Origin of the sequence: Dickeya chrysanthemi NCPPB 402, assembly GCF_000406105.1 — a bacterium.
Taxonomy (GTDB): domain Bacteria; phylum Pseudomonadota; class Gammaproteobacteria; order Enterobacterales; family Enterobacteriaceae; genus Dickeya; species Dickeya chrysanthemi.
Genome location: NZ_CM001974.1, coordinates 2,559,442 through 2,617,112, shown reverse-complemented (window position 1 = coordinate 2,617,112; position 57,671 = coordinate 2,559,442). Strand labels below are relative to the sequence as shown.

The 57,671-nt window shown below is 54.1% G+C and carries 47 protein-coding genes (1 of these 47 running past the window's edge); 19 read left to right on the top strand and 28 right to left on the bottom strand.

The genetic code is table 11. The features are described from left to right. The 9 genes from DCH402_RS11710 to DCH402_RS11670 all read right to left on the bottom strand — a co-directional run. Positions 1-90: the start of a phage baseplate assembly protein V gene (locus DCH402_RS11710; RefSeq protein WP_226053376.1), read on the bottom strand. It extends 552 nt beyond the left edge of the window; only the first 90 of its 642 coding nucleotides appear in the window; it begins with the start codon at positions 88-90; the stop codon falls past the left edge of the window. Between the two features lie 549 nt (positions 91-639). After that, the gene (locus DCH402_RS11705) at positions 640-1,101 is read right to left on the bottom strand and encodes a phage tail protein (protein ID WP_040001238.1); all 462 of its coding nucleotides are present in this window, start codon (positions 1,099-1,101) and stop codon (positions 640-642) included. 380 nt (positions 1,102-1,481) lie between these two features. Beyond that, positions 1,482-1,685 carry a tail protein X gene (locus DCH402_RS11700; RefSeq protein WP_040001237.1) on the bottom strand — a complete coding sequence of 68 codons (204 nt, stop codon included), beginning with the start codon at positions 1,683-1,685 and terminating at the stop codon, positions 1,482-1,484. A 601-nt stretch (positions 1,686-2,286) separates the two neighbouring features. Continuing rightward, a complete protein-coding gene (locus tag DCH402_RS11695; RefSeq protein ID WP_040001236.1) occupies positions 2,287-2,508 on the bottom strand; it encodes a hypothetical protein in 222 nt (73 codons plus the stop codon). A gap of 63 nt (positions 2,509-2,571) precedes the next feature. Next, positions 2,572-4,704: a replication endonuclease gene (locus DCH402_RS11690; RefSeq protein ID WP_040001235.1), complete on the bottom strand. Its 2,133-nt coding sequence runs from the start codon at positions 4,702-4,704 to the stop codon at positions 2,572-2,574. A gap of 95 nt (positions 4,705-4,799) precedes the next feature. Then, positions 4,800-5,024: a TraR/DksA family transcriptional regulator gene (locus DCH402_RS11685; protein ID WP_012769554.1), complete on the bottom strand. Its 225-nt coding sequence runs from the start codon at positions 5,022-5,024 to the stop codon at positions 4,800-4,802. Next, entirely contained in the window at positions 5,024-5,233 is a 210-nt protein-coding gene (locus DCH402_RS11680; protein ID WP_050583301.1) for a DUF2732 family protein, read from the bottom strand. Before DCH402_RS11680 ends, DCH402_RS11685 begins: the two co-directional genes overlap by 1 nt. 195 nt (positions 5,234-5,428) lie before the next feature. Then, the gene (locus DCH402_RS11675) at positions 5,429-5,941 is read right to left on the bottom strand and encodes a hypothetical protein (protein WP_040001234.1); all 513 of its coding nucleotides are present in this window, start codon (positions 5,939-5,941) and stop codon (positions 5,429-5,431) included. Between the two features lie 2 nt (positions 5,942-5,943). Continuing rightward, positions 5,944-6,408 carry a hypothetical protein gene (locus tag DCH402_RS11670; protein WP_040001233.1) on the bottom strand — a complete coding sequence of 155 codons (465 nt, stop codon included), beginning with the start codon at positions 6,406-6,408 and terminating at the stop codon, positions 5,944-5,946. 103 nt (positions 6,409-6,511) lie between these two features. Here DCH402_RS11670 and DCH402_RS11665 point away from each other — a divergent pair, with 103 nt between their 5' ends. Together DCH402_RS11665 and DCH402_RS11660 are read left to right on the top strand one after the other, a co-directional pair. Then, on the top strand, positions 6,512-7,375 hold the full coding sequence (locus DCH402_RS11665) for a phage repressor protein CI (protein ID WP_272878181.1): 864 nt from the start codon (positions 6,512-6,514) through the stop codon (positions 7,373-7,375). Between the two features lie 979 nt (positions 7,376-8,354). After that, a complete protein-coding gene (locus DCH402_RS11660; RefSeq protein WP_040001231.1) occupies positions 8,355-10,349 on the top strand; it encodes a methyl-accepting chemotaxis protein in 1,995 nt (664 codons plus the stop codon). Positions 10,350-10,596: 247 nt separating this feature from the next. Here the strand turns inward: DCH402_RS11660 and DCH402_RS11655 are convergent, their stop codons facing one another. The 4 genes from DCH402_RS11655 to yebS form a co-directional block, all read right to left on the bottom strand. Next, positions 10,597-10,788 carry a YdfD/YebW family protein gene (locus DCH402_RS11655; RefSeq protein WP_040001230.1) on the bottom strand — a complete coding sequence of 64 codons (192 nt, stop codon included), beginning with the start codon at positions 10,786-10,788 and terminating at the stop codon, positions 10,597-10,599. Positions 10,789-10,880: 92 nt separating this feature from the next. Beyond that, positions 10,881-12,329 carry a 16S rRNA (cytosine(1407)-C(5))-methyltransferase RsmF gene (gene rsmF, locus DCH402_RS11650; RefSeq protein WP_040001229.1) on the bottom strand — a complete coding sequence of 483 codons (1,449 nt, stop codon included), beginning with the start codon at positions 12,327-12,329 and terminating at the stop codon, positions 10,881-10,883. 121 nt (positions 12,330-12,450) lie between these two features. Next, positions 12,451-15,081, bottom strand: a complete 2,631-nt coding sequence (locus tag DCH402_RS11645; protein WP_040001228.1) for a PqiB family protein — start codon at positions 15,079-15,081, stop codon at positions 12,451-12,453. A gap of 45 nt (positions 15,082-15,126) precedes the next feature. Continuing rightward, the gene (gene yebS, locus DCH402_RS11640; protein WP_040003552.1) at positions 15,127-16,365 is read right to left on the bottom strand and encodes a membrane integrity lipid transport subunit YebS; all 1,239 of its coding nucleotides are present in this window, start codon (positions 16,363-16,365) and stop codon (positions 15,127-15,129) included. Positions 16,366-16,662: 297 nt separating this feature from the next. On the opposite strand from yebS, the gene DCH402_RS11635 reads away from it, so the two are divergent. From DCH402_RS11635 to prc, 3 genes are all read left to right on the top strand, one after another. Continuing rightward, positions 16,663-17,169 carry a GAF domain-containing protein gene (locus tag DCH402_RS11635; protein ID WP_033575725.1) on the top strand — a complete coding sequence of 169 codons (507 nt, stop codon included), beginning with the start codon at positions 16,663-16,665 and terminating at the stop codon, positions 17,167-17,169. An 84-nt stretch (positions 17,170-17,253) separates the two neighbouring features. Beyond that, entirely contained in the window at positions 17,254-17,985 is a 732-nt protein-coding gene (gene proQ, locus DCH402_RS11630; protein ID WP_040001227.1) for an RNA chaperone ProQ, read from the top strand. A 19-nt stretch (positions 17,986-18,004) separates the two neighbouring features. Next, positions 18,005-20,026, top strand: a complete 2,022-nt coding sequence (prc, locus tag DCH402_RS11625; protein WP_040001226.1) for a carboxy terminal-processing peptidase — start codon at positions 18,005-18,007, stop codon at positions 20,024-20,026. 151 nt (positions 20,027-20,177) lie between these two features. Here prc and DCH402_RS11620 read toward each other — a convergent pair whose 3' ends face one another. The 4 genes from DCH402_RS11620 to narX form a co-directional block, all read right to left on the bottom strand. Then, complete coding sequence (locus DCH402_RS11620) at positions 20,178-21,233, bottom strand: DUF481 domain-containing protein (RefSeq protein WP_040001225.1); 1,056 nt, start codon at positions 21,231-21,233, stop codon at positions 20,178-20,180. Between the two features lie 230 nt (positions 21,234-21,463). Then, a complete protein-coding gene (locus DCH402_RS11615; protein WP_040001224.1) occupies positions 21,464-22,732 on the bottom strand; it encodes an acyltransferase family protein in 1,269 nt (422 codons plus the stop codon). A 260-nt stretch (positions 22,733-22,992) separates the two neighbouring features. Beyond that, the gene (narL, locus tag DCH402_RS11610; protein ID WP_040001223.1) at positions 22,993-23,640 is read right to left on the bottom strand and encodes a two-component system response regulator NarL; all 648 of its coding nucleotides are present in this window, start codon (positions 23,638-23,640) and stop codon (positions 22,993-22,995) included. Next, a complete protein-coding gene (gene narX, locus DCH402_RS11605; protein ID WP_040001222.1) occupies positions 23,630-25,444 on the bottom strand; it encodes a nitrate/nitrite two-component system sensor histidine kinase NarX in 1,815 nt (604 codons plus the stop codon). Before narX ends, narL begins: the two co-directional genes overlap by 11 nt. A gap of 461 nt (positions 25,445-25,905) precedes the next feature. Between narX and DCH402_RS11600 the strand changes: the two genes are divergently transcribed. From DCH402_RS11600 to DCH402_RS11565, 8 genes are all read left to right on the top strand, one after another. Further along, positions 25,906-27,297 (top strand): NarK family nitrate/nitrite MFS transporter, encoded by a 1,392-nt coding sequence (locus DCH402_RS11600; protein ID WP_040001221.1) that lies wholly within the window; start codon positions 25,906-25,908, stop codon positions 27,295-27,297. Between the two features lie 624 nt (positions 27,298-27,921). Next, a complete protein-coding gene (locus DCH402_RS11595) occupies positions 27,922-31,692 on the top strand; it encodes a nitrate reductase subunit alpha (RefSeq protein WP_040001220.1) in 3,771 nt (1,256 codons plus the stop codon). Beyond that, positions 31,692-33,254 (top strand): nitrate reductase subunit beta, encoded by a 1,563-nt coding sequence (gene narH / locus DCH402_RS11590; protein ID WP_040001219.1) that lies wholly within the window; start codon positions 31,692-31,694, stop codon positions 33,252-33,254. Before DCH402_RS11595 ends, narH begins: the two co-directional genes overlap by 1 nt. Continuing rightward, positions 33,251-33,970 carry a nitrate reductase molybdenum cofactor assembly chaperone gene (narJ, locus tag DCH402_RS11585; protein ID WP_040001218.1) on the top strand — a complete coding sequence of 240 codons (720 nt, stop codon included), beginning with the start codon at positions 33,251-33,253 and terminating at the stop codon, positions 33,968-33,970. Before narH ends, narJ begins: the two co-directional genes overlap by 4 nt. Beyond that, on the top strand, positions 33,970-34,647 hold the full coding sequence (narI, locus tag DCH402_RS11580) for a respiratory nitrate reductase subunit gamma (protein ID WP_040001217.1): 678 nt from the start codon (positions 33,970-33,972) through the stop codon (positions 34,645-34,647). Before narJ ends, narI begins: the two co-directional genes overlap by 1 nt. Before the next feature lie 375 nt (positions 34,648-35,022). Further along, entirely contained in the window at positions 35,023-36,171 is a 1,149-nt protein-coding gene (gene yiaY / locus DCH402_RS11575; protein ID WP_040001216.1) for an L-threonine dehydrogenase, read from the top strand. 138 nt (positions 36,172-36,309) lie between these two features. Next, complete coding sequence (locus DCH402_RS11570) at positions 36,310-36,531, top strand: type II toxin-antitoxin system Phd/YefM family antitoxin (protein ID WP_040001215.1); 222 nt, start codon at positions 36,310-36,312, stop codon at positions 36,529-36,531. Then, positions 36,528-36,905, top strand: a complete 378-nt coding sequence (locus DCH402_RS11565; RefSeq protein ID WP_040001214.1) for a type II toxin-antitoxin system death-on-curing family toxin — start codon at positions 36,528-36,530, stop codon at positions 36,903-36,905. Before DCH402_RS11570 ends, DCH402_RS11565 begins: the two co-directional genes overlap by 4 nt. Before the next feature lie 423 nt (positions 36,906-37,328). Here the strand turns inward: DCH402_RS11565 and DCH402_RS11560 are convergent, their stop codons facing one another. From DCH402_RS11560 to DCH402_RS11545, 4 genes are read right to left on the bottom strand one after another with little or no spacing between them, the layout of a single operon-like run. Continuing rightward, entirely contained in the window at positions 37,329-38,036 is a 708-nt protein-coding gene (locus tag DCH402_RS11560) for an SDR family oxidoreductase (protein ID WP_040001213.1), read from the bottom strand. Positions 38,037-38,062: 26 nt separating this feature from the next. Beyond that, entirely contained in the window at positions 38,063-38,359 is a 297-nt protein-coding gene (locus DCH402_RS11555) for a YciI family protein (RefSeq protein ID WP_040001212.1), read from the bottom strand. Positions 38,360-38,407: 48 nt separating this feature from the next. After that, on the bottom strand, positions 38,408-38,920 hold the full coding sequence (locus DCH402_RS11550) for a nuclear transport factor 2 family protein (protein WP_233276277.1): 513 nt from the start codon (positions 38,918-38,920) through the stop codon (positions 38,408-38,410). Between the two features lie 13 nt (positions 38,921-38,933). Then, a complete protein-coding gene (locus DCH402_RS11545) occupies positions 38,934-39,740 on the bottom strand; it encodes an SDR family NAD(P)-dependent oxidoreductase (protein WP_040001211.1) in 807 nt (268 codons plus the stop codon). Between the two features lie 177 nt (positions 39,741-39,917). Between DCH402_RS11545 and DCH402_RS11540 the strand changes: the two genes are divergently transcribed. Next, positions 39,918-40,973 (top strand): helix-turn-helix domain-containing protein, encoded by a 1,056-nt coding sequence (locus DCH402_RS11540; protein ID WP_040001210.1) that lies wholly within the window; start codon positions 39,918-39,920, stop codon positions 40,971-40,973. Between the two features lie 106 nt (positions 40,974-41,079). Here the strand turns inward: DCH402_RS11540 and DCH402_RS11535 are convergent, their stop codons facing one another. The 5 genes from DCH402_RS11535 to pdxR all read right to left on the bottom strand — a co-directional run bounded on the left by DCH402_RS11535 (position 41,080) and on the right by pdxR (position 46,888). Beyond that, positions 41,080-42,111: a methionine synthase gene (locus tag DCH402_RS11535; protein ID WP_040001209.1), complete on the bottom strand. Its 1,032-nt coding sequence runs from the start codon at positions 42,109-42,111 to the stop codon at positions 41,080-41,082. A 27-nt stretch (positions 42,112-42,138) separates the two neighbouring features. Further along, complete coding sequence (locus DCH402_RS11530; RefSeq protein WP_040001208.1) at positions 42,139-43,116, bottom strand: DUF1852 domain-containing protein; 978 nt, start codon at positions 43,114-43,116, stop codon at positions 42,139-42,141. A 407-nt stretch (positions 43,117-43,523) separates the two neighbouring features. Beyond that, positions 43,524-43,754 (bottom strand): tautomerase PptA, encoded by a 231-nt coding sequence (pptA, locus tag DCH402_RS11525; protein ID WP_040001207.1) that lies wholly within the window; start codon positions 43,752-43,754, stop codon positions 43,524-43,526. Positions 43,755-43,926: 172 nt separating this feature from the next. Further along, positions 43,927-45,021, bottom strand: coding sequence for an ABC transporter ATP-binding protein (locus tag DCH402_RS11520; RefSeq protein ID WP_040001206.1), 1,095 nt, complete (start codon positions 45,019-45,021; stop codon positions 43,927-43,929). Positions 45,022-45,400: 379 nt separating this feature from the next. After that, positions 45,401-46,888 carry a MocR-like pyridoxine biosynthesis transcription factor PdxR gene (gene pdxR / locus DCH402_RS11515; RefSeq protein WP_040001205.1) on the bottom strand — a complete coding sequence of 496 codons (1,488 nt, stop codon included), beginning with the start codon at positions 46,886-46,888 and terminating at the stop codon, positions 45,401-45,403. A gap of 125 nt (positions 46,889-47,013) precedes the next feature. On the opposite strand from pdxR, the gene DCH402_RS11510 reads away from it, so the two are divergent. From DCH402_RS11510 to DCH402_RS11490, 5 genes are all read left to right on the top strand, one after another. Further along, entirely contained in the window at positions 47,014-48,279 is a 1,266-nt protein-coding gene (locus DCH402_RS11510) for a 4-aminobutyrate--2-oxoglutarate transaminase (protein ID WP_040001204.1), read from the top strand. A 21-nt stretch (positions 48,280-48,300) separates the two neighbouring features. Beyond that, positions 48,301-49,761, top strand: coding sequence for an NAD-dependent succinate-semialdehyde dehydrogenase (locus tag DCH402_RS11505; protein WP_040001203.1), 1,461 nt, complete (start codon positions 48,301-48,303; stop codon positions 49,759-49,761). A 317-nt stretch (positions 49,762-50,078) separates the two neighbouring features. Next, on the top strand, positions 50,079-51,110 hold the full coding sequence (locus tag DCH402_RS11500; protein WP_012769589.1) for an ABC transporter substrate-binding protein: 1,032 nt from the start codon (positions 50,079-50,081) through the stop codon (positions 51,108-51,110). A 36-nt stretch (positions 51,111-51,146) separates the two neighbouring features. After that, the gene (locus DCH402_RS11495; protein WP_040001202.1) at positions 51,147-52,418 is read left to right on the top strand and encodes an ABC transporter permease; all 1,272 of its coding nucleotides are present in this window, start codon (positions 51,147-51,149) and stop codon (positions 52,416-52,418) included. 33 nt (positions 52,419-52,451) lie between these two features. Next, a complete protein-coding gene (locus DCH402_RS11490; protein ID WP_040003550.1) occupies positions 52,452-53,270 on the top strand; it encodes an ABC transporter permease in 819 nt (272 codons plus the stop codon). A 265-nt stretch (positions 53,271-53,535) separates the two neighbouring features. Here DCH402_RS11490 and DCH402_RS11485 read toward each other — a convergent pair whose 3' ends face one another. Together DCH402_RS11485 and sbmA are read right to left on the bottom strand one after the other, a co-directional pair. Further along, entirely contained in the window at positions 53,536-55,521 is a 1,986-nt protein-coding gene (locus DCH402_RS11485) for a methyl-accepting chemotaxis protein (RefSeq protein WP_040001201.1), read from the bottom strand. Positions 55,522-56,290: 769 nt separating this feature from the next. After that, positions 56,291-57,520 (bottom strand): peptide antibiotic transporter SbmA, encoded by a 1,230-nt coding sequence (gene sbmA / locus DCH402_RS11480; RefSeq protein WP_040001200.1) that lies wholly within the window; start codon positions 57,518-57,520, stop codon positions 56,291-56,293. Positions 57,521-57,671: the final 151 nt, after the last annotated feature.

The window sequence follows — 57,671 nt, the reverse complement described above, 5'->3', positions numbered from 1 at the left end:
CTGTTGGGTATCGACTTCGGTCACGACGCCGATACGAATCAGGTTACGCAGTGCGCGCTGGATTTCGGAGAGATATTCGTATGTATTCATGGTGGGAAGCATGCGTCTTCCCACGTCATGAGACAATTTTCCTCGGTTGTGTGGCCAGGGATACCACCGATAGGCAATATGCGTACCGGGGATGCGACATCGCGGTATGGCAAAGCCTGCATGAGTGAGGAGGCGATGGGCTAAAAGCACGCCTTTCCCATTCCGACTATTGAGATATACCCGTCATACTTCAAGTTGCAGGTGTGTTGGCGGCGTTCGTTCACCCGAATCACTTACCTGAGTAAGCTCATCGGGATTCACTCACTTGCCGCCTTCCTGCAACTCGAATTATTTTGGGTATAGGTTCTTAGGCGTGCCGTTGCATGGAGTCTTGCTGAATAATAGTCGCAGGCGTTTCCGGCAATGAATGTCTGTCGTGCCTGATGTATCCGGGCGATGCGTTAATAAATACGTCGTGAATGTGGTAATGGTCGGCGGGAATAAATAGATGCGATGACAAGGCTATAAGATAGCGTCATCGGCGTTATATCTTGAAAAGACAGGCCGTCTTCGCAACGGCCCTGATAACGAAAAGTAACATTCAACCGATCAATTACTTTTCCATTGACTGATCAGTTCGCCGGCAATATAGAGCGCATTAGGGCGGCTAACCGGTTCAGGCGGTGCGGGTTCCGGCTCATAATGTACCTGTAGAGTCTGATTCTGCTCAATAACGCGATTACGCTCCGTTAAATTAAGGCGAACAGATAAGGTACGGGTATTATCCGGATTATTGTCGATAGTGAAACTAATGCCTTTATTACGAATACCTTCGCGTGTTAATAAATCGGGCTGATTCTGGCGCGCCCAGAATAATAGCGCGACAAAAAGCGTATCGGGGTTGTCGGTGAAATTATCCAGCGTCAGCAGCAACTGATAGCGGTATTCGAAAGACAACGACGGCTCATGCAATGCAGCAATTTCGCCTTCCTGAATTCGAAACTGCAATGCATTACTCAATGACGGTAATGCTGTGGTCAGCGCAAGTCTGAGGCTTTGCGGTTTTTGCATAATAAATGTCCTGGTGTGGCGGTTATCTTTATACCCTTCATACTTCAAGTTGCAGGTGCGTTGTCTGCGTTACTCGGCCCATCAATGGGCCTCGCCCTTCGGGCCGCTGCAAGCAGCGTTCAAATCTGCTCCCGGCAGATTTGTCGTTCACCCGAATCACTTACCTGAGTAAGCTCATCGGGATGAAATGAGAGACATCCTGTCTCTCACCAGAGGCCAGCCTTTGGCTGGTCAAATTCGTTCCCGACGAATTTGTCTCTCTCTTGCCGCGTGACAAGGCTCATTATGAGCCTTGCCCTGACGGGCCAACGCGTTGCGTTGTTCAACACGCAATGCGTGTTGTCCTGCAACTCGAATTATTTTGGGTATATATGGTCCGATTATTCCCAAATATTAATACTTTCCTGCGAGTCGGAAACATGAATATCGGGCAGGATAACGGCGGTACCGTGTGGTAGCAGCGGACCAAAGTCCGCAATTCCAGGATTGGATTGCATAACCGTTTCAACTACGCCCTGCGTGCGGCCATAGTAGCGATGACAGAGTGCATCCAGAGCGTCGTCCTGATGAGCGTAGACTTTCATGTGATACCTTTAATTTCAGATAAAATAGGGCCGAATAAAATGGATTGTTTCTGACCCTTTATCCTCCAGAGGATCGGTATTGACCGCAATGCAAGAGCGGTGTAACGCTAATGGCACAACACGCGGCGGACCTGCGGAGAGCAAACGCAGGGCATAGCGTTCGTATCCGGTGGCGTAACCCGCAACGATATACAAGCCTGTTTTACCGCACGCGGAATGCGCCGGAGGATATTTACAACGGTGTCGCGGATATCGTGGATATGGGTTGCGTCGTCGGATCACAAGGCTCACATGAGCCTTGTGATCCGACCTGGGTTATTTATCCTATTGGGAGGAGGTCTTAATTTAACATTGCTGTGTAGAGCGAATAAATATTACCAACGAACAGGTCTGCACTGAGTCAGTTATTACAATTCATGCCAAAACGTACATTCGGCTTTAGCCGATGCGGCCGTTATTATCAAACGGTCTGGATACGAAAAAATAGTGTGCTGCGTATAAGTTTGGCGCGTTGGCCACAGAGAAAATCCATTAATTTGTACGTGCCTCCGGATAAATATTGGGGAGTTTCACGTCGGTCGTTATTACCCATCGCAATCCCTCACAACGCTTGTTGTTCGAACCATGCTTTCAGCTGTTGTCCCTCACTGCTGTTCTTCAGAAATTGTTGATAATCACTATTCGGGAACTCGCCGTGAGATAAGTCGGCGATTAGCGACATGGCGATTTTCATTTCTTCAGGGTTGCATTGTGATATCAAAGACATATCGGCAATTAATCGAATCCTTGATAAGGTCAGCTCTCTGTTTTCAGTCTGTTCCACGGTACCTCTTCCATTGTGAGACTGTATTTATATACAGTACTTTATTCAGTAGTCTTAGTCAACTCATAAGTGCAAGACCTGTGCGTCCATGATGCGCTTTTCATCAACGGCGAATATAGCTTTATTCCTAAATCCATCAATCAGTTGCCCATCGATTTTTACCCTGGCGCCGCGCACCAGGGCTTCCCGTTCCCAGCGTGAGATTTCAATGCCTTGCTGCCTGAGACGCGGGGCTAATGACGCCAGGCGGTCACGCTGAAAATAGGTTAGCCGTGCTGAAGGAACACGGGGAATATCACGAAATGGCGGCGCAAGTTCGCCGGTTGAAAACACCCCCCCACAGTTATTAACAGAACTCCAAGGACGAGCCTGCCGATGACCATCGGCAGCGTGATGACCGATGGACTGGTTTTTAGCGACAATTCGCCATTCATCGGGTCGGGTATTGAATATCTGTTCGCTACCACGTTGGACGGAGAAAATGCCGATGGTGCGTACGATAGCCTCATCGTAGGCGTTTAACCGTTCGCCAGCGGCTCTGGCGACGCGAACCGACTGACACTTTCGCGCAACGTTGGCGCCGCCTTGCGCCTCGATATAGGCTGCGAAATCACCGCGGTCTGCCGCATACCTCACCCGTTCGGCTTGTTCTCCCAGCGAGTTCGCCAGAGAGTGACTGCGAATACGCCGGCATTCGCGATACACGCCAACCGTGGGAAGGCCGATAAAGTGGAATTGGGGAATACGCCAGAGCGACGCCCAGGCAGAAGCGGCGGCGGCCATGTCTTTCAGCGGTTTGCCGGTTTCATGGTCGGATTCGCCGTCCAGCGCGTAGCCGTCGATGTTTTTAGCGATATATTTGGCGACATAGGCGGTCGCGCCGCCTTTATTGATGTGCTTGCAGTCAAACTGGCGATGGCGCGTGGTGTTGGCGCCGCTTTCATCATGTTGCAGCGTATAGCGTTGCAGAATATCGATGATCGCCTGGCGCTGCGCGCGTTCGCAATACAGCATCATGTGCCAGTGCGGCGTGCCGTCATGATGTGGTTCAACGACCCGTAAACCGTAGATAGACAACTTACGGTCTTTGAGCGCAGTACGGATTTTGCTCCACAGCTTAACCAGATAATGTTGCGTCATTTTGGGGGTGGGGCAATCCGGCATCCAGGCTGCATTGGGCAATACCCGGTCAGGATGGCGGGTGCGGGTAGGATGGTAATGACCGGGAGCCGTCAAGGTGACCAGCATGCCAATGTGGTGGTGTGCGGTGGCGTAACGTTCAATGCCCGCCAGCATGGTCATCAGTTCCATGCGGCGAATATTCGGATTGGCGATACTGCCCATGACTTTGTCGATTAAATCAACACGATCACCGTTGCGGATATTTTCCAGATCGCGACTTTTCAGAAAATCCAGCGTCGCCAGACGGCGGTAGTGAATGTCATACCATGCCTGACGGCTGAGAAACGCAGAGGCGGCCCGGCTCACTTCTCCGGCGGCAATCCACAGTGCTTCACGCCAGTGTGTCCGCTGGATTTTTAACTGGCGTTCCCACCAGCGGGGGGTAACCAGCCGCATAATGCCGGCAAAAGCTTGCTCCAGCGTGAGCGTCCCGCTCTGATGGCGAGGCCAGTAAGCGGGCGTTACGTTCAACGCCTGAGCCAGCACGGCGAGTCGACCATAAATGCGGGCTTGTATTTCATTGCTGAATAATGGTGCATGATGATGCCCGCCCTCATGTTGTAAGTAAGCGTCGCAGTGGGCGTTGTAAGCATCGTTCATATGGCCGGCAATGCGGCCGGCAAAGCTGGATAGCAGTTTGTCCGGCATATCCGGCAATTGATGGTAGTGGTCTGCCTCGCTGATAAAGCATGAACCGTGGGTGATATTCATCTGGTAACGGCGGTTAACTGCGTCGATGCGCGGCCATAACCGCCGATGTACCACTGAAAGCAGATAACGGAAGGCGACATGCAGCCCCTGATGCTGCTTCAGATACTCGAAACGGCGTCGAAAATGGTCGGCCAGAAAACGCGGTAGCAGCGTTAACTGATACAACACCGCTTGCCCTTGTCGCAGGATATCCGGGGATACTGAACAGGATTCGGGCAGAATGGCGGGGCGGGGGGCATTCCAGGTATACACCCACTCCAGGGGCCGATTGTCGGCGTTTTTTTCAGTTTTTTCAGACGTCATAACCAGCCCGCGTTTATCTACCCGATGTGTGTTTGCCGGATTGTCGGCGCCAATCGTTGTGCACTGTTCCGGCCTGTCAGTGTGTGAATGCCTAATCAGGATGGTGAGCGGTAGTGGCGTTGCCTCCGTTCGCGGATTTCCTGACAGGACACGCAGCACGCAACCCCCGGAATCGCCAACCGACGCGCTTCGGGGATCGGGGCGTCGCAATCCTCACAGACCCATGCCGATGGCGTTGCGGGAACGGTGCGGGCCTGAGCGATTTGCGCATCCAGCAGCAGGGCCTGTTGCTCCTGGGAAATATCCATACTGTCTGCCATTAGTGCGCCTCCCACATCTGGTGCCGAATTTTTTCCGCTTCCTGCTGTAGCAGCACCACCAGTTCCTGTGCAGATAAACGTTCCTGCCAGGCGTGCTGTGCCAGTTGTTCCAGATATTCGCTGTAACGGTGAGCAAAGTCGGCTTTCCAGACGGCGTACGAGTCTGGCGTCTGGCGTGGAATGGTGCGTATCGTTCGTGTGTTTTTCATACAATTTCCTGATAATAAGCCGCAACAAGTCCTGCCTGCCTGAGCGGCGGCTTGTCTGCTAGCGGTTGAGTTAACGACGGTTATCTTTCTGGTGAAATCCGCTGTCGGTAAAACGGTTGTTAGCGAAAACGTTTTTTAGCGAAAACGTTTTTAGCGAAAACGTTTTTAGCGAAAACGTTTTTAGCGAAAATAGTGTTAGCGAAAATAGTGTTCAGGTCTGATGCTGGTCAGAATATCCGGCGCATCGGCAAACAGGCTGTGTAATTCCACCGCGGCACGACCCAGCGCCTGCACCCATTGGCAATCCGGCTCATTGATACGCCGTAAGGGTTGGTTAAATTCCCGGGCCGTGAGTCCGGCGTGAAAAAACAGCGTCCGGCGTTCGCTCAGGCGCAGCCCCATCACGAACGGCAGTAACTGGCTCTGTTCCTGAATTGCCGGCCCATCAAAAGCGCTGCGCAGCTCATTCAACGCACTGACGATTCTTTCTCTGGCCATTTCATCCATTTCATCCAACTGGTAGACGCACCAGCGGTTATGCAACGCGGCATGGAAGCACAGCGTACGCCGATAGCGCTCCGCGAATCGCTGATAAAATCGGCATGTCTGTTCCCAGCGCGAATCAGCGAAGTGTTTTCCGAGTAGCGCCCGCAAATTTGGCGGTAAACTCTGCAGGTGATTCGCGGTAAAAGCATAATGTGGCTTCATGGTTATGCTCGCTTGCCGTTGGGGGTGACGGAGGGGGCTAATCGGTATGGATGATGGCTTGAATTCGAATTTACGAATTTTTTGTTAAAGGCATTATTACCATTCACAGCGGTCAAATGATGATCCTGATTTGGTAATGCATAAGCCGCTCCGGTACCAGAAAAAGCGGCTGTTGTCTGGAGAAGAGTGAATAACGTTTTTGCATTTGCAAAACAATAGTGAGCGCTGTTGTCGATGATTAATCTGAGCAGCCTGCCGGTATCACGCGCAATACGCCACGTTACAGCGGCTGCCGCCGCTGTTCTTCTTGCCTCGTTAGCGTTGGCGTCGCTCATTGTTGCCTGATTAGACACCGGATAAGGCAGTAGATTATCTGTGACGAAGCACTGCGCTTTGGCAGTCGTTGCACTCGCCGACGTAGGATTTTCCTCAGAAATGAGCAATAGAATTGAAATCTCGTCCGACATAAAGCAATATCTCCCCCAGGCTAGGGTGTTCTATGGTGTTACATGTGCTGTGTAGACACTATAAGACACGTAACGTGTATATGTAAATACTCGTGAGGTGTTTTTGAATACAAATAGTGATGCCGTGTCTGCGGCCTTCGTACTTGAGCGCATCATGTCAAGCTATGGAGTAAAGACTCAGAAGGAACTGAGCGAGGTAACTGAAATACCTACCAATACAATCAGTAACTGGGTTCAGCGAGGGAACGTGCCGGGTAACATTATTCTGAAGTGTGCGCTGGATACCGGCGCGGATGCCGGATGGCTGGTAACTGGGGAGTTTGCAAATGCGAATGTTTTTGCCCATAAGTCGCCGCTGAAAGGTAAGGCGTTGTATGAGCAAATTCTGTCGTCAGGCGGTAAGGCGGTGTTGCGCCGCATGCTGGATGCCTACGGATTTAGTACGCAAAAAGAGCTGGGCGATTTGCTGGGCATCGCACCCGGTACCATCAGTACCTGGATTCGGCGCGATTTCTTTCCGGGGGATGTGGTGGTGACCTGTGCGTTGGATACCGGGGTATCGCTGGCCTGGTTGGCCACCGGAAAAGGGGGGCCGCAGCAGCATGACACTCCTGCGGTTCGCCACGATGACGGTAGCGTCAGCCTGATTCCGCGTAATATATTGAAAACCGGTAAGTTGCAGGAAGCGGGAGAGTGGAAGGCTGATCCGCAGTTTATTCCCGCCGGGCTGCATGCGCCGTTGCTGGTTGAAGGGAGTTCGTCTTCCTGGCTGGTGGATACCGGTGTGACCAGCATTAGCAATGGTCGCTGGTTGCTGGATATCGACGGTAAGAACGATATTTATGATGTGGCGCTGTTGCCGGGGCGCAAAATGCAGGTTGAAGGCGGCGGTTCGCAATTCCAGTGTGGTGTGGATGAAGTCACGCCGCGCGGAGTCGTGGTACTGACGCTAACGCCCAGTCTCTGACGTCAACACATCCGGTGCGCTCTGTTGAACGCACCGGATGCCTTTCGGTTCTTTTTGCGCCCTTGCTCTATTTATTGCAATAGTGGTTTATTGTAATAGTGGTGGTTTGTCACTTTCTTTTGAGCGGCATAAGATAAGGCAAAGTACGATATTAACGAACCTGCAAACCGGCGAGCTCACTACCGCATCCTTCTGTTAACACTTTACTTACACGCAAAGTGGTCTATACCCAAAATAATTCGAGTTGCAGGAAGACGGCGACGCAGCGAATCCCCGGGAGCTTACTCAAGTAAGTGACTGGGGTGAGCGAGGAAAGCCAACGCACCTGCAACTTGAAGTATGACGGGGATATTAATTAAACGAAACATTAGATTATAGCTGAATATTGGTGGCGTGTTTTTTTATTTTTCGGATTGGTGTTTATCGTCATAATTTAAATATATATTGCTTTATATTCATTTGATTGATTTTTTTCTTCTTTCAATTCAATTTATTATGAGCCCAGATAATTATCTGGTCGTGTAGTGTTTTTTCTGTTTATTACTAAACTAAGATTTATACAGACCGATAATTTTTCGATGCTGGGATGCGCAGTTTGAAACCTGGAGGGGAGTTATTCCCTGAGTTATTGCGTAGTGATATTTCGCTCCATATTAGGTTGCCGATGTTATACCCGTCATACTTCAAGTTGCAGGTGCGTTGGCTTTATTACTCGGCCCATCCTTGGGCCTCGCCCTTTCAGGACCGCAGCGAGCTGCGTTCAAATCTGCTCCCGGCAGATTTGTCGCTCACCCCAGTCACTTACTTGAGTAAGCTCCCGGGGATTCGCTGCGTCGCCGTCTTCCTGCAACTCGAATTATTTTGGGTATATGTCTTAAATAGGCCGGGTTGCAGGGAAATCCACATGCTTGCAAGCCGAATTATTGTGAAGATAAATATTGTGGCGATCAGCTGATGATAATCATAAACAGGTGATTCTATGAGTATTCTGGGTGAAAAATACGATAATCTGAAGGTTGGAACCCGGCTGTCATTAGGGTTTGGTTTGGTGCTGGTATTGTCTCTGATGGTTTTGATTTCCGGTGTCGTCGGTTTTCGGGCGGTGGATGGTAATAATACCAAGGTGCAGGTGACCAATCAGCTCAATACTACGCTGGCGCAAGCTCGCCTTTTACGTACGCAATTTCAGTTTACGCACGACTATAAGTTCATCGAGAAAAACGGCGAACTGGTGAATAAGATGGGGGACATTCTCGGTCAGGCTAAAAATCTGGGCTGGGATAAAGATACGCTTGATGATGTTGAACGCATTGATCAAGATTTGAAATCCTACAGCGCCGCACGGGATGCCTTTATTGCCGCCAGTAAAAAACGCGATGCCGCAGGGTTGAAAATCAGCCAGGATGAAAGTGAGGCGGTGCTGGATACCTTTCAGAATAAATGGCAGCAGGCAACCGGTCTTTCCGCCGAGAACAAGGTCGAGCTGTATCAAATCGGCGAGCGTATGGCGGATATTCGCGACGTCGCCCATGATTTGCTGCTGGCGCCGTCTGACAATACGCTGGCGGTGGCGTTGAAAAGTATTGATACGGCGGAAAAAGTCATCACAGAAAAAACCAGGCAATGGCCGCCGGAAGTGCAGGCGACATTGAAAACCGCCTGGGACTATTTTCTGGCATATCGTCAAGCTGCCGCAGGGTATCTGGCGGCCTTTCAGGATGAAACCCGCACCAGCCAGGCATTAACGGCGGCGGCGGATAAATTGAACACGGATGTTGCCAACCTGTTTAACCTGCAACTGGTTAGCTCCAGTCAAACCACCCACTCCTCAGAAGTGAAGATGATGGTGACCGGGCTGGCAGCCATTGTGTTTGGCATCATCATGGCCTGGCGTATTTCCGTGCAGATTGTGACGCCGCTTAAGCAGGGGTTGTCGGTGGCGGAACGTATCGCCGGCGGCGATCTCTCGTCGTCAGTCAATTCCTCGCGTCGTGACGAACTGGGCATGTTGATTACCGCCATGGCCAACATGAATGACAAATTGCGCACCATGATTCTGGATATTCGGGAAGGTGTGGGGCATGTGGCGTCGGCGTCGGCTGAAATCGCGGCAGGCAATGTCGACCTCTCTTCCCGTACCGAACAGCAGTCGGCGGCCGTGGTGGAAACCGCCGCCAGCATGGAGCAATTAACCTCAACGGTAAAACAGAACTCGGAAAATGCGCATCATGCCTCGCAACTGGCGTCGGAAGCGTCGCAGAATGCCATCAAGGGCGGTGAAATCGTCGGCAACGTGGTGAAAACCATGAACGAGATTTCCAGCAGTTCAAAACGTATCTCTGAAATCACCTCGGTGATTAACAGCATCGCCTTCCAGACCAATATTCTGGCGCTGAATGCGGCGGTTGAAGCGGCAAGAGCCGGCGAGCAAGGGCGCGGTTTTGCGGTTGTCGCCAGCGAGGTCCGCAATCTGGCGCAGCGCAGTTCGCAGGCGGCGAAAGAAATCGAAGGGCTGATTCAGGAGTCGGTTTCACGGGTGAATACCGGTTCCGAACTGGTGGATGATGCCGGGAAAACCATGCAGGACATTGTTCGCTCTATTACTCATGTATTTGATATTATGGGTGAAATAGCCTCTGCATCGGATGAGCAAAGCCGAGGGATTAGTCAAATTGCTCAGGCGGTGACTGAACTGGATAGCACCACGCAGCAAAATGCGGCGCTGGTGGAAGAGTCATCTTCGGCTGCCAATTCGCTGGAGGAACAAGCGCAGTTACTGATGCAGACGGTATCGGCGTTTCATTTGGGCGATGACCCTCACTCGCATCATGGCGGTACAACCGCCCATCATCAGCAACCATTATTACTGAGTAAACCGGGTAAAACGGGGCGTAAATCCGCGCCCAAGGCGATGCGGGCGCATTCAGCCAGCGCCAAAAATAATCCGGATAAAGACGAGTGGGTGAAGTTTTAAACGGTGAAGGTGCTGATTATCAGCACGTTTTCACCGCCCTGAGATACTAACCATAATAAGCGGTTTAATTACATCAGGTTGGGCAATGTCGTTACAGCTGCGGCATTGCCCTTTTTTATTCGACCCAGGTTGTTGAGCATCAGCCATGCTCCGGCGTGAGCGGCCGTAGGTTATGGCTTCCGTTATGCCGACTCCCACCTGGCAGCGCGCGCTGTTGCGGGAGAGAACGGAAAAGAGCGACGTGTGATTAGCGATCCCGGTACTCATGGGCGGGTTTCCAGTATCCGCTACGAAAATCGTCAATCGGGAAACAGCCGCCGTTACGGATCTGCTGCTCCTCCATAGCGCTCAGACACTGTGGTTCATTGATGTAGGTTCCCGCGACCAGATTCTCGCAGTTACCTCCCAGGTAACAGACAAAGATAACCAGTGCGAACATAGATTCCTCAACAGGTTGAATGTTGATGATACGTGTTGATTGTAGATGAAAAAACAGACCCGGATCGCCACAGGCGGCGACCCGGTCAAAGATTAATCGGCAGAAAGAATGAGGTTGGCGCCATCGCGCACCCGATCCCGAGGCAGGGTATTTTTCAGCCGCTGACCGACGCGTTTGGTTAGCCCCAGCGTGGTCTGTTGCCAGGTCAACAGAATGTGGTCATGGCTGATGGGGGAAGGCGGATAAATGTCTTTTCCCCGGAACCAGTCCACGGCTTGCTCCGCACTGAGCGCGTACGCATTCGGGCTGTCAGGATTGCCCAGCGCCACAATGGCTTCATGCTGCCAGCGATACCCTTTGGCAAAGCGTTCCGCCAGTTTAATACCGATTCGGGAGAAGCGCATTTTGCCCAACATCGGTTGCAGTGCAGCCGGAAACAACCAGATCTCATCATCCCGTTGCCACAACTGTAACTGCTGTTCTGACCACTGCAGGCCGAGCCGCTGGGCGTTCTGACGAATCAACTGCGCATCCTTATGGTTGAGCGGCGTAAAGGGCAGCTTGCCGAGTTTGTAATCCGGCGCTGCCAGTGGCGGTACGCCGGCAGTTTTACGCAGGCGGGCCACAAAAAAACCTTCGCTGTCGTAAATTTGCGGGAAGACATGCAAGAAACCGTCTTCGGTGAGGGCGCGGTGAGCGTGTGGAAACAGGTCTTTCAGTGATTCGATTTCACACGCACCTGGGAATTGCTGCATCAGCCAGCGACAAACCTGCTGGTTTTCCTGATGATTGAGGGTACAGGTGGAGTAAATCAGTACACCGCCCGGCTTCAGCGCATGGAAGGCGCTGAGGATCAGCTCGCGCTGGGTGGCGGCGATATCGGCGATGCTCTCCAGCGACCAGTGACTCATGGCGGCGGGATCTTTCCTGACCACGCCTTCTCCGGAGCAGGGCGCATCCAGCAGAATGGCATCAAAGGTTTCCGGTAAGGCACTGCCGAAAACCCGGCCGTCAAAGTGCGTCAGCGCCGTATTGCTGACACCGCAGCGATGCAGGTTGGCGTGCAACACCTTCACCCGGCTGGCGGAGTATTCGTTAGCGATAATCACGCCCTGATTGTTGAGCCGGGCGGCGATCTGGGTAGTTTTGGAACCGGGGGCGGCGGCCATGTCCAGTACCCGCTCCGGGGTATCGTTCCCCAGCAACAACGCGCTGACCGGCAACATCGAACTGGCTTCCTGAATGTAGAACAGGCCGCTCAGGTGCTCCAGTGCGTTGCCGAGCTTCATGGCTTCCTCATCGGCGTTCAGCAGCCAAAACCCGTCGTCGCACCAGGGCACCGCTTCCAGTTCCCAACCGTAGGGCGCGACCAGCGCGAGAAAGTCGGGCACGCTGATTTTCAATGTGTTGACGCGGAGACTACGGCGCAGCGGTCGCTGGCAGGCGTCGATGAAGTCATCCATGCTCAGATGTGCAGGCATAATGGCTTGCATGGCGGTTAAAAAATCAGGAATGAGAGAGGCGGGAATAGGTTTGGCCACAGCAACGGTTCCGTTACAACAACAATCAAAACACGAATATTACCATATCTGCGTTGAGGGAAGGGATGGCGACTCACCACCGGCTCAGCGGGCGGTGAGTCGCAGAACGCAGACGTGGTGTTTATCGCTCCGGCAACGCTGTTCCCCAGTCGCGCCAGCCGCCGGGTTCTTCACCGTGCAACAGGAAATGTTTGCCGGCCTGTGCGGCGGGCGCCAGCGGGGTGGCCGGTGGCGTCGCAAAAGCAATGCCGCCGCGGATAAATTGCTGGAAAGTCCCGCTCTTGATCACGCCGCCGGTCAGGCCAAACTGCAGGTTATAGCCGGAGGCCAGCCAGAAGACGGAATTATCACGCACCAGATGCGCGTGGCGCTTACTGATGCGCAACGCCACCGATACCCGATCGGACAACGCGCCGAGTGACAGACCGGTCACCGTGCCGACTTCAATCCCGCGGAACAGCACCGGCGTGCCGATTTGCAGCGATCCGGCTTCGGCGGTGTCAACGTTGATGCTCAGCCCATCCTGATAGCGGGAATCGGAAATAGTGGCTTTCTGCAATTCAAAGCTGCGGGTAACGGCGCCATTACCCGGTTCGACATTAATGTAGGGCTGGATCAGCGTTTCCAGATGGTTAACCCCAGCGGCGGAAATTTCCGGCGTCACCACCGAGAAGCGGGTGCCGGCGCGGGCGAAATTACGGACATATTCCGGGTACAGCACCGCCTGTACCCGCACTTCATCGCGCTGCTCCGCCAGTTTCAGCGACTCCAACTGGCCGATATCGATACCCAGATAACGGATCGGCATACCCGCGGAGAGCTTACTGGCGTCGTAGGTGCGCAAGGTGATGCGGCTGCCAATCGCGCGGGCGGCGGTTTCGTTACTGTATAACGGGCGTTTGTCGTTTTGTACGTCGGCGGCGCCGTCTACGTTGTCGAAACTGATGGCGCCTTTCAGCGCCCGGCTGAGCGGCGAGGTCTGTACCGTTAATCCGGCACCGTTCAATTGTACGCGCGCACCGCCTTCCGCCCAGAAAACGCTGTTATCGGTCAGCAGCTTGCGGTATTCCGGCCGGATATAAACATCGATTTCGAATGTCTCGGCCTTAGGGCGAATGTGGGTGATCTCGCCAACCTGAAACTTGCGATACAGCACTACCGAGCCGTCCTGAATGTCCGGCAGGCTGTCGGCCAATAACGTCAGCGTGGTGGGGGGCGTCGTGCCCTGAATGCCGGCAGCGGCCTTTTCCCGATCGCTATAGAGCGGGTAACGCGGTTGGGCATCACCGGTCGAGCCTGGCAGCACCGTGACGCCGCCGCTCAGCCACTCCTGAGCGCTGGCGCCCAGCACCTGAACGCCGTCTAACCCCAGTTTAACGTTGACCCGACTGCTGGCGATGAACTGACTGTCTTTGTGCAGCAGGTGTCGGTATTGGCGGTCGATAACGGCGGTAAAACCGACGCTGTTATCGGTGAGTGTGCGCTGGACGATCCGACCGATTTGCACGCCGTGCAGCATGACCGGCTGGCCGCTGTCGATGCCGTAACTCTGGCTGGCGGTTAATTCAACGGTAAGCGCGCCGGGTTGTTGCAGTTGCTGCCGGGTGGCGTCAGCGACGGTGAAGCGCTGCTTCGGCTCGCCGTCGCCGGGGATCAGCGTCAGCGTGGTGCCGCCCAGCAGGCTGGGCAGGTTGATATCGCTTAGCGACAGACGCGGCGCGGCCAGTTCAATCCGGGTGTTTTCCCGCATCAACGCCACCACCGACGGGTCGACGATCAACTCTCCGGTGACGCGCTGATTGGCCTCCAGGGTGAGCCGTTGCAACCTGCCTACTTCTAATCCCTGATACAGCAGCGGCGTATGTCCGGCTTGCAGTCTGTCACCGGAAGGCAAGTCCAGCATAATCTGCACGCCGCGCTGGCTCTGCGCCAAATCCGGGTATAGCTCGTAGTTCTGATCCGCCGCGGCCGGCTCGCCCTGTTCAGGGGAGTCAAAGGCGATGGCGCCGTTAACCAGTGCAGACAGATTTTGCATTTCGACGGTCGCGCCGCTGAGGCTGACGTCCGCTTTTAACCCGGAGACGTTCCAGAAACGGCTGGTCTTTTTCACCAGCCCGGTGAAGCGGCGGTCGATCAATACATCGATCATCACGCCACGGTGATCGGCGTTAACGCTGTAATCGTAAACTTTCCCTACCGGGATTTTACGAAAATAGACCAGTGAACCGGCGTTCAGCGAGCCGAGATCGTCAGCGCGCAGATGTATCAGTAATTCTCCGCTGTTAACACGGTATTTGGGCTGGGTATCCTGCGCGGTGAAGTGACTGGCGGGATCGCCGCCGCCGGGTAGCATGCCGATGTAGTTGCCGCCGACCAGTGCATCCAGACCGGATACCCCGGCCAGCGAGGCTTTGGGCGTCACCAGCCAGAACTGGGTGCCGCTGCGTAGCGCCTCTTTCATATCGTTACGGATGCTGGCGATGACCTGAATGGTGCGTAAATCATCGCTGAGTTTGATGTTGCGCACGGTGCCGACTTCCACCCCCTGATAGCGCACCGGCGTGCGGCCGGGGACGATGCCGTCCGCCGACACGAAATCGATGGTCACCGTTGCGCCGCGCTCCTGTTGATTGGTGTAGAGCAGCCAGCCGGCGAGCAGCAGGGCGATAAAAGGAAGCAGCCAGAAGGGCGACAGGCGGCGCCGGTTTTTGATGCGGGCTTCAGTGGGTGCCATCGGCGTTGAGTTCTGCATTGTTATCCTGCAATTATGTATAAGAGCCTATCGCGGGATAGGCTCTTAGTCGTTATCCCATATCAGTCGACTATCCAGCCACTCGACGGACAATATGGTCAAAATAACGGCGGCGCCAAAATAGAACGCCGCGGGTCCCATGGTAAAAGCAAGCAATTGGTCGCGGTTAACCAGCGACATGGTCAGGGCGATCACGAACAGGTCGAGCATCGACCAACGGCCGATCCAACTCATGAGACGCAGCAGTCGCATACGTATCATCCGGCTATGGCTCACCCGAAAATGAATACTGAGCAGCAGGACCGACGTGATGAATACCTTGCTGAACGGCACCAGAATACTGGCGACAAAAACCACCAGCGCCACCGGGATATTCCCGGCGGCCAGCGAGATAATGCCGGAAAAAATCGTGTCTTCCCGGCGCACGCCGTTGACGTAAATCACTGAGATCGGCAGCAGATTGGCCGGCAACAGCAGAATGACGGCGGAAATCAGCGCCGCCCAGGATTTTTGCAAACTATATGGCCGCCGCGGTGTGAGCGGCACATGACAACGGTGGCAGCGGCCACGGCTGTCTGGCGTCGCGGTAAAATAGCAGGACAGGCAGACCAGCGCCTGCGCTGAGGCCGGGTAGGCGCGCTGTGGGTAGTAGCGTTGCCAGAGCTGTTCGGCATTAAGGTGAATCAGGGTCAGCAAACTGAGCGCCATCAGCGCCAGAAACGCCAGCAACCCATTGCCGGGCAAAACCTCGGAAAATTCACGGACTTTAATCGAAGCGACCGCCAGACCGACCAGATACACATCCAGCATGACCCACGCTTTCAGGCGTTCGAACAGCAATAGCACCGGACGCAGATTCATACCGACGCGAGGGGCAAAAAACAGATACAGCAGGGCGAATACCAGCGTCAGCGGCGCGCCGATAGTGCAAAACGCCACGATGCTGGCGGTGACCGGGTGCCCCTGACGCGTCATTTGCCAGATGCCTTCCAGCAAGCTGGCATTAATGGAAACACCCAGCAACCGGATATTGAGCAAGGGTTCGCTATAGGCGAAGGGCATCAGCACCAGCATGGCCACCGCCATCGCCACCAGTCTGGAAATAGACCAGTCGCGGCCGCTGGCAATATGTGCCGCGCAACGCGGACAGTGGCCGTGCTGCTGACGTTTGAGTCGAGGCAACATGAATAACAGGTCGCATTGCGGGCAACGTTGAAGGCGCCGCGGCGCGGCCGGCGGCGAATCAGCCGACCCGACGGACGGGGCGGCGTTATAAATTTTCATATTTCCTGCAGGCAGGTTAACAGGACAGGTATTATCATAGTGTAACTGAATGATGGATGACACAAAATCACTGCTACCCTTGTCAGATGAAATGTGGTGTCGCCCGGCGGTAACCGGTACGGTCATCGCCGGATATCGGTAATGGTGCCTAAGTCGCTCTCCTGTGACGGCGCTGTGCGGTGAAAGTTGGGCTGGCAAGAGAAATCCTGTAGCATCCCGATGCGAAACTTTATGTAATGTGCTGCGGATGTCTGCCGTCAGGCGGTCCGTAAAGACAATTTATGCCTATTGTAAGCGATGAAAAAAGAACAATTCTACGATGAACTGGTACGTGATCTCACCGCGCTGATTGCCGATGAAGATCGCTTTCTCACGATATTATCAAACAGCAGTGCGTTACTGTTTGAACGATTGGATGGTGTGAATTGGGCCGGCTTTTATTTGCTGGAAGGCGACACGTTATTTCTGGGGCCGTTTCAGGGGCGCCCGGCTTGCGTGCGAATTCCGGCGGGAAAAGGGGTCTGCGGTCGTGCGGTCGCGGAGAACCGTGTTCAACGGGTCGGCGATGTGCATGCGTTTCCCGGCCATATCGCCTGTGATGCCGCCAGCAATGCCGAAATCGTGCTGCCGCTGACGGTTGACGGGCGGTTGATTGGCGTTCTGGATATTGATAGCACCGTTCATCATCGTTTTGATGCCGAGGACGAAGACGGGCTGAATGCGGTTGCGGCCGCACTGTGCCGCCAATTGTCACAGAGCGACGTGCTGGCTTTCATCAATTCTCTTACGTTGCGACAAGGATAACGTAGCAATTGCCGATGGCGTCATTATAATGACGCCTGTTCATGCCTGCGCTGGTTGGCAAACCCGTTGTAATCAGGAAATTTCATGGAAAATCAACCTAAGTTGAACAGTAGTAAAGAAGTGATCGCCTATCTGGCAGAGCGTTTTCCGCTCTGTTTCACGCTTGAAGGCGAAGCGCGTCCGTTAAAGATTGGCATTTTTCAGGATCTGGTCGAACGCGTGTCCGAATCCGAGCACGTCAGCAAGACGCAGTTGCGCTCCGCACTGCGTTTGTATACGTCAAGCTGGCGTTATCTGTATGGCGTCAAACTGGGCGCTCAACGCGTTGATCTTGACGGCAACCCGTGCGGCGAGCTCGAGCAGCAGCATGTGGAGCATGCGCGCAAGCAACTGGAAGAGGCCAAAGCCCGTGTTCAGGCTCAGCGTGCAGAGCAGCAGGCGAAGAAGCGCGAGTCCGGCGAGGCCGAACCCTCTCGTCCGCGTCCTTCTGCCGGCAGAATGCCCCCACGCCGTGAGCGAGATGCCGCAGGTTCAGCTCCGCGTAAACCGCGTCCGTCTTCTTCCCGTTCCGCACAGACCGCTTCTCCGTCATCCGATAAATCCCAACCCCGTCAGCCTAAAGCAGCCCGTACGGTGCAACCGGAACGGCAGGCGGTGACGGATATTTCCAGCCTGCAGATTGGCCAGGAAATCAAAGTCAGGGCTGGCAAAAGCGCCATGGATGCCACTGTGCTTGAGATCGCCAAAGATGGAGTCAGGGTTCAACTGGCTTCCGGTCTGGCGATGATCGTACGCGCAGAACATTTGCAGTTCTGATACGGAGGCCAACCAGGGCATGAACAAATTTGTCAAAGCGGCGGCATTAACCTGGCTTTTGCTGTCCGGGAGTAGTTTTGCCAGCGAGAACATTACCCGCGCGGATCAAATTCCTCAGTTGCAGCCGGAAGCGCAGCACTCTACCGTCAGCGAGCGCGTTGCGTCGCGTTTTCTGCGTTCCCATTATCGCCAGTTCATGCTGGATGCGCAGTTTTCCGGCAAGATCTTCGATCGTTACCTCAACATGCTGGATTACAGCCATAACGTGCTGTTGTCTTCCGATGTGGCGCAGTTTTCCGGTCAAAAAGGCGAGTGGGGCGAGAATTTAAAAAGCGGCAAGCTGAGCCTGCCGTACGCCATGTACAATCTGGCCCAGAAACGCCGTTTCGAACGTTACCAGTATGCGCTGACGCTGCTGGAAAAACCGGTCAACCTGAACGGCAACGATGTTATCGACCTTGACCGCGCTAAAGCGCCCTGGCCGCAAAGCGTGGAGGAACTCAACGCACTGTGGGATGCCAAGGTCAAGTACGATTGGCTGAGCCTGAAACTGACGGGCAAGGCCGACGCGGAAATCAAGGAAACGCTGACCAAACGCTATCAGTTTGCGGTTCGCCGTCTGGTGCAGACCAACAGCGAAGATGTGTTTCAGTTGATCATGAATGCCTTCGCGCGGGAAATCGACCCGCATACCAGCTATCTGTCGCCACGTAATACCGAGCAGTTCAACACCGAAATGAGCCTGTCGCTCGAAGGTATCGGTGCGGTATTGCAGATGGATGAAGATTATACCGTGATTAACTCCATGGTGCCGGGCGGCCCGGCGGCGAAAAGTAAACGCATCGGCGTCGGCGATCGTATCGTGGGCGTAGGGCAGGCCGGTAAATCGATGGTCGATGTGATTGGCTGGCGGCTTGATGATGTGGTGGCGTTGATCAAAGGGCCGAAAGGCAGCAAGGTGCGTCTGGAAGTGCTGCCGGCAGGCAAGGGCACCAAAACGCAGACCATCACTCTGACCCGTGAACGTATCCGGCTGGAAGATCGTGCGGTGAAAATGTCGATCAAAGAGGCCGGTAAAGACAAAGTCGGCGTGCTGGATATCCCCGGTTTCTACGTTGGGCTGACGGACGACGTGAAAGTTCAGTTGCAGAAACTGGAAAAAGAGCATGTCAGCAGCGTCATTATCGACTTGCGCGGCAATGGCGGCGGTGCCCTGACGGAAGCGGTCAGCCTGTCTGGGCTGTTTATTCCTACCGGGCCGGTGGTGCAGGTGCGGGACAACAACGGCAAGATACGTGAAGACAGCGACACCGACGATACCGTCTATTACAAAGGTCCGCTAGTGGTGCTGGTTGATCGTTTCAGTGCCTCGGCGTCGGAGATTTTTGCCGCCGCGATGCAGGATTACGGCCGTGCGCTGATTGTCGGCGAACCGACTTTCGGTAAAGGTACGGTACAGCAATACCGTTCTCTCAATCGTATTTACGATCAGATGCTGCGTCCGGAATGGCCGTCGCTGGGCTCGGTACAATACACCATCCAGAAGTTCTACCGTATTAACGGCGGCAGTACCCAACGTAAAGGCGTTACGCCGGATATCGTGATGCCGACCGGCAACGAAGCGGTGGATACCGGTGAGAAATTTGAAGATAACGCCTTGCCGTGGGATAGCATCAAACCTGCCGGTTATACCGTGATGGGCGACGTAAAACCGCTGCTGCCCGTGTTGCTGGAACAGCATAATGCGCGTATTGCCAAGGATCCGGAATTCCAGTACATCCAGCAGGATGTGGCGCGTTATCAGGAAATGAAACAGAAGCGTAATCATGTGTCGTTGAATCTGGTGCAGCGCCAGAAGGAAAACAACGAAGACGAAGCAACGCGTCTGCAACGCATTAACGATCGACTGAAGCGTCAGGGAAAACCGCCGTTGAAGGCGCTGGATGATTTGCCGAAGGATTATCAGGATCCGGATGCGTATCTGAATGAAACCGTCCAGATTGCGGAAGACCTGTCTAAACAGGAACCGAAGTCGCAGTAATACTTAGGCGGTTACCCGCGATAAAACAAAAGCCCGGTCGAGAAAACCGGGCTTTTTTACAGCTGTCTTTACAACTGTCGTTTACGCAGAACGTGTTTACGCAGAACGGGCAACGGTTCCCGTCGTAAGACAGGAACCTTCAGTGGCTGAATTACCAGCCGACGCCCAGACCCAGCGAGTACAGGGTATCGTTAACGTTACCCTGAATGCTTTCGGTGCGGGTGCGGGAGACTTTCATACTGACGGATGACCAGTCGGTAACTTTGAAACGCAGACCAGCGCCGGCTTTAAAGTAGAGCGGCGTGGTGCTATCAAATGAGCGGCCCACTTCGCCGTCGGAAAACAACTCGGTACGTTTGCTGAACAGGAAGCGATCATAGCTCCACTTCAGGCCGCCGGAGTAGAAATTATCTTCGCTGTTGTCCTGATAAGTAAACGTTTGGGCGTTTACCAGTGTGGTAATAGAGAACGCGCCCAGATCGTTATCCCAGAACTGGTAGCCCGGACCAGTACCGGCGGAACGGTTAACTTTGATGTTTTCCACCCAGTCGCGTTTGTACTCATAACGGCCCTGCCAGAACCAGTGCTCGTCGATGAATTTATCCAGTGCGTATTCCCCGGCGGCGTTTTTGGTGCTTTCCACATTGTCTTCTTTGGTCATGTGGTAGCTGCCATCCAGATTATGGCGCCATGTGCCGTGCCGCAGGCGGGTGTTCAATGTCATATCACGGTTGTCGGTTTCCGTGGAGCTTTTCTTGCGGGCCAGGCTAACGTCGACATTGCCTTTCCAGGAGAAATCTTCCACCCAACGACGAGGTACCACCATGGAGTCGATATCAGACAACGGCAGCGTTTCCTGCCCGGCGCTGACTTGCTGGCCGTCTACGCTTGCCGGCTGGGCAACGATGGCGCGAGAACTGTCGGAGGCTTTGATGGACGGATAGAGTACGCCTTTCTCGTAGCGTTGCCCTTGAATAACCATCCCGTGATCGGTCTGGAAGGTTTTGACTTTGTCCCAGGTCACCGACACAGTGTCGGCATAATCGGTTTTGATGAATAATTTGCCGCTATCCAGCAGCGTAATCTGGCCGCTGATCTTGTCACCGTTGGTTAACCAGACGGTGTCCGCATGGCTGGTAGAAATGCCAGCGGCGCTGAGAGCGATAAACAGGCTCAGCGACGAAAGTGCGTGTTTGGAATGTGTCATGATGTCAGATAAAACAATGGGTGACTAAAAGTGAAAGACGCCATTCGGACGGCTTGCCGATGTATCGATATACCGGATTATTTCCCGGCGAGGCAACATTAACAGGAATCGCGCAGCGCCTCTAGATATAAGTATCCCACAATTAGAATGGAAATTGTTATAAACCGTGTGATTAATGACTTACGGCTATAACGGTGATGACGATCACATCACCGTTATAGCCGTTATCATCAGGCCGCGCTGCGGGAAGGTTCGAAACGACGGGTCAGAAAGCGTTCGGTCAGCGATTGCCTGATACGGTTTATCAACTGCTCCTGGACGACTACGCACAGGGTAATGGTCGTCAACAGGAAGACGCCGTAACCGGTCATGGATACCTCCACCCTGCCGGCGGCGTCAATACAGGCCGACCAGTCGGTGAAACATTGCAGCGGGTTGCCGCGTAATAACTGTTCTGATGTGCGGAACAGGTTAAAGAGCGGGACATGCAGGGCAAAAATCGACAACGAGGCGCTACCCAGTCTTGTTGCCCAGACTTTCAACGCTTCGCTGTCCGGTTCACGAGCGTGCGCGCACAGGCAGACCAATGCCACTTGCGAGGGCAACAACAGTCCGTTATGCAGCAGGAAATACCAGTGGCGCCCGCCGTGTGTAAACAGCCAGGTGGCGACGATAAAACTCAGGCTAATAAACACAGCCAGCGCTTTGCATTGTAGCCGGGTTAATGCTGGCCGCACGCCGTCCCGGTATTGGCGGAAAATCGTGTAGCCTGCTATTCCGGCCAAAAACTCCGGTAACCGCAGCAATGGATTGCGTTGCAGTAAACCGGTATAAGGCATGCCGTATAATTGATGCCAGACAACCCATATCGGCGGCAGCAGATACAGCAGACAGAGCACCGCCAGCCACAGGCGCGGATAACGGCTGCCAGCCAGTCGCGGCGCCAGCAGCGGGAACAATAAGTAGAAGAAAAAGAGTGTCGAGACCGACCACAACGGCGCGTTGAACGTCAGAAAATAGGGATTCCACGCCTGTAACATCAGCAATTGCAGTAAGCCGTTAACAGCCAGTTGCGCGTTATCCATATAGTGACGCAACGTTTCCGGCGCAACGCTGGGGTCGTTACTGTCGTAAATGACGAAACGGGCGCTGGCAATCTGGCCCTCTGGCGGAATCGCCAGCCAGTGCATCAGGCAGACCACCACGATAGACGATACCAGTCCGATGATGTGGATCGGGTAGAGGTTAAACAACCGCTTGGCCAGGAAATGCCGGGCGGGTTCCCGTAACTGGCCGTCACGCAGATAAACATGTGTCAGAAGAAAGCCGGACAACACAAAGAACGTACTGGTAGCGAAGAACCCCATGCTGGTCAGTTCGTTCAGAAAGGGGATCTTTTCACGTTGCGGATAGACATGTACGGTGTGATAGACCATGACATAGCATCCAAGTAAAAAGCGGAGCCATTCCAGTCCAATAAATCGTTCTCTGACTTTCATTCTCTTTTTCCTCCGGTTAAGCCTGGCGAAAGCGCAATGAAACGCCGAACAAGGTGAGTCTAGGAAAGGAATATGGGGAAATATCTAGGAAAATGGCGATAAAGTACTAAAAACCATGAACAGGCGTTACGGCATCAGCACGAGTGAAAGTAAACGTATAGAAATGTAGGTGTTGTGTATTTTACTGTTTTTTTAACATCTAAAAGTAAAAATTAACACCGATGGGGAAGATGACTGGCGGCGACGGCCGCCGCCACCCGTTAGAAAATCTTTTCTTGCACTACCCAGACGGCGGCTTCCACCCGGGAACGCAACTTCATTTTTTTCAATAGATGTTTGACGTGTACTTTTACCGTACTTTCGGTAATCGTCAACTTGCGGGCGATAACTTTATTCGGCAACCCTTGGGCTATCAGTTTCAGGATATCCTTCTCCCGCGGGGTCAATTGCTGGATATCCCGGGTATCGCTGCTGCGCGTTTCCCGCAGGCTGGCCGCCAGAACCGGCGTCAGCGTATCGCTAAGCACCATTTTGCCTGCCGCAGCCTGATGGAGCGCGACCAGCAAATCTTCCGGTTCCATGTCTTTCAGCAAGTAGCCGTCGGCACCGCCTTTAAACGCGCTGATCACGTCTTCCTCATGGTTTGATACGGTAAACACCACGATTCGCCCGGATAATGAGGTTTCACGCAGGCGGGCCAGTGTTTCCAGCCCATTCATGCCCGGCATGTTCAAATCCAGCAAAATCAAATCCGGGTCCAATTGCTCCGCCAGTATCACGCCTTGTTCGCCCTGGCTGGCTTCGCCGACCACACACAGGTCAGGCGCCATGCTGAGCAACTGTTTGACGCCATTGCGTAGCATCGGGTGGTCATCAATGAGCAGTACGGTGGCGGCGTCATGATTCATGGTTTTCTCCTGATAAAACGGGTGGCTGGCGAGAGTCTGCCTGAAAGCGGACACAGACTTCTGTGCCGCCGGACGCCAGGCGTTGGATAGTACAGTCGCCGTGGAGGCTGCGGGCGCGGTCGCGCATGATAATCAAGCCGTAGTGATTGGTTCGGCGGTGGTTATCACTGATGCCGATACCGTTATCGCACACGCGCAGCTCAATATAGCCTTGCTGTTGACAAAGGGTGATGTTGACGGCGGTAGCCTGTGCATGCTTATAGGTATTGCTCAAGGCTTCACGCACGATTTGCAGCAAATGAATACCCTGATGAGCGGATACCGCCTGTGGCGGTAACTGATAATCCAGCACGATGGCGTAGCCGAGGCGTTGGCTGAATTCGTCAACCGTGGCGCGCAATGCCGCCAGCAGGCCGGATTCCGATAGCTTAAGCCGGAAGGTCGTCAACAATTCACGCAATTGCCGATAGGCGGTGTTGATCTCATCGCGCATGGCGTCTAACTGCTGTTGTATTTCCGGTGTCAGCGCGGTGTGCTGCATTTGCAGACAACTGACCTGAATTTTCAGACAAGAGAGCGACTGTGCGATGGAATCGTGTAACTCGCGGGCGATGGTCGTTCGTTCTTCCATCAACATCAGTTGTTGTTGATGGCTGGATTGCCGCTCCAGCGCCAGCGTACTGGTCAACTGCTCCAGCAATGTGTTGAGCAACTGGTGCTGATCGGGCGTCAGATGCTGATGAGCGGGCAACCGCGCCAGCACCACGCCATAGTGACCCCGCTTGTCATGCAAATTCCAACTGACCGGCTTGCCTTCGGATGCCGCGTGTGCCGAGGAAAAATGCGCGCAGCGCTGGCAGTCGCTGTCCGGGCAGGTGTCGGGATTGGGTATGACGGTTTGGCTGGAAGGCGTTACGAGCGCCTGATGATTATCTTCATACAGTTGCAATTGAATGCTGGAAAGCGGCATCAATGCGCTCAGTTCATCCAGCACCGGCAGTAACCGGCTGCATAGCGGCGCATTGGTATGCAGCCGACGACTGGCACGATATAGAAACGCCAGCGTATCGTTTTTCTGTTGCAAATCGGCGGTTTTTTCCGCCACCCGCTGTTCCAGATCACGGTACATCGCCGACAGCTCATCCGACATATTATTCAGCGCCTGTGCCAGCGTACCCATTTCATCATGACTGCGCGGGGTTACGCGTTGATGAAATTCGCCCTGGCCGATGGCCTGCGCCATCGACACCAGCTTGCGCCAGGGGGCCAGCAAGCGGCGGCGCAGATAGAAAAAGGTCAGCAATAACAACGACAACATGATGCCGATGAACGTGCGTTGCACCAGTGTGACCAACCGAAGGTGCGCTTCGGTTTTTTGATCGATAGCCAGCACCAGCGCATCGAGGTGGTGGACAAAATCTGCAACGGCGGCGGCGGCATCCGCCGGGCGTTCTGCCTGACGCAGACTCGGTTTCAATTGATCTGCCCAGTAGCGTTGCAACGTGGTGAGTTGCTCGCTTAGCCCCTCGCGTATGACCGCCTGACGCAGGTCGTGGTCATTTTCGGCGCGTTCCAGTTCCTGCAGATAATAATCACTGTTGGCGTCAAGCGGCACCATCGACAATAACCGGTAACTTTGCATGCGCAGAGAACCTGCCGTATTAATGGCGTGCGCGTTGCCCTGAATGCTTTGCGACATCCAACTGGATACCGCCATGCCGGCAATCCCCAGCAGGCCTTGCAGCAGCATCAACAGTGCCACCTGGTTGACCAGCGAGAGTGGAAGCCGAAAGCGTTTGAACATGGGGAAACCGCCTGTGACAAAAATGGAAACGCAGTGGTGTGCTAAACAGTAGATCGCAGGCGCGCATGTGACGTTGATGGCGTCGACAGAGAGAGTCATCGATCGACGTTAGTCACCGTCGTTCGAGCTCTTCCCGCTTATCCGCTACCGGCCCGCAGTAAAAACAGAGTCATGCAACACAAGATCATTTTTTCTTATTTTCAGGGGTAACCCTATACCCCCAAAGAGTTACCTCACAATTTCCATTGGTGGGTAGTCGCGAATACCGTGACGGGGTTAATCATCATAACAGTATGAAACGACACTATTAACTTGTCATTTTGGCTTACCTATTTGGTGGCGGGCAAAAAAGATACCGGTTTTTTTACCCGACAAACCGTTGATGTATATCAAATTTGCTTCGGACATACCTTCTAATGTGACGCGTAGTGATAGGGGTATTTTACTGACCGAGGCTTGTTATGACGCAGTCAACCATTACGCCAGGCGCTTCACGGCAGACTGTTATCCGGGAATGGCGCCCGGAAGATGTTCAGTTCTGGCAAAAACAGGGGCGCGGCATTGCTCAGCGCAACCTGTGGATTTCCATTCCTTGTCTGTTGCTGGCTTTCTGTGTCTGGATGTTGTTCAGCACCGTGGCCGTCAATTTGAACAAGGTCGGTTTTCACTTCACCACCGATGAATTGTTTATGCTGACCGCATTGCCATCGGTATCCGGCGCGCTGTTGCGGGTGCCGTATTCGTTTATTATCCCGCTGGCCGGCGGACGCCGCTGGACTACCTTCAGTACGCTGATTCTTATTATCCCGTGCGTATGGTTGGGGTTTGCGGTACAGGACACGCAAACATCGTATAACGTATTCATCCTTATTTCGCTGTTGTGCGGATTTGCCGGCGCGAACTTTGCTTCCAGCATGGCGAATATCAGCTTCTTTTTCCCGAAAGCGCAGCAGGGCGGGGCGCTGGGGTTAAACGGCGGATTTGGGAACCTGGGCGTCAGCGTGATGCAGTTGCTGGTGCCGGTGGTGATTTTCCTGCCGGTGCTGAGTTTCACCGGCAAGGGCGTGGTTCAGCCGGATGGCAGTCAGGTCTGGCTGCAGAATGCGCCCTGGGTGTGGGTGCCGATGTTGCTTATCGCCTCGGCGGCGGCCTGGTTCGGTATGAACGATCTTTCCACCGCTAAAGCGTCGCTGCGCCAGCAGTTGCCGGTGCTGAAACGGGCGCATTTGTGGATTCTCAGCATCCTGTATCTGTCGGCGTTCGGCTCTTTTATCGGTTTCTCCGCCGGTTTTGCCATGTTGTCGAAAACCCAGTTTCCGGATGTGGTGATCCTGCATTACGCCTTTTTCGGCCCGCTGCTTGGCGCGCTGGCGCGTCCGGTGGGCGGCATGTTGTCGGACCGGTTCGGCGGCGTGCGGGTGACGCTGGTCAATTTTGTGTTGATGGCGATCCTGTCGCTGCTGCTGTTCACAGCGCTGCCGGGAGAAAATCAGCCGGGGTCTTTCCTGCTGTTCTTCGGCATCTTTATGCTGCTGTTTTTGACGGCCGGGCTGGGGAGCGGTTCAACCTTCCAGATGATCGCGGTGATCTTCCGGGGGCTGACGATGGAAAGGGTGACTGCCGCAGGCGGTGGCGCAGAAGAAGCGCAGCGCAGCGCGGTGACGGATACCGCAGCGGCGTTAGGGTTTATCTCCGCTATCGGCGCTATCGGCGGCTTTTTCATCCCGAAAGCGTTTGGTACTTCGTTGGCGCTGACCGGTTCACCCGCCGGCGCGATGAAAATCTTTGTGGTGTTTTACGTCGCCTGTGTGTTGATCACCTGGCTGTGTTATGGACGTAAAGCCCGCACCTGATAATGATTGATCTGATGCGTATTGCAAGGTGGTAGTTACCCCCGATGCAATACGCCTTCATACCGTCAGTGCGAAATTTTTTACGCTGGCGGTATGAACAAGCTGTTGATTATCCCACCTGATGACCACGTTATTTGCTTTCTTCCCCAACATCGATAAACAGACGTTTTTCTGTTTGATATGTTTTCAAAAACTGCAGATTGGTGTATCCCGACTTGCCCGCTATCGACCCGTTAGCGTTGTGGTTTGCAGGGGAGTGCAATGTATGTCGAGAAGGTGCATTCCTTCACGTGTTGCCTGAAAAGCAGGCGTAATGTCGGGAAAGAAACGGTTTGAGCTACCTGAACGGGTCTACTACCTCCAAAGAGTCTTCATGAGTAAATGTCACCTGACCTTATCATTTCATGCCTCAATATTTCCTTTTTTATCAGTTAATTAAGTAATTCTTTTCCGATACCTCTTTGGTGGTATTTTTGCACTCCCCACCACAAACCGGCTCCTGAGGGCTTGATCGCTGTCAATTCCAGTACTTATTCGGCTGGCTACCCTACGTCGTAGTGAGCAATACCCACGTGTACGTCTATAACGACAGGAACCGTCAGGTTCCGTAGCAGGAGAGTCCGGATGAGCAAATTTCTTGACCGGTTACGTTATTTCAAACAGGTGGCCGAGCCGTTTTCCGGTGATCACGGCCAGACGCTGAATACTAATCGTGACTGGGAGGACGGCTACCGCAGCCGCTGGCAACATGACAAAGTGGTGCGTTCGACGCATGGCGTCAACTGTACCGGTTCGTGCAGCTGGAAGATTTACGTCAAAAACGGGCTGGTCACCTGGGAGACGCAGCAAACCGATTACCCACGCACCCGGCCGGATCTGCCGAATCATGAACCGCGCGGTTGCCCACGCGGTGCCAGCTATTCCTGGTATCTCTATAGCGCCAACCGCCTGAAATACCCGATGATGCGTAAGCGCCTGATGAAATTGTGGCGTGAGGCGCGCCGTCACCATGCCGACCCGGTAGATGCCTGGGCGTCGATTGTCGGTGATGCCAATAAAACGAAAGAATACAAGCAAGTACGTGGTCGCGGTGGTTTTGTCCGTGCCGACTGGCAGGAAGTGAATGAGCTGATCGCCGCCGCTAACGTGTATACCGCCAAAACCTTTGGCCCAGACCGGGTGATTGGCTTTTCGCCGATCCCGGCTATGTCGATGGTGTCTTATGCGGCCGGTGCCCGTTACCTGTCGCTGCTGGGCGGGGTGTGCCTGAGCTTTTACGACTGGTATTGCGACCTGCCACCGGCCTCACCGCAGACCTGGGGCGAACAAACCGACGTGCCGGAATCGGCCGACTGGTATAACTCATCGTACATTATCGCCTGGGGTTCCAACGTACCGCAGACCCGTACCCCTGATGCGCATTTCTTTGCCGAAGTGCGCTACAAAGGCACCAAAACCGTAGCGATTACCCCGGATTATGCCGAAATCGCCAAACTGTGCGATCAGTGGCTGAACCCGAAACAAGGCACCGACAGCGCGCTGGCGTTGGCGATGGGCCATGTGATCCTCAACGAATTCCATCTCAAACAACCGCGTCAATATTTCACCGACTATGTGCGCCGCTATACCGACATGCCGATGCTGGTGTTGCTGGAGCCGCGTGCCGACGGCAGCTACGCCGCCGGGCGTTTGTTGCGCGCCGCCGATCTGGTCGGCAACCTGGGGCAGCAAAACAACCCGGAATGGAAAACCATCGCCATTGATGAAACCAGCGGCGAACTGGTCGCTCCGCAGGGTTCCATTGGTTACCGCTGGGGTGAGCAAGGCAAGTGGAACCTGGAACAGCGCGAAGGCGGTTCTCAGCGTGACGTCAACCTGCAACTGAGCTTGCTGGGCCACCATGATGAGGTGGTTTCCGTCGGCTTCCCGTATTTTGGCGGCGCCGCCAGTGAACACTTCGCCAGCGTGGCGCTGGATGAGGTGCTGCTGCATCAGTTGCCGGTGAAACGCCTGACGCTGGCCGATGGTCAGCAAGGGCTGGTGACCAGCGTCTTCGACCTGACGCTGGCTAACTACGGTGTGGATCGCGGCCTCAACGACGAACAGTGCGCCAGCGATTACGATCAGGTCAAAGCTTATACCCCGGCGTGGGCCGAGCAGATTACCGGCGTATCGCGGCAGAATATCATCCGTATTGCGCGCGAATTTGCCGACAACGCCGACAAAACCCACGGACGGTCGATGATTATCGTCGGTGCCGGTATGAACCACTGGTATCACCTCGACATGAACTACCGTGGCATTATCAATATGTTGATCTTCTGCGGGTGTGTCGGGCAGAGCGGTGGCGGTTGGGCGCACTACGTTGGCCAGGAGAAACTGCGCCCGCAAACCGGCTGGTTGCCGCTGGCGTTCGGGCTGGACTGGCAGCGTCCGCCGCGTCACATGAACAGCACTTCGTTTTTCTATAACCACTCCAGCCAATGGCGTTATGAAACCGTCGCGCCGCAGGAGTTCTTGTCACCGCTGGCGGACAGCTCGCGCTTTAGCGGCAGCCTGATTGACTTTAACGTGCGCGCCGAGCGCATGGGCTGGCTGCCTTCCGCGCCGCAACTGGGGGCTAACCCGCTGCGTATCGCCGGGCAGGCCGCCGCCGCCGGTATGTCGCCGCAGGATTTCACCGTGGCGGAACTGAAAGCCGGTCGTCTGCGTTTTGCCGCCGAGCAGCCGGACAGCCCGCAAAACTTCCCGCGTAACCTGTTTATCTGGCGTTCCAACCTGCTGGGTTCTTCCGGTAAAGGCCATGAGTACATGCTCAAGTACCTGCTGGGCACCGAGCACGGTATTCAGGGGCAGGATTTGGGCCAACAAGGCGGCGTGACGCCGGAAGAAGTGGAATGGCGCGCACAAGGCGGCGAAGGCAAGCTCGATCTGGTGGTGACGCTGGATTTCCGTATGTCCAGTACCTGCCTCTATTCCGACATCGTGTTGCCGACCGCCACCTGGTATGAAAAGGACGACATGAACACGTCGGACATGCATCCGTTCATTCATCCGTTGTCGGCGGCGGTTGACCCGGCCTGGGAGTCGAAAACCGACTGGGAAATTTATAAAGGGCTGGCGAAAACTTTCTCCCGCGTCTGCCAGGGTCACCTCGGGGTGGAAACCGATGTGGTCACGCTGCCGATTCAGCACGACTCGGCCGCCGAACTGGCGCAGCCGCTGGGCGTGAAAGACTGGAAAAAAGGCGAATGTGACCTGATTCCGGGTAAAACCGCGCCGCATATCATGACGGTGGAACGCGACTACCCGAACCTGTATGCCCGCTTTACCTCACTCGGCCCATTGCTGGATAAACTCGGCAACGGCGGTAAAGGTATTAGCTGGAATACCCAAAACGAAGTGGACTTCCTTAAACGCCTCAACCGGGTGCAGGAAGCGGGCGCGGCGGCCGGTCGGCCGAGAATCGACAGCGCCATCGATGCCGCCGAAGTGATCCTGTCGCTGGCGCCGGAAACCAACGGCCAGGTGGCGGTGAAAGCCTGGGAAGCGCTGAGCAAGGTCACCGGGCGTGATCACACCCATCTGGCGCACCCGAAAGAGGATGAGAAAATCCGCTTCCGGGATATTCAGGCGCAGCCGCGCAAGATCATTTCCAGCCCGACCTGGTCTGGTCTTGAAGACGAGCATGTCTCTTACAACGCCTGTTACACCAACGTGCATGAGCTGATTCCGTGGCGCACTATTTCCGGCCGTCAGCAACTGTATCAGGATCATGAGTGGATGCGCGCCTTCGGCGAAAGCCTGTTGGTGTACCGCCCGCCGGTGGATACCCGCGCCGCTCAGCCGTTGCTGAACAAAAAGCCCAACGGCAACCCGGAAAAAGCGCTCAACTTCCTGACGCCGCATCAGAAGTGGGGGATTCACTCCACCTACAGCGAAAACTTGCTGATGCTGACGCTGGGACGCGGCGGTCCGATTGTCTGGCTGAGCGAAGACGACGCCCGTGAACTGAACATCGCCGACAACGACTGGGTGGAAGTGTTTAACGCCAACGGTGCGCTGACGGCGCGAGCCGTGGTGAGCCAGCGTATTCCGGCCGGGATGACCATGATGTACCACGCGCAGGAACGACTGGTGAACCTGCCGGGCTCGGAAATCACCGGTCAGCGCGGCGGCATCCATAACTCCGTGACGCGCGTTTGCCCGAAACCGACCCATATGATCGGCGGTTATGCCCAACTGGCGTACGGCTTTAACTACTACGGCACCGTCGGCTCCAACCGCGATGAGTTCGTGGTGGTCCGTAAGATGAACCGTATCGACTGGCTGGATGAGGACAGCCATGACGACCTGTCTTCCCATGTGCAACCTCATCTGCAGGAGAAAGCTTGATGAAAATTCGTTCACAAGTCGGCATGGTGCTGAATCTGGATAAATGCATTGGCTGCCACACCTGTTCGGTGACCTGTAAAAATGTCTGGACCAGCCGCGAAGGGGTGGAATACGCCTGGTTCAACAACGTGGAAACCAAACCCGGCACCGGTTATCCGCATGCCTGGGAAGATCAGGAAAAATGGAAAGGCGGCTGGATTCGTAAGATCAACGGTCGGCTGGAACCGCGCATGGGCAACCGTGTCGGGGTGCTGTCGAAAATTTTCGCCAACCCGGACGTTCCGGCGCTGGACGATTATTACGAGCCGTTCGACTACGACTACGCACACCTGCAACGCGCCGGCGAAAGCCGGCACCAGCCGGTAGCGCGCCCGCGTTCGCTGGTGACGGGTCAGCGTATGGAGAAGATCGAAAACGGCCCGAACTGGGAAGACGATCTGGGCGGCGAGTTCAGCAAACGCTCGCAGGACAAGAACTTCGACGACATGCAGAAAGCCATGTACGGGCAGTTCGAAAACACCTTCATGATGTACCTGCCGCGACTGTGCGAACACTGCCTCAACCCGGCGTGCGTCGCCACCTGTCCGAGCGGGGCGATTTACAAACGGGCGGAAGACGGCATTGTGCTGATCGATCAGGATAAATGCCGCGGCTGGCGCATGTGCCTGACCGGCTGCCCGTACAAAAAAATCTACTTCAACTGGAAGAGCGGCAAATCGGAAAAATGTATTTTCTGCTATCCGCGCATCGAATCCGGTATGCCGACGCTGTGCTCGGAAACCTGCGTGGGCCGTATCCGCTATCTGGGGGTGCTGCTGTACGATGCCGACCGCATTGAGCAGGCGGCTTCCACGGCGAATGAAACCGACCTGTACGGCCGTCAGTTGGACATTTTCCTCGATCCGAACGACCCCGAGGTGATTGCACAGGCCCAGCGCGACGGCATTCCGCTCAGTGTGATTGACGCGGCGCAGCAGTCGCCGGTGTACAAGCTGGCGGTGGAATGGCAACTGGCGCTGCCGCTGCACCCGGAATACCGCACGCTGCCGATGGTATGGTACGTGCCGCCGTTGTCGCCGATTCAGGCGGCAGCCGATGCGGGTAGCCTGGCGCACAGCGGCGTTCTGCCGGACGTCGAAAGCCTGCGTATCCCAGTGCAGTATCTGGCCAACCTACTGACCGCGGGCGATACCCGTCCGGTGCTGCGCGCGCTGCGTCGTATGCTGGCGATGCGTCATTTCAAGCGTGCGCAAACCGTCGAACAGGTCACCGATACCAGCGCGCTGGAGCAGGTGGGGCTGACGTCATCGCAGGCTGAAGAAATGTACCGCTATCTGGCGATCGCCAACTATGAAGATCGCTTTGTGGTGCCGTCCAGCCATCGTGAACTGGCGCGTGAAGCTTTCCCGGAAGCGCATGGCTGCGGCTTCAGCTTCGGCGACGGCTGCCACGGCAGCGATTCATCGTTCAACCTGTTCAACAGCCGCCGTATCGACGCCATCGATGTCACCAGCAAAACTCAGAACATGAGTGAACGGCGTATGCGGGAGAACAAGTCATGATCAGTCTTCGCGTTATCGCCCGGCTGCTGGAGTACCCGGATGCGGAACTGTGGCAACAGCGCCAGGACATACTGGACGCGCTGGAGCAGGCCGACGAGTTGCCGTTGCGCCAAAGCGCGCAGTTGCTGCAATTCATCGGCGACTTTTATCAGGGCGACCTGCTGGACCGGCAGGCGCGCTACAGCGAGCTGTTTGATCGCGGTCGTGCGCTGTCATTGCTGCTGTTTGAACACGTCCATGGCGAATCGCGTGAGCGTGGTCAGGCGATGGTGGATTTGCTGGCGCAATACCGTGAGGTCGGGCTGGAGCTGGATTGCCGCGAACTGCCGGATTTCCTGCCGCTGTATCTGGAGTATTTGACGTTGCGCGAGCCGCAGGCGGCGCGTGATGGGCTGCGTGATATTGCGCCGATCCTGACGCTGCTGGCGGAACGTTTACGTCAGCGCGGCAGCGACTATGCCCTGTTGCTGGAGCTGTTGCTGACGCTGGCGGCGTGCGAGCCGTCAAGCGACGCGGTGGCGGCGAAGGTGGCGCAAGAAACACGCGACGATACGCCGCAAGCGCTGGATGCGGTATGGGAAGAGGAGCAGGTCCGCTTTCTGGCCGACGCGGGCTGCGCCCCGGCGCAACAGACCCGTCATCAGCGTCGGTTCGCCGACGCGGTGGCGCCGCACTACCTGAACCTTGACGCTTCACCGGTCAAAGGAGATTGCTGATGCATTACCTCAATCTGTTTTTATTCGATATCTACCCTTACATCGCCGGTGCGGTTTTTCTGGCAGGCAGTTGGCTGCGTTATGACTACGGTCAGTACAGCTGGCGTGCCGGTTCCAGCCAGATGCTGGACAAAAAAGGCATGCGGCTGGCGTCAAACCTGTTCCACATCGGCATCCTGGGTGTACTGGGCGGCCACTTTGTGGGCATGATGACGCCGCACTGGATGTACGAATCGTTCCTGCCGTTGGATGTAAAACAGAAAATGGCGATGTTAGGCGGCGGTGCTTGCGGCGTGCTGACGCTGGTCGGCGGTATGTTGTTGCTGAAACGGCGGCTGACCAACCCGCGGGTGCGCGCAACATCCACCGCCGGCGATATTCTGATCCTGTCATTACTGGTGATTCAAGCGGCGCTGGGGCTGTTGACCATCCCGTTTTCCGCGCAGCACATGGACGGCAGCGAGATGATGAAGCTGGTGAACTGGGCGCAGGCGGTGGTGACATTCCGCGGCGGCGCATCGGCTTATCTGGATGACGTGGCCTTTATTTTCCGCGTGCATCTGGTGTTGGGGATGACGTTGTTCGTGCTGTTCCCATTCTGCCGTCTGGTGCATATCTGGAGTGCGCCGGTTGAATATCTGACCCGCCGTTACCAACTGGTCAGGAATCGCCGTTAATCCTGTTATTCGTTCGAAAGGCAACGTCACCGGTTAACGATGGTGGCGTTGCCTCTGCCAGCCTGCGCCGATGCGCGCCCTGCCTCATGTCGATGTTTTTCACGATACCGCCGCGCATTTCATGTGTGAATGTGATGTGACGATGGCGATGTTTTAGCCGGTTTCATCTCTGACGACACTATCGCGTCCATTGTGTAAATTAAAATGGTTTTTTAATGAATAACAACTGGTTAGGTGGTTGTGTCAAAATGAAAAAACGATTTAGCCGTTTAGTGAAGAAGAGTGGTGAAAATTTGTTCCTGGTCAATTTTACCGGAAAATGCCGGTGCTAGGATGGCGACAGGTTAAAACTCTGTGATAAATGGATGGTGATCTATGAGCAGCGCATTTTACATTCCCGCCTTAAATCTGATGGGCGAAGGTGCATTAGAGGAAGCGGCAAGGCAGATTCAGTTGCAGGGTTTCAAACACGCCTTAATCGTCACGGATGGCGTGCTGAATAAAATCGGTGTTGCGGCTTCCGTGCAGCAATTGCTGAAAAAATATCAGGTCGATAGCGCCATTTATGATGGCGTGCAGCCTAACCCGACCGTTGCCAACGTGGATGCCGGTCTGAAAATTCTCAAAGCGAACAACAGCGATTGCGTCGTCTCGCTGGGTGGCGGCTCCTCCCATGACTGCGCCAAGGGGATTGCCCTGCTGGCGGCCAATGGCGGCGAAATCGCCGACTATGAAGGTGTGGATGTGTCCGCCAAGCCGCAACTGCCGCTGATCGGTATCAACACCACGGCAGGCACCGCGTCTGAAATGACCCGTTTCTGCATCATTACCGATGAAGTGCGTCACGTGAAGATGGCGATCGTTGATAAGAACGTGACGCCGGTGATGTCCGTCAATGATCCGGTGCTGATGGTCGGTATGCCGGCGTCGCTGACGGCCGCCACCGGTATGGATGCGCTGACCCACGCGATTGAAGCGTATGTCTCGACGGCAGCTAACCCGATTACCGATGCCGTGGCGATTAAAGCGATTGAATTGATTCGCGACCATCTGCGCGATGCGGTGAAAGACGGTAAAAACATGGTGGCGCGTGAACAGATGGCGTATGCCCAGTTCATGGCAGGCATGGCGTTTAATAACGCCTCGCTGGGTTATGTCCATGCGATGGCGCATCAGTTGGGCGGTTTCTACAATCTGCCGCACGGGGTATGCAACGCCGTGCTGCTGCCGCATGTAGAGCGTTATAACGCCAGTGTGGCCGCCGCCCGCTTGAAAGACGTGGCGCTGGCACTCGGTGTTGATGTCAGCGGGATGGATGATAAACAGGGGGCCGAAGCGGCGATTGTTGCCATCAGCCAACTGGCGAGCGATGTCGGGATTCCGACAGGCCTGAAAGACCTGGGCGTGAAAGAAGAAGACTTCGATATTCTGGCCGATAACGCGCTGAAGGATGCCTGCGGTTTGACTAACCCGAAAAAAGCCACTCACGCGGAAATCGTCGGAATTTTTGCCGCCGCGTTCTGATGGTGACTTGAATAATATTAAAAGCCCCTGGCCTGATGGCTGGGGGCTTTTTTTATAACGTCGCATTAACGCGGCATAGCGGGTGGTCTATTTTACTAATCAGATGTACAATTGAAATGTACATTTCGAGGGGGAGCTATGAAAACGTATACCATCACTGAAGCCCGGCAAAACATTGCGACGGTCATTGATACGGCGGCCGGCGGTGAGCCGGTAGAGATTAAGCGCCGGGATGGAACTTCGGCTGTACTCATCCCCAAAGCAGAGTTTGAGGCTTATCAGAAAGCCAGATTAGACGCTGAATTTGATTTCATCATGCAGCGCCACGGCCACACCATCAAAGCGCTCGCTGACAGATGAAATGGGTGAGTGCGCAGGACGTCATTGACTTTCATGATCGTATTTTGCAGGTGTTGCCTGGTGTGGTGGGTATGGCTGATCCTGGTCGGGCTGAGGCGTTGATTTATCGAGTACAAAACCGTCTTTATTATGAAGGTGTGACCGAACTGTTTGAGCTGGCGGCGACGTATTGGGTAACTATTGCTCGTGGTCATATTTTTAATGATGGCAATAAACGCACTGCTTTTTTGGTTACCATGACATTTTTGCGTCGCAATGGCATATTGATTGTTGATAACGACAATTCGCTGGAAGAACTCACCATTAAGGCGGCAACCGGAGAATGCCTGGTATCGGAACTCGCCGAACAATTAAGACAACGGGTGGAAAAATAAAGGGTATCTCAGAAAAAATAGCTTTTTTGTGGCGAAAAATGGGCTGAAAGATGCCAGCGGTCTGAGCACCCCGAAAAGCCACTCACGCGGAAATCGTCGAGATTTTCGCCGCCGCGTTCTGATGGTGATTTGAATAATATTAAAAGCCCCTGGCCTGATGGCTGGGGGCTTTTTTGATGGACTGGTAATGACAATGCGGGCTATTTTTATCAGGGATATTTTACTGACTTGTATTTAATTCTCTATTATTTGGCGTGTCGTTATTGCTGATGGTGGTGTTAGCGGTAGAGGACTCACATCAATTAACCAGAACCGGTCATTTGAGCACGCATATACCCGTCATATTTCACGTTACAGATGCGTCGGTTTTCTTACAATACGAGGTATGCAAAATATAAAATTACCGGCGCGATTGATACATTGTTATTCAGGCACGCCAAGATACATCGGTGGTTTCGTTGTGAGCCCAGCATGCACGCTTTTCGTCACCTCATCCGCTAAGAGTTCGGATTGCCCGTTTTCTAATGCCGCGATCGTCATGCGTGCAATGTCATCAGGTGATGCTTTGTCTCCTGGTACGCCACGTGCCATATCGGTGTCCATGAAAGCGACATGCAGCGATAACACTTCTGTTCCCTGAGCTTTCAATTCCTGCCGCACCGCATTGCTCAAGGCCCAGGCTGCGGCTTTCGAAGCACTGTAACTCCCTGTAATGCCGGGCAGTGTAGCCCAGCTTAGTGCTGAGATCACATTGATGATGGCGCTACCATTGTGAGCCGCCAGAATCGGTGCAAATGCCTGCGTCATACGCAGTGGGCCAACTGCATTGGTTTCGAATTGGCTGCGCAGTAAATCGATGGATGAGGGAGCAAGAATAGATCCAGAGCCACCGATCCCCGCATTGTTGACCAATATATTTACGTCGCCCAATTCCCGGGTCAGGGCGTCAATTTCATCAGGATTGGTCACATCCAGACGTACTGGTACGACACCGGGTTCCATAACGGTCAATGGGTTGCGTGCTGCAGCATAGACTTTGCTTGCTCCGGCAGCGAGTAATGCGCGCGCAAAAGCTGCGCCCAGTCCTCTATTTGCACCTGTAACCAGTGCGACAGAACCTTTAATATTCATAGTAACCCATTTATAACGTTGAGAAATTAATGACGTGAGACCAGATGAAGCATGACGTAGTGCTCATAATGGCCCACACCATTTTTTACGATCGGGTCTTGTGAGGTGAATGAGGCAATATCTTGGTTGTCTGCGATTTGATAAAGCGAGACGCCATAACCATCGCCGTCATCAATCACAGGACCATGTGCGACGATAATGCCCTGGTCAAACAGCTTATTTAAAAAAATGCCATGCTGCCCCATCCACTCCCGCTCTTCAGCGGACATGGTTGCGAGAAAATCAGCACGTGGAGGGATCCATTTGCATAAATAGTTTTTCATGTCATCTCCTTTATATTCGTCGCACAGCAGATTGCAGGTGTGTTGGCTTTATGACTCGGCAGAATGCTGAGCAGCGGCAAGGCGCTTTCCTGCTTCGGCAGATAAATTCAGCACCACATTTGCAGGACGCATCATGACCATAAAATCGGTGATTTTGCCTTCCTGATTAAATTCAACCAGATCAACACCGAATATCACGTCATCGCCGACTCGGGCACTGAACTCAAGGACGTATCCGGTGTGACTGCCGAAGTGCCGCAGGTATGTAAAATCTTTCATTACACTAAAAACGGCCCCAAGAATGGCTATCATTGTTTCCTTGCCATGATAGGATTCAATCGCCGCTGGATTGCGGAAAATAACATCTTCGGTAAGCAATTCAGGGAGACTCTCCCAATCCAGCGCCGCAACAATGCGATGCCACTCTTTAAGTCCTGCCTGAGCTGCCTCATGAGGCAGACCTGTAATCAGGTCTGGAATATGATTTGAATTAACCTCAGTCATTTTTATCTCCTTAATTAAAATAATATGTTGTCTTAAAACAGCGCCGGCCTTGTTCATTTATGTCCGGTATTTACTTCGCTGTTTTGACGCTTTTAAGTATTGAGCCCTCAAACATTTTCGGCATATAGTTTTGTAGGAAAAGAATCATTCCGGTCATTTTGCCGACGGGATTACTGAACTTCGGTTTTGGGGTTCGGATAAGTTTCGCGATGGTTGATACAACGGCATCTGGCGCTTCCGCCTCATCCATTCCTTTTTGCGTGGCGGCTTGTACCTGTCGGCGGTAGGCGTCATAGTCCGCGATAGTGTAGCCTGTCGGTGAGAATGCGTTATCGCCAAGATTCGTTTTGAACCATACAGGCTCTACCATGCTGACGTTGATATTAAACTGGTCCAGCTCAAAACGCAGGGACTTAAAATAACCTTCAACCGCGTGTTTTGAGGCCGTGTAATAAGACAGATTCGGTGGCCCAATTAAACCGACAATCGAACTGACGGTGATGATCTGGCCGCTCTTCTGCTTGCGAAAATGGGGAAGCAGAGCATTTGTGACTTTAATCGTGCCCCAGAAATTCGTTTCGAATTGCTTGCGTCCAACGTCAATCGGTGTTTCTTCAGCAATGCCTGTTACCATATAACCTGCATTATTGACGAGTACATCCAGTTGTCTGGTATGAGCAAACAACTCTTGTGTGAATGCTTCAATGGAATGGTCATCGTCAATATCGAGACGTATCAGTTTAAAGGGTACTTTACTCGCATATTTCTCAGGCTGGCGACTGGTACCAATAACATTGAACCCCTCTTTATGGAGCTTGTTGGCAAGCATCAAGCCAAAACCCGATGATGCACCTGTAATTAAAATTGTTTTTTTCATTTAATCGACCCCCGCACTTTTTCAATAATGAATCTAGGAGGGTATTGTGTCGCTAATGCCTCGCACCTTCACTAGCGAAACACGCCAATTTAATAGCAAAATGCGCCAAGCATAGCGTCAGGTTAGTTGGCGTCTTTTGCTATTGAGATGGCATAATCTGCGATATAGACTTAACGCATGACTACAGAAAAAGCACAGACATTACACCGCCGAAACGGCACCATGCAGGATTATTCAATCTGGCCGGGTTGGCGCCTGTTGATGCAGGACGCAGGCATAGAAGCCTCACCGGTTCTGCGTCGCGCGCAGCTTCCAGGGGATCTCTTCACACGCCAAAATGTTCGCCTGGATCCGGAAAATTTTTTCAAGCTCTGGGTTGCTATCGAAGCCGAGTCAATATCTGTCAATGCTGATACCCCTGCCGCATTACAGATAGCAAAAGTGATGTCGTCTGACTGGTTTGATCCCGAGCTTTTTGCAGCACTTTGTAGCTCAAATATGCGTTGTGCTCTCGAGCGGATGGCAACGTACGTCAGGCTCATCGCACCCATGACAATCAAGATAGACCGCTCTGGGATACACACAACAGTCTCAATTGATTTTATGGATAACACCAGGCCGCCACCTGAAGTATTTCTTATCTTTAAACTGGTCTTTTTCGTACAACTTGCACGCTTGGCGACACGTACTCCCGTGCAGCCATTGCGAGTCGCTTGGCCTTTGGCAACGGAGACAAGAAGTGATCATGCACTCGCCTATGAGGCTTTTTTCGGCGTAGCTGCCAAGAATAGCCCGCTGGCTACGTTGGTATTTTTAACTGAAGATATGGAGAGGCCGTTCCTGACGGAAAATCACAAAATGTGGTTGTTCTTTGAGCCCTCTTTGCGTCAGAGATTGGCTGATTTAGATCAGATGGCTGGCATGTCAGAAAGGGTGCACAGTATTCTGCTGGAAACCTTACCGGCTGGGGACGTCTCAGTACAGGCAGTGAGCCGAAAACTTGCCGTCAGCACACGTACACTGCAGCGCAGGCTTCAAAACGAGGGAACGTCTTTCCAGCAAATTCTGGATAATGTGCGTGAATCTCTCTCGCTTCACTATTTACGCAACACCAATATGTCGAGTGCGGAAATCTCTTTTCTACTGGGTTTTGAGGATTCCAACTCCTTTGCCCGAGCATTCCAATCCTGGACTGGAAAGACCCCACAAGCAGTGCGAGGCTTTGCTGAATAAAGCGAACTTTATTCATCACTCCCAGTGATTGTGCGTTCTTCCTTTGATGCAATATCCCGCCAGCAATAGTTATGCCGGCGGCTTTTCACTCACGGCTATAGCAGCGTTATTTAGCCGAAAGCTCTTTGCGGACGATGTCTGCGCCTGCACTTAACGCATTGAGCTTGCCTGTGGCTACCCGACGAGATAACGGGGCCATGCCGCAGTTGGTTGAAGGATAGAGCTTGTCGGCATCGACAAACTGAAGTGCTTTTCGTAGCGTATTGGCGACTTCATCTGGTGTTTCAATGGTATTGGTTGCCACATCAATGGCCCCTACCATGACTTTTTTACCGCGAATCAGTTCCAGCAGATCCATCGGAACACGCGAGTTATGGCATTCCAGCGAGATGATATCGATAGCCGATGTTTGCAGTTTGGGAAAGGCTTCTTCATATTGCCGCCACTCTGATCCCAGCGTCTTTTTCCAATCGGTATTGGCCTTGATGCCATAGCCATAGCAAATATGTACAGCCGTTTCACATTTCAGCCCTTCAATGGCTCGTTCTAACGCGGCAATACCCCAGTCATTCACCTCATCAAAGAAAACATTAAATGCCGGCTCATCAAACTGGATAATATCGACACCCGCAGCCTCTAATTCTTTCGCTTCCTGATTGAGTATTTTGGCAAATTCCCAGGCGAGCTTTTCGCGGCTTTTATAGTGGTTATCATAGAGCGTATCGATCATCGTCATCGGCCCCGGCAAGGCCCATTTAATGGGTTGCCTGGTGAGTTGACGTAAGAATTTGGCATCTTCAACAAAAACGGGTTTTTGACGCGCCACCGCACCGACAACCGTCGGTACGCTCGCGTCATAGCGATTACGAATTTTAACGACTTCACGTTTCTCAAAATCCACGCCGCTAAGGTGCTCAATAAACGTGGTGACAAAGTGTTGGCGTGTCTGTTCGCCATCGCTGACAATATCAATACCTGCACGCAGTTGATCAAACAGCGACAAACTCAGGGCGTCTTTTTTCCCTTCGATTAATTCTTCGTTTTGTAATTTCCAGGGGGACCACAGTTTCTCAGGTTCTGCGAGCCAGGAGGGCTTGGGTAAACTGCCCGCAGTCGAGGTAGGTAGCAATGTTTTCATAGCAGGTGACCTTATATTTTTGGTGAATCAAAGCGCGTAATGGGCTGACCATTGCTCAAGAATATGTTTGTACGGCTTGATGAAGTGCTCTTCAGTAAACTTCCCTTGCTTAATCGCCAACTGGCTGCGCTCTTCCCGATCATAAACAATTTTTGTTAATGAATGATCCTGGTGATTCAGGTCGGGTTGATAGTATTGCCCTGCTGCAGAGTTAGCATTGTAAATCTCAGGTCGGTAAATTTTTTGGAAAGTCTCCATCGTGCTGATGGTACTGATAAGCTCAAGATCAGTGTAATCACTCAGTAAATCACCAGAAAAATAAAAAGCCAAAGGCGCAACGCTATTTTTCGGCATAAAGTAGCGAACCTGCAGCCCCATTTTTTCGAAATATTTTTCGGTCAAAGAAGAACCATTGGGCTGGTATTCGATGCCCAATACCGGATGTTGGTTTCCAGTTCGATGATAGGTTTCTTTACTGGAAACACTTAAGCATATTACCGGCGGTTTATTAAAAACCTCTTTGTATTCTTTCGAATTGACGAAATGTTTAAATATATTGCCATGCAAATCGCCAAAATTATCTGGAATGCTAAATTCGGATTGGTTCTTATTATGATCTAACAGCAATACACTAAAATCATAATCTCGCACGTAAGAAGAAAAATTATTGCCTACAATACCTTCAATGCGTTGGTTGGTTTTTTTATCAATGATATTGGTTTTTAATATTTCAATGGCTGGGAAGGTGCCGTCGTTATTGGCAAGATGCAGGTCAACAGAGATGATTTCAAGTTCGACAGAATAACGGTCACCTTTAGGGTTATCCCAATACGCCAGTGTATTGAAGCGATTATCGATCATCACTAATGTGTTGCGTAAGTTCTCCTGGCGGCTCGTTCCCCTGGCCAAATTCGCAAAGTTGGTGGTGATGCGCGTATTTTCGGAGGGGTTATAGTTCTCGTCGAAGCTACTGCTCTTAATCGTAAATGTAAAATTTTTAGTCATCGCGCTCTTTTTTCCTGATGCTTGATATGAAGGCCGGGTTAATGCATTGATCTTAAATGATTTCATTTTATCATTTAGTGGCCTTCATGTTGCTAATAAGTTAATTCAGCATATTTTATGCCAGAGTTGCTGGGGAAGTGAAAGAGACTTAATTTCATTACAACATGAGCCATATTCATGTCGGGTGTACGGTCAGCTCAGGAATGGTTGCAGATGCCCCAGCCCCACAAGATTCACCATGAGAATCCATACGGCCAGGAGCGGCTAACTACAGACAGGTGGATTTGTATTACAAGGCTCATCATGAGCCTTGTTTTTGATGGGGTAACACTGATTATTCCGGCACAGCGCCCGGTGAACACAAAGCCTCGCCGTTGAACACCGACAACGTGCCGCATGTGCCGACGTTACATCGTATATCCCGGTTTTTTGGTGAGGTTATCCAGTTCCGGACCGATCTCGATGTCGTAAACCGCTTCTTTCCAGCGCTCTGGCGTGACCTCGGTTAAGGCAACCGAGATAGACTTGTCTTCCGCGTTCAGGTGCTTCTTGAGTAACTCGCTGATATCGTTTGCTAAATCCTGTTTGACGTTTTCCGACAGATTGCGGGGAAAGTACTTGATGGCAACATGTGGCATGGCTAAACGCTCCGTGTGTGAAAGTCGGTATTCGGTGAGGGCGGTTCAGGCTGAGACGGCAACCGCCGACGGCGTTACCATATTGGCATGGTTTCGGGCAGATCACTATCTGCCCGAATTAACGAAATTACCCGCATTAACGGCGAGAAACCGCCGCGGGTCGGTCGCGTATTTACTGTGTCACCACGGCGTCCAGTGCGCGCAGGTGTTCCGGTTGCCACGATAACTGGATTTCACTGCCGATTTGCCAGCCTGGGTTTACGTCGCTGGCCGGGAGTTTCACCATAAATTGCGGCTGACCGGCTACTTCGGTCATTATGCGCACGTGATCGCCGAGATAGATAAATTGCTGAATACGCGCACGAACCTGCTGGGCGCCGTCCGGCAGTACGCCGGCGTTAACCTTTACCCGCTCCGGGCGAATGCACAGATGGATTTTTCTGCCCGGAGAACTGGGGCGTACTTTCAGCGCCTTTAGTTCGGTGCCGTCGTCCAACTGAGCCTGATAATACTCGCCGTCGCTGCCGGACTGCATACCGAGAAGCGTATTGTTTTCACCGATGAACTGCGCCACGAACGCGTTCTGTGGGCGTTCATAGATGTCGCTGGGGCTGTCCATCTGCTGAATAATCCCGTCGTTGAAGACGGCCACCCGGTCCGACATGGTCATGGCTTCGCTCTGATCGTGGGTGACGTACACCACGGTGAGTTCCAATGCCCGGTGCAGTTCCTTGATTTCCAGTTGCATATGTTCGCGTAGCTGTTTGTCCAGCGCGCCCAGCGGTTCATCCATCAGCACCAGACGTGGTTCAAAGACCAGCGCCCGGGCCAACGCCACACGCTGTTGCTGGCCACCGGACATTTGCGCCGGGTAGCGGTCGGCCAGATTGGTCAGCTTGACGCGGTCAAGCACTCTGTCCACTTTCTCTTTGATGTCGCTGCGGTTCATGCGGCGAATGGACAGTGGAAATGCCAGGTTCTCCGCTACCGTCATATGCGGGAATAACGCATAGTTCTGAAACACCATGCCGATGCCGCGTTGATGCGGCGGCAGGTTATGCAAAGGGGTATCACGCAGCAGGATTTCACCCTGCGTCGGCGTTTCAAACCCGGCCAGCATCATCAAACTGGTGGTTTTGCCGGAGCCGGACGGACCCAGCATGGTCAAAAATTCGCCTTCCTGAATATCCAGATTCAAATTCTTAACCACCAGACGGTCGCCATCGTAGGTTTTTTGAATATTTTTGAAGCTGACGTAGGTTTTCATTATTCCCTTCTCTCACGTGTCGTAGCTGGGTGCTGTTGATGACGTATGCATAAGTCATGCCTGATAATTAATTGAGAAAAGATTCTTATTATTTTGATGTGAAAAATACGGGGCCGGTCGGTGGGTTTTGTACTGTTCTGCAAGCGAGTGTGCAGCCGTTAATCGGGAAAATGACAGTGCATGTTGCACAGCCTGAAAACCGGTGCAGCGAACAGTATGTCTGAACGATGCGGGGCATGGTTTTTCATCATCGCATCAAAATGGTGAGGCTGTGTTAAAGAAACGCACTGATGATGTGCGGCGAGGGAGGGCAAAACCGGCACCGACAGCGCGTCGGTTTAACCGGTTTTTGGCGAGGGGGAGAACAGAAAAGGGCTGGTCAGCCAGGTAGTGTTTCCTGCGTGCGTAAACAGCGAAGAATCACCTCAAATGCCTGTACCATTTCGTCGTCATCCACGCTGGCGTAACCGAGCAGCAGCCCGCGTTGATGCGTGGGATGCAGGTAGTAGCTGGACAGCGCTTTCACCATCACGCCGTGTTGCAGAATTCGCGCGGCCAGTACTACGTCATCGATCATATCGGGCAGCCGTAGTATCAGGTGCAGGCCGGCGTTACTGTTGTAGCCGAGGTAGTCATCGCCCAGATGTTGCACAATCAATTCACTCAGCAGGGCGCGGCGGCGTGCGTACAGCAGGCGCATACGCCGGATGTGGGCGGCGTAGTGGCCTTCGCTGATGAATTGCCCCAGCGTCAGTTGCGTCAGCAGATGACCGCCCCGGTATAGCTCGGCGTGCGCCGTTTTCAGCTCCCGCGCCAGATGCGGCGGCAGCACCATATAACTGACGCGCAGACCCGGGTAGAGGGTTTTGCTGAAGGTGCCGATGTAAATCACCGGCGGTTGAGTCTGTAGCCCCTGTAACGCCGGGATCGGGCTGCCGGAAAAGCGAAACTCGCTGTCGTAATCGTCTTCGATCACCCAACTGCTGTGCTCCTGCGCCAGCGCCAACAACCGCTGGCGGCGCGCCAGACTCATCACCGCCCCCAGCGGATACTGGTGCGACGGCGTGACGCAAATCAATCTCGGCACCGAATGGGGAGAGACATCGTCCGGCGGCACCATCCCTTGTTCATCCACCGATATCGGCGCGACGCGCAGGCCGTTGATGGTCAGCACGTTGCGCATCCCCCAGTAGCAGGGGTCTTCAATCCATGCCAGATCGCCGGGGTTGCACAACATTTTGGCCAGCAAATCCATCGCCTGGTGGGTCCCTTCGGTAATCAGTATCTGCTCCGGCGTACAGGTCACCGAGCGTGCCACCCGCAGGTAATCCACCAGTGCCTGTTGCAGTTCCGGACAACCGCCGATCGGCGAGTAGGAGAGCTGTTCCGGTTTCAGGCGGCGGGACAAGCGGGTTTGCAACCGCCGCCATAAGTCGTGTGGAAAGCTGGCGATATCGGGGATACCGGGCATAAACGCCCCCCACTGACGCGCCGATGCACCGGCGTAGCCCAGCAGGTGCATACCACGCCGGGAAATCTCCTGCGCGGTCGGACGCAGCGGCGACAGCGTGTCGTCGCGCACATCCGGCGGATGGGTGTCCGGTAACTGTTCGGTGACGTAACTGCCGCTGCCGGTACGGGTTTCGATATAACCTTCCGCCAGCAATTGCTCGAAGGCGGCGATCACGGTATTGCGCGACAGCGATAACTGCTGCGCCAGATCGCGGGAGGAGGGCAAACGCCGTCCCGGCGCAATGTCGCCGGACAAAATAGCCAGGCGGATTGTGTCGTACAGCCGCTTGTTGAGGGTGCCTTCCTGCTGGCGTTCCAACCCGGCAAGCAGTAAATCGGTCAGTAGTGAGCGCAAAGTGGATCCTTCAAATATTAAAAACTGGCTCTGGATTATAGGGCCATACAGGGGATAAATAGCAACATCAGCACGTTAATCGTCAACCCTTGTTGGGTGGTGTGTTTATCGAATCGGAGCGGAAAATGAGTAACAGCGAATTGAATCAACGTCGTTTGGCCGCCACGCCGCGTGGTGTGGGCGTCATGTGTGATTTTTTTGCCGATAAGGCGGAGAACGCCACCCTGTGGGATGTCGAAGGGCGCGAGTATACCGATTTTGCCGCCGGGATTGCGGTGCTGAATACCGGCCACCGTCACCCGAAATTGCTGGCGGCGGTGCGTGCACAACTGGAGAAATTCACTCACACGGCGTATCAAATCGTCCCGTACGGCAGTTATGTGACGCTGGCGGAGCGCCTGAATGCGCTGGCGCCAATCGCCGGTCCGGCTAAGACGGCTTTCTTCACCACCGGGGCGGAAGCGGTTGAAAATGCGGTAAAAATCGCCCGTGCCTATACCAAACGCCCAGGCGTGATCGCCTTTGGTTCCGCGTTCCACGGCCGCACGCTGTTAACGCTGACGCTGACCGGTAAAGTGGCACCGTATTCCAACGGTTTCGGCCCGTTCCCCGGCTCCATTTTCCATGCCTTGTACCCGAATGCCCAGCACGGCATCACCGTCGAGCAGTCGCTGGAAAGCATTGAGCGCCTGCTGCATACCGATATCGCTGCCGATCAGGTCGCGGCCATTCTGCTGGAGCCGGTGCAGGGCGAGGGCGGTTTTAACGTTGCGCCGCCGGAATTTATCAGCGGAGTACGCCAGTTGTGTGACAAATACGGCATGTTGTTGATCGCCGATGAAGTGCAAACCGGTTTTGCCCGTACCGGTAAAGTGTTTGCGATGGAGTATTACGACGATAAAGCGGATCTTATCACCATGGCGAAAAGCCTGGGCGGCGGTTTCCCGATTTCCGGCGTGGTCGGCCGCGCCGAGGTGATGGATGCGCCAGGCCCCGGCGGACTGGGCGGCACCTACGCCGGTAACCCGCTGGCGGTGGCGTCGGCGCTGGCGGTGCTGGATGTGATCGAAGAAGAGCAACTGTGCCTGCGCGCCCAGCGTCTTGGCGCTACACTGGTGGAAACGCTGGAGCAGGCGAAGGCCACGAATCCGGCGATCGTGGATATCCGTGCCCGCGGCTCGATGGTGGCGGTGGAATTCAATGACCCGCAGACCGGCAAACCGAGTACGGATATCACCAAAAAATACCAGCAGGCGGCGCTGGAACAAGGGCTGCTGCTGTTGACGTGCGGTACGTATGGCAACGTGATTCGTTTTCTGTATCCGCTGACCATTCCGGATGCCCAGTTCAGCAAGGCATTGTCGATCCTGGCCCAGGTTCTGGCGAAGTGAAGCGTGAGTAAAAGGGTAGTTATGCAACTGAAAAATAAAACGTTATTTCGCCAGCAATGTCTGATTGGCGGTGAATGGCAGGATAGCCGCAACGGGGCGCGTCTGAGCGTGACCAACCCGGCGACCGGCGCTGAGCTGGGCAGCATTCCGCTGGTGACGGCGCAGCAGACTCAGCAGGCGATTGCTGAGGCCGAGCAGGCGCTGACGGCGTGGCGTCAGCGCACCGGTAAAGAGCGTGCCGCGCTGATGCAGGCGTGGGCGCAACTGATTCGCGCCAATCAGGACGACCTGGCGGCGATTCTGACCGCCGAGCAAGGCAAATCGCTGGCGGAAGCCAGCGGTGAAATCAGCTACGCCACGTCGTTTATCGACTGGTTTGCCGAAGAGGCTAAGCGGGTGGAAGGCAGCGTGCTGCAATCACCGCAGGCCAGCCAGCGTTTGCTGGTGATCAAACAGGGCATCGGCGTGTGCGCCGCCATCACGCCGTGGAACTTCCCGGCGGCGATGATTACCCGCAAAGCGGCACCGGCGCTGGCGGCCGGCTGCACTATGATCGTCAAGCCCGCCGAACAGACGCCGTTTACTGCACTGGCGCTGGCGGAACTGGCGCAACAGGCCGGCATTCCCGCCGGTGTGTTGCAGGTGGTGACCGGCGAAGCGCCGGCGGTCGGGAAAGTGCTGTGCGACAGCCCGGTGGTACGCAAACTGAGCTTTACCGGTTCTACCGAAGTCGGCCGCATTCTGATGGCGCAATGTGCGCCGACGGTGAAAAAACTGTCGCTGGAGCTGGGGGGGAACGCGCCGTTTATCGTGTTCGACGATGCCGATCTGGACCTGGCGATCAAGGGGATTTTGGCGTCCAAGTTCCGCAACAGCGGGCAAACCTGCGTCTGTGCCAACCGTATTTACGTTCAGCGCGGTATCTACCCGGCGCTGGCGGCCCGGCTGGTGGAAGAGGTGGAAAAGCTGAAAGTGGGCGATGGCACGCAACCCGGCGTGATGCAAGGCCCGCTGATCGACGAAGAGGCGGTTGCCAAAGTCGAACTGCATATTGGCGATGCACTGTCGAAAGGGGCGGAATTGCTGACCGGCGGTTCGCGCCATGCACTCGGCGGCACGTTCTTCACGCCGACGGTGGTAGGCGGCGTAACGCGTGAGATGCGGTTTGCCCGCGAAGAGACATTCGGCCCGGTGGCGCCGTTGTTCCCGTTTGATGATGAAGCGCAAGCGGTGGCGATGGCCAACGATACCGAGTTCGGCCTGGCGGCTTATGTCTATACCCGAGACGCTATCCGCCAGTGGCGGGTGCCGGAAGCATTGGAATACGGCATGGTGGGGATCAATACCGGCCTTATTTCCAACGAAGTGGCCCCCTTCGGCGGGGTAAAACAGTCAGGACTGGGACGCGAAGGCTCACGCTTTGGCATTGAGGAATATCTGGAGATGAAATATCTCTGCGTGGATCTCACCCCTTCCGCCTGACGCAATGAGCAGGGATGCTCATTGCCAGATACCTTCGAGCCAATATGGTGCAGTCTCCTTCGCGGGCTGCACCACAACAAGGCGAATCAAACGCCGATTGTCGTAGTAAAACACCCGTCATTCGATGACAAAAAGAGTATCAGCATTGTGCATATTGCACAGTGCGGTTGCTCCACGGCGCCATCTGGCGGTTTTCGATCCGGACGAGAGAAACTGGCATGAAAACTGCTTTATATCATGATGCCTATGCATCAAAAAAATTTAAGGGTTTTTGCCCTTGCGGGCATACGTTGACTACTCTCTTCAGGAGCCAGACCATGTTGAAAAAATTTGCATTATCCGCGCTGCTCGTTGCCATGGCTTCCCAAAGCTGGGCTGAAAACCTGACCGTGATTTCCTTTGGCGGTACGAATAAGGACGCGCAGGATAAAGCGTTTTACAAGCCGTTCCAGGCGGCGGGTAAAGGCGTTATCGAAGCTGGCGAATACAATGGTGAAATGGCTCGTATCCGCGCCATGGTGCAGACCGGGCAAGTCGGTTGGGACGTAGTGGAAGTGGAAGGCCCGGAACTGCTGCGCGGCTGTAACGAAGGGCTGTTTGAACCGCTGGACTGGCAAAAGCTGGGCAATCCGGCTGATTTCGTCAAAGGGTCCGTCTCTGAATGCGGCGCCGGGATTTTCGTCTGGTCCACCGTATTGACCTACAACGCCAACAAACTGCAACAGGCGCCCAAAAGCTGGGCCGACTTCTGGGACGTGAAAAATTTCCCCGGCAAACGTGCGTTGCGCAAGAGCGCCAAATTTACGCTGGAAATCGCCTTGCTGGCGGACGGCGTGAAACGTGAAGAGGTTTACAACGTATTGGCGACCCCGGCTGGCGTCGATCGGGCGTTCAAGAAGCTCGATCAGATCAAATCCAACATTCAGTGGTGGGAATCCGGCGCGCAGCCGTTGCAGTGGCTGGTGGCGGGCGATGTGGTGATGACCTCCGCCTACAACGGCCGTGTGGCGGTGGCGCAGAAAGAGAAACCGGGCATCAATATCGTCTGGAAAGACGGCCTGTACGATCTGGATAGCTGGGCCATTGTCAAAGGGACTAAACATAAAGCGGCGGCTGAGCAGTTCATCGCGTTCGCCAACCAGCCGGAAAATCAGAAAGTGTTCGCCGAGAACATCGCTTATGGCCCGACCAACAGCAAAACCACCGCGTTACTGAGCCCGGCTATCAGCAATAACCTGCCGACCGCGCCGGATAACCTGGCCCAGTCCGTACAGGTGGATACCGAGTTCTGGATCGACCACGGCGAGGAACTGGAACAGCGCTTCAACGCCTGGGCCGCCCAGAAGTAATCCTGAACCGGTATTGATCACAAGGAGAGAGCGCTTATGTCCCAGAGCGAGATGTTGAAGGCTGAACCGCCGAGTGGCGACGAGGAAAACCGCAACAGTCTGAAACAGCAGTTGCGGCAGGCGCAGGCCCGCTATAAGAAACGGTCGCTGTTGCTGATAGCCCCGTTATTCCTGTTCATTCTGGTCAGTTTTCTGTTCCCGATACTGTCGATTCTGGGCAAAAGCGTGTCCAACCCGGACTTGCGCGTCAGCATGCCGAATACGATTGAGGCGATGCGGCAATGGTCCGGTAAAGATGTGCCTGATGAGACGGTGTTTCGGGCGCTGGTGAGCGATTTGCGTAATGCCCGCAATACCGGGCAGGTCGCCGCGATTACCAAACGGCTGGGGTATGAGGAGGGTCAATACCGCACGTTGATCACCCGCACACTGCGCAAACTGCCGTCAGATGAACAGCCGGGGCTACGTGAACAACTGATCGCCGAGCAGCCGCTGTGGGGGGATCTGACGACCTGGAAAACCCTCGATCGTGCATCACGGCCGTTTACCGGCTATTACCTGCTGGCGGTGTTTGACCACAAGGTCGACCCACAAACCGACCAGGTGGTGGCGCAACCGGCGGACCAGGCGCTGTATGTCGATGTATTAATACGCACATTGCTGATGGCGGGGGTGGTGACGTTACTGTGCGTGGGATTGGGCTATCCGCTGGCTTACTGGCTGGCGAAACAGCCGGATAATCGCGCCAATTTGTTGATGATTCTGGTGTTGTTGCCGTTCTGGACATCGTTGATTGTGCGTACCGCCAGTTGGATCGTGTTGTTGCAATCCGGCGGGTTGATCAACCGCTCGCTGATAGGAATGGGCATCATTGATGAGCCGCTGGTGCTGGTGTTTAACCGTATCGGCGTCTACATCTCCATGACGCACATCCTGCTGCCGTTCTTTGTGCTGCCGCTGTACGCGGTGATGAAAGGTATTTCGCCTAACTATGTGCGGGCGGCGATTTCGCTGGGCGCGCATCCGTTTCTGGCGTTCTGGCGGGTGTATGTGCCGCAAACCTACGCCGGGGTGACCGCCGGCGCGTTGCTAGTGTTCATGATGGCGATTGGCTACTACATTACGCCGGCGTTGTTGGGCGGGCCGGGCGACCAGATGCTCAGTTATTTTGTGGCGTTCTTTACCAACACCACCATGAACTGGGGGATGGCAGCGGCGCTGGGTACTCAATTGCTGGTGATCGTCGTCCTGCTGTATGTGGTGTATATCCGTGTCACCCGCACCGACGCCGAAGCAGCGGCGCGTTGACGGAAGGAGCAAATGATGAAACCGATGAAGGAAATGAGACAGCAGGGATCGCAACTGCTGCGGGTGTGGAATGGCTTCTTCAATTTTTATGGCGCGGCGATGTTGCTGTTTCTGATAGTGCCGGTGTTGGTGATTGTGCCGTTGTCGTTCAATGCCGGGTCATTTCTCAGCTACCCGCTGGCCGGTTTTTCCCTGCGCTGGTATCGGGAGTTTTTCCATTCCAGCGAGTGGCTGAGTGCACTCGGCAATAGCTTGCTGATTGCACCGCTGGCGACGGTACTGGCGACCGTACTGGGCGTGCTGGCTTCCGTCGGGCTGGTGCGCGGTGAGTTTCGCGGCAAATCGCTGGTAATGGCGGTGCTGATTTCGCCGATGATCGCGCCGGTGGTGATTGTCGCGGTCGGGATGTTCTTCTTTTTCGCCAAACTGTCGTTGCTAAACAGCTATATCGGGCTGGTACTGGCACATGCGGTGTTGGGGGTACCGTTTGTGGTGATCACCGTCACCGCCGTACTGAAAAACTACGATCAGAACCTGACCCGCGCCGCCGCCAGTCTGGGGGCGCCGCCGATGCTGGCATTCCGTCGGGTGACGCTACCGTTGATTGCCCCCGGCGTATTCTCCGGCGCGTTGTTTGCCTTCGCCACCTCGTTTGACGAGGTGATTGTCACGTTGTTTCTCGCCAGCCCGCGCCAGCGCACGCTGCCGCTACAGATGTTCGCCGGGATCCGCGAAAACCTCGATCCGACCATCGCCGCTGCGGCGACCATGATGGTGGCTGCCGCGCTGGTGTTGTTGATTGTGATGGAAGTGTTGCGTCGCCGTTCAGAAAAACTACGCGGCGGGCGTTGATACTGACGCGAAGGTAGCGCGTAGCGCTGTTCAATAAGGGTTCATAGTTTAGCCACCAGCCAGTGGACAAGGAGAGGTGGCGCTTGCACCTCTCCTTGTCGTGCGTGCGATGAAATAGCAGCGTAACCACACCGTTTATCCCGCACGAAACCCTTCACTGAACAGGCAGACGCTACCGTTCACAAGACAACCCGACTGTCTGTCGACAGCCTCTATCAGATGATATCGAGTTGGCAGGGTAGCGAACCTGTCAGTCAATATTGCTTTAGAACGACTCCCAGTCATCCCTGGCATTTTTGGTATTGCCGGTCGGCGCTTTTTTCGCGGCGGCAGAAGATACCCTGAGCGTAGATTTATTCAGCATCAACGGCTTTTTCGTGCCGATGGCGGCGCGTGGTTTTACCTGCGGCGCTACGTTGTCATTACCCAGACGGAATACCGATACCGCTTGTTCCAGCATTTGTGCCTGTTCTTCCAGCGAGTTAGCGGCGGCAGACGATTCTTCCACCAGCGCGGCGTTCTGCTGGGTGGTGGCGTCCATTTCGGTGACGGCGGTGGAAATCTGGTTGATGCCGCGGCTCTGTTCATCGGAAGCGGAGGCGATTTCATCCATGATGTCATGCACATGAGAGATAGAGCGGATGATTTCATCCATCGTTTTACCGGCATCTTCCACCAGTGTAGAACCGGTGTTCACACGGGTGACGGATTCACCGATCAACGTTTCAATCTCTTTGGCGGCCTGGGCGCTGCGCTGGGCCAAATTACGGACTTCGCCTGCCACCACCGCAAAGCCGCGGCCCTGCTCACCGGCGCGTGCTGCTTCTACCGCTGCGTTCAGCGCCAGAATGTTGGTCTGGAACGCGATGCCATTGATGACGGAGGTGATTTCAGAGATGCGTCGGGAACTGACGGCGATCTCGTTCATGGTGCTGACGACATTGGTGACAATCTCACCGCCGCGAGTGGCGTTAGCCGAGGCATCGGCAGCCAGTTGCGAGGCGTGATGGGCGTTGTCGGCGTTCTGTTTCACCGTGGAGGTTAACTGCTCCATGCTGGCGGCGGTTTCCACCACCGCGGCTGACTGCTGCTCGGTGCGGGAGGAGAGATCGGTGTTGCCGGCGGCGATTTCCGATGCGGCTAGCGCTACATTGCTGACACCCTCACGAATGGTGCCGATCGTCTCACGCAGTTTATGGTTCATCTGATTCATCGCCACCATCAACTGGCCCAGCTCATCGCGGCGGTTGACTTCGATGGAAGAGGTCAGGTCACCCTGAGCAATTTGCTCCGCCAGCGACAGGCTCTGGTGCAGAGGGCGAGTAATCAACAACGTAATACACCACGCCATCAGTATCCCGATCGCGATGATCACCAGACCGGTAATCAGTAATTGCCACTGTGAGTGGGCTGTCGTGGTGCTGACCAGCGCCAACTGGCTGTTGTATAAATCATTGGAAGCGTTATCCAGAATGGTTGCCGCACCGGTCATGGTTTTGGTCGCAATATTTTCATCCCGGAAAGCAGCCATGTAATCGGCAAGGTAGCCGTTATAGGCAGAAAAGAAACGCCAGCTTTGATTCAACCACTCTTGTTGTTCCGCGCTGAATTTAGGCAGCGCTTGATTGAATACGACCTGAGCGTTGCCAATGGTTTTGCGCAGAGTGGATTCGATTTGTTCAGAGGGTTGCAGCAGCAACTGATGCGTCAGGTCACGGATGTCAGACAGTTGTTCAAGCAGCCTGGCAAATTCCAGCGTTAATTCCGGCGTCAACGAACTGTTGCCGAACTGGGTACGCAACGTGGCAATGACGCCGGCGCTGGTATCCTGATTGAATTTTTGCGCCACGGCATCGCGCTGCTGGCTGGCTTTGATCAACGCGTCACGCCCGGGAAGATAAGTTTTATAGGCGTCATTGAGCTGATCCAGTAATTTCTGTGCCTCGGGACTCCAGGTGAGCTGACCGGCCTGATTCAACGACTGACCTACTTTTTTCATCAGGTCGCCGACGGTATTAATCGCGTTGTAGTCGTGAGTATACTGAAAATTAAGGCGGGCACGTCGGGCATCGTTCAGATTATTATTAATGTTGTTGCTGATAATGGATTTATTGACATAAGCGTCAACATTACGAAAACCATTAACACCCGAGAGCATGATAAAGGCGGACATGATTAAAATCAGTCCGAACCCTATCGCCAATTTACTACCAACCTTCAGATTGTTATAGGTATGCAGAATAGTATTCATAAAGGTTTCCTACAGAGCTGAGTACGTTGACAACGCAGGTCAACAGAGAGTAACCATCTGTTAACGTCCATGTTTTTTAAAAAATACAGAGATGGGGTTCTTTCACGGAGGGAAAAAACGTGTGAATACTATCACATTTTTTAAAAATGCAAACGATTTGTAACATAATGAAATTACAGGTTGTTTGTGTTTCTTATGCCAGATTCTTCCTTGTTTTATTTTTATTCTTCCCAATATCCGAAAAATGATTTCGTGTACTAGTTGGGTGAACTGTAAAAATGTTCTTTTTTAAACGCTCTTTCAAAAAATTATTTTTAACTCGTCTGAGTAAATCATATTTTTTCATTTTATATCTATACCCAAAATAATTCGAGTTGCAGGAAGACGGCAACCGAGTGACAAATTCGTTGGGAACGAATTTGACCAGCCAAAGGCTGGCCTCCGGTGAGAGACAGGATGTCTCTCATTTCATCCCCGGGAGCTTACTCAAGTAAGTGACTGGGGTGAGCGAGGAAAGCCAACGCACCTGCAACTTGAAGTATGACGGGTATATACCCAAAATAATTTCCGTTGTCCGTTCCTTACCGAAACATCAGCGTTTTTGAGGTCGAACCTGATTGCATTATGCTGTACACAGGGGCGAATTATTCAGGAAGAAATAAATAAAGGGAGAGAAGTAGAGCGCAGATATTCAGCCAGTATGGCTTTGTCGGGGTTTCATCATGATGCGAGGCTGCGCTGCCTGGTGACGGCGCAGCGTCGGGATTTGTCAGGCGTCGGGGGCGGTATCCACCGTGTCAAGGGAGAACGGCACATCCTGAATGGTCGCTTCGAAACTGCGTAAACGTTTATAAATCGACATCAGCTCCACGATGGTGGTCCAGGAGTTGATCAGGTACTGGAACGAGCCGCGTACCTGATCAAACACGTTGGTAATCTGAGTCATCAAACCGAGCGTCAGGCTACCGGCTACAATCGACGGCAACAACATGATGATGCCGAACACATTGTCGGTTTGCAGATAAAGCACCCGGGCGATATTGAAGTAGGTGTAGTGAAAGTAGAGGCGAAAATAGTTTTTCCGCACATTACCGAAGAGCTGTTTTACCGTCGGCGGCGTGGCGCGGTCGGCGGCATCCTCGCCGTAGACCAGTTCTTTACGGTAAGCCGCCTCGACCCGCTGGTTGTTGAACTCCAGCCCCGGCAACTTAATGCCGACCAGTGCCAGCAAACCGGTTCCCGCCAGCGACCAGATGATAGCGGCAATCACCAGACCGTAAGGAATTTCGCCGATCAGCGGCAGCGATTTGACGTGCGACGACAGGCTCACCAGCACCGGCAAAAACGCGATCAACGTCATCAGCGATTTCACCAGGTCAACCCCCAGGCTCTCCACTGTGGATGCAAAGCGCATGGTATCTTCCTGAATACGCTGTGCCGCCCCCTCAATGTGGCGCAACGCTTGCCAGTGCGAGGTGTAGTAATCGTTCATGGCGGTACGCCAGCGGAAAACGTAATGGCTGACGAAAAACATATTCAGCACGCCGACGGTGACCGCGGTGAGCGCGATACCGAGGAAAATCAGCAACTGCTGGTAAAACGCCTGAATCGTTGTGGCATTAGGCGCGCCGAGCGCTTTCTGGATCAAATCGTAAAACGGGACGTACCAGTCGTTGACCGCCACGCCGACCTCGACCGAGAAGTAGGTGACAAAAATAATCAGCGAGGTACCGAGAATCGACCAGCGTTGCCAGGGGTGTGGGTTGAGTAATGCCCAGGCGCCGGCGAAGAGGCTCACGCACAGCAGATAGTAGCCGTAGAACCACAAAAAAGCGGGCGACAGGAAGCGTATCGCGCCTTGCGGCAACGGTTCACTGGTGTGCAGCAGGCTATCGCCCAGCGGACGCCCCCAGCCATACCAGAGGAACACCGCCACCAGCGACCAGATCAACGCGGAGGAGAAAAACAGTTTAGGGTTAGGAAAAAACGATTTGAACATAGGCGCACTTTTGATCCGTAAAGGTATCTGCAAAAAGGAATAACTGCGGTGATAGCAAATATTTAAACCAGACGCAGGATTATATTGAAACGATTTTTGACGGCGATGGTTTTTTCTTTACGCAATAAAGGCGGCGGCAAACGCAGAGATG

Excerpts from the sequence above, each read along its gene's own strand:
- DCH402_RS11705 (WP_040001238.1), bottom strand. The coding sequence starts at position 1,101 with ATGCAAAAACCGCAAAGCCTCAGACTTGCGCTGACCACAGCATTACCG.
- DCH402_RS11700 (WP_040001237.1), bottom strand. The coding sequence starts at position 1,685 with ATGAAAGTCTACGCTCATCAGGACGACGCTCTGGATGCACTCTGTCAT.
- DCH402_RS11690 (WP_040001235.1), bottom strand. The coding sequence starts at position 4,704 with ATGACGTCTGAAAAAACTGAAAAAAACGCCGACAATCGGCCCCTGGAG.
- DCH402_RS11685 (WP_012769554.1), bottom strand. The coding sequence starts at position 5,024 with ATGGCAGACAGTATGGATATTTCCCAGGAGCAACAGGCCCTGCTGCTG.
- DCH402_RS11680 (WP_050583301.1), bottom strand. The coding sequence starts at position 5,233 with ATGAAAAACACACGAACGATACGCACCATTCCACGCCAGACGCCAGAC.
- DCH402_RS11675 (WP_040001234.1), bottom strand. The coding sequence starts at position 5,941 with ATGAAGCCACATTATGCTTTTACCGCGAATCACCTGCAGAGTTTACCG.
- DCH402_RS11670 (WP_040001233.1), bottom strand. The coding sequence starts at position 6,408 with ATGTCGGACGAGATTTCAATTCTATTGCTCATTTCTGAGGAAAATCCT.
- DCH402_RS11660 (WP_040001231.1), top strand. The coding sequence starts at position 8,355 with ATGAGTATTCTGGGTGAAAAATACGATAATCTGAAGGTTGGAACCCGG.
- DCH402_RS11655 (WP_040001230.1), bottom strand. The coding sequence starts at position 10,788 with ATGTTCGCACTGGTTATCTTTGTCTGTTACCTGGGAGGTAACTGCGAG.
- DCH402_RS11645 (WP_040001228.1), bottom strand. The coding sequence starts at position 15,081 with ATGCAGAACTCAACGCCGATGGCACCCACTGAAGCCCGCATCAAAAAC.
- yebS (WP_040003552.1), bottom strand. The coding sequence starts at position 16,365 with ATGAAAATTTATAACGCCGCCCCGTCCGTCGGGTCGGCTGATTCGCCG.
- DCH402_RS11635 (WP_033575725.1), top strand. The coding sequence starts at position 16,663 with ATGAAAAAAGAACAATTCTACGATGAACTGGTACGTGATCTCACCGCG.
- proQ (WP_040001227.1), top strand. The coding sequence starts at position 17,254 with ATGGAAAATCAACCTAAGTTGAACAGTAGTAAAGAAGTGATCGCCTAT.
- prc (WP_040001226.1), top strand. The coding sequence starts at position 18,005 with ATGAACAAATTTGTCAAAGCGGCGGCATTAACCTGGCTTTTGCTGTCC.
- DCH402_RS11620 (WP_040001225.1), bottom strand. The coding sequence starts at position 21,233 with ATGACACATTCCAAACACGCACTTTCGTCGCTGAGCCTGTTTATCGCT.
- DCH402_RS11615 (WP_040001224.1), bottom strand. The coding sequence starts at position 22,732 with ATGAAAGTCAGAGAACGATTTATTGGACTGGAATGGCTCCGCTTTTTA.
- narL (WP_040001223.1), bottom strand. The coding sequence starts at position 23,640 with ATGAATCATGACGCCGCCACCGTACTGCTCATTGATGACCACCCGATG.
- narX (WP_040001222.1), bottom strand. The coding sequence starts at position 25,444 with ATGTTCAAACGCTTTCGGCTTCCACTCTCGCTGGTCAACCAGGTGGCA.
- DCH402_RS11600 (WP_040001221.1), top strand. The coding sequence starts at position 25,906 with ATGACGCAGTCAACCATTACGCCAGGCGCTTCACGGCAGACTGTTATC.
- DCH402_RS11595 (WP_040001220.1), top strand. The coding sequence starts at position 27,922 with ATGAGCAAATTTCTTGACCGGTTACGTTATTTCAAACAGGTGGCCGAG.
- narH (WP_040001219.1), top strand. The coding sequence starts at position 31,692 with ATGAAAATTCGTTCACAAGTCGGCATGGTGCTGAATCTGGATAAATGC.
- narJ (WP_040001218.1), top strand. The coding sequence starts at position 33,251 with ATGATCAGTCTTCGCGTTATCGCCCGGCTGCTGGAGTACCCGGATGCG.
- narI (WP_040001217.1), top strand. The coding sequence starts at position 33,970 with ATGCATTACCTCAATCTGTTTTTATTCGATATCTACCCTTACATCGCC.
- yiaY (WP_040001216.1), top strand. The coding sequence starts at position 35,023 with ATGAGCAGCGCATTTTACATTCCCGCCTTAAATCTGATGGGCGAAGGT.
- DCH402_RS11570 (WP_040001215.1), top strand. The coding sequence starts at position 36,310 with ATGAAAACGTATACCATCACTGAAGCCCGGCAAAACATTGCGACGGTC.
- DCH402_RS11565 (WP_040001214.1), top strand. The coding sequence starts at position 36,528 with ATGAAATGGGTGAGTGCGCAGGACGTCATTGACTTTCATGATCGTATT.
- DCH402_RS11560 (WP_040001213.1), bottom strand. The coding sequence starts at position 38,036 with ATGAATATTAAAGGTTCTGTCGCACTGGTTACAGGTGCAAATAGAGGA.
- DCH402_RS11555 (WP_040001212.1), bottom strand. The coding sequence starts at position 38,359 with ATGAAAAACTATTTATGCAAATGGATCCCTCCACGTGCTGATTTTCTC.
- DCH402_RS11550 (WP_233276277.1), bottom strand. The coding sequence starts at position 38,920 with ATGAACAAGGCCGGCGCTGTTTTAAGACAACATATTATTTTAATTAAG.
- DCH402_RS11545 (WP_040001211.1), bottom strand. The coding sequence starts at position 39,740 with ATGAAAAAAACAATTTTAATTACAGGTGCATCATCGGGTTTTGGCTTG.
- DCH402_RS11540 (WP_040001210.1), top strand. The coding sequence starts at position 39,918 with ATGACTACAGAAAAAGCACAGACATTACACCGCCGAAACGGCACCATG.
- DCH402_RS11535 (WP_040001209.1), bottom strand. The coding sequence starts at position 42,111 with ATGAAAACATTGCTACCTACCTCGACTGCGGGCAGTTTACCCAAGCCC.
- DCH402_RS11530 (WP_040001208.1), bottom strand. The coding sequence starts at position 43,116 with ATGACTAAAAATTTTACATTTACGATTAAGAGCAGTAGCTTCGACGAG.
- pptA (WP_040001207.1), bottom strand. The coding sequence starts at position 43,754 with ATGCCACATGTTGCCATCAAGTACTTTCCCCGCAATCTGTCGGAAAAC.
- DCH402_RS11520 (WP_040001206.1), bottom strand. The coding sequence starts at position 45,021 with ATGAAAACCTACGTCAGCTTCAAAAATATTCAAAAAACCTACGATGGC.
- DCH402_RS11510 (WP_040001204.1), top strand. The coding sequence starts at position 47,014 with ATGAGTAACAGCGAATTGAATCAACGTCGTTTGGCCGCCACGCCGCGT.
- DCH402_RS11505 (WP_040001203.1), top strand. The coding sequence starts at position 48,301 with ATGCAACTGAAAAATAAAACGTTATTTCGCCAGCAATGTCTGATTGGC.
- DCH402_RS11500 (WP_012769589.1), top strand. The coding sequence starts at position 50,079 with ATGTTGAAAAAATTTGCATTATCCGCGCTGCTCGTTGCCATGGCTTCC.
- DCH402_RS11495 (WP_040001202.1), top strand. The coding sequence starts at position 51,147 with ATGTCCCAGAGCGAGATGTTGAAGGCTGAACCGCCGAGTGGCGACGAG.
- DCH402_RS11490 (WP_040003550.1), top strand. The coding sequence starts at position 52,452 with ATGAGACAGCAGGGATCGCAACTGCTGCGGGTGTGGAATGGCTTCTTC.
- DCH402_RS11485 (WP_040001201.1), bottom strand. The coding sequence starts at position 55,521 with ATGAATACTATTCTGCATACCTATAACAATCTGAAGGTTGGTAGTAAA.
- sbmA (WP_040001200.1), bottom strand. The coding sequence starts at position 57,520 with ATGTTCAAATCGTTTTTTCCTAACCCTAAACTGTTTTTCTCCTCCGCG.